General features: G+C 33.1%; 59 protein-coding genes and 6 pseudogenes (2 of these 65 only partly in view). 23 read left to right on the forward strand and 42 right to left on the reverse strand.

Annotation, left to right across the window (positions count from 1 at the left end; genetic code table 11):
* A protein-coding gene (locus ACXKY9_RS31710) for an HU family DNA-binding protein (RefSeq protein WP_016090534.1) crosses the window boundary here: on the forward strand, positions 1 to 83 show its end. Its footprint begins 190 nt before the window's first position; 83 of the gene's 273 nt are visible here — the last part of the coding sequence; its start codon lies beyond the left edge, outside the window; it ends in the stop codon at positions 81 to 83.
* A 359-nt stretch (positions 84 to 442) separates the two neighbouring features.
* On the opposite strand, the gene tnpB (ACXKY9_RS31715) is transcribed toward ACXKY9_RS31710, so the two are convergent.
* The 4 genes from tnpB (ACXKY9_RS31715) to ACXKY9_RS31730 all read right to left on the reverse strand — a co-directional run bounded on the left by tnpB (ACXKY9_RS31715) (position 443) and on the right by ACXKY9_RS31730 (position 3,579).
* Complete coding sequence (gene tnpB / locus ACXKY9_RS31715) at positions 443 to 1,561, reverse strand: IS200/IS605 family element RNA-guided endonuclease TnpB (protein ID WP_040120033.1); 1,119 nt, start codon at positions 1,559 to 1,561, stop codon at positions 443 to 445.
* Positions 1,562 to 1,915: 354 nt separating this feature from the next.
* Positions 1,916 to 2,122: a hypothetical protein gene (locus tag ACXKY9_RS31720; protein ID WP_228161275.1), complete on the reverse strand. Its 207-nt coding sequence runs from the start codon at positions 2,120 to 2,122 to the stop codon at positions 1,916 to 1,918.
* Between the two features lie 207 nt (positions 2,123 to 2,329).
* A complete protein-coding gene (locus tag ACXKY9_RS31725; protein WP_000725639.1) occupies positions 2,330 to 2,488 on the reverse strand; it encodes a Phr family secreted Rap phosphatase inhibitor in 159 nt (52 codons plus the stop codon).
* Positions 2,488 to 3,579, reverse strand: a complete 1,092-nt coding sequence (locus ACXKY9_RS31730; RefSeq protein ID WP_001102657.1) for a response regulator aspartate phosphatase — start codon at positions 3,577 to 3,579, stop codon at positions 2,488 to 2,490. Before ACXKY9_RS31730 ends, ACXKY9_RS31725 begins: the two co-directional genes overlap by 1 nt.
* Positions 3,580 to 4,162: 583 nt before the next feature.
* Between ACXKY9_RS31730 and ACXKY9_RS31735 the strand changes: the two are divergent.
* The 3 genes and pseudogenes from ACXKY9_RS31735 to ACXKY9_RS31745 all read left to right on the forward strand — a co-directional run.
* Positions 4,163 to 4,672, forward strand: a pseudogene (locus ACXKY9_RS31735) (Y-family DNA polymerase); the annotation flags it as partial.
* A gap of 52 nt (positions 4,673 to 4,724) precedes the next feature.
* On the forward strand, positions 4,725 to 5,099 hold the full coding sequence (locus tag ACXKY9_RS31740; RefSeq protein ID WP_001158653.1) for a hypothetical protein: 375 nt from the start codon (positions 4,725 to 4,727) through the stop codon (positions 5,097 to 5,099).
* Positions 5,100 to 5,545: 446 nt separating this feature from the next.
* Entirely contained in the window at positions 5,546 to 5,941 is a 396-nt protein-coding gene (locus ACXKY9_RS31745; RefSeq protein ID WP_000491768.1) for a DUF3221 domain-containing protein, read from the forward strand.
* A gap of 56 nt (positions 5,942 to 5,997) precedes the next feature.
* On the opposite strand, the gene ACXKY9_RS31750 is transcribed toward ACXKY9_RS31745, so the two are convergent.
* Together ACXKY9_RS31750 and ACXKY9_RS31755 are read right to left on the reverse strand one after the other, a co-directional pair.
* Positions 5,998 to 7,524: an NAD(P)/FAD-dependent oxidoreductase gene (locus tag ACXKY9_RS31750; RefSeq protein WP_016090530.1), complete on the reverse strand. Its 1,527-nt coding sequence runs from the start codon at positions 7,522 to 7,524 to the stop codon at positions 5,998 to 6,000.
* A gap of 589 nt (positions 7,525 to 8,113) precedes the next feature.
* Complete coding sequence (locus ACXKY9_RS31755; RefSeq protein WP_001177694.1) at positions 8,114 to 8,248, reverse strand: hypothetical protein; 135 nt, start codon at positions 8,246 to 8,248, stop codon at positions 8,114 to 8,116.
* A gap of 248 nt (positions 8,249 to 8,496) precedes the next feature.
* Between ACXKY9_RS31755 and ACXKY9_RS31760 the strand changes: the two genes are divergently transcribed.
* Complete coding sequence (locus tag ACXKY9_RS31760) at positions 8,497 to 8,607, forward strand: YjcZ family sporulation protein (protein WP_000540371.1); 111 nt, start codon at positions 8,497 to 8,499, stop codon at positions 8,605 to 8,607.
* Between the two features lie 89 nt (positions 8,608 to 8,696).
* On the opposite strand, the gene ACXKY9_RS31765 is transcribed toward ACXKY9_RS31760, so the two are convergent.
* From ACXKY9_RS31765 to ACXKY9_RS31785, 5 genes are all read right to left on the reverse strand, one after another.
* Positions 8,697 to 8,996, reverse strand: a complete 300-nt coding sequence (locus ACXKY9_RS31765; RefSeq protein ID WP_000301804.1) for a hypothetical protein — start codon at positions 8,994 to 8,996, stop codon at positions 8,697 to 8,699.
* A gap of 240 nt (positions 8,997 to 9,236) precedes the next feature.
* Complete coding sequence (locus ACXKY9_RS31770) at positions 9,237 to 9,971, reverse strand: DUF874 family protein (protein WP_033679600.1); 735 nt, start codon at positions 9,969 to 9,971, stop codon at positions 9,237 to 9,239.
* A 345-nt stretch (positions 9,972 to 10,316) separates the two neighbouring features.
* Complete coding sequence (locus ACXKY9_RS31775) at positions 10,317 to 10,535, reverse strand: hypothetical protein (RefSeq protein WP_000240396.1); 219 nt, start codon at positions 10,533 to 10,535, stop codon at positions 10,317 to 10,319.
* A 288-nt stretch (positions 10,536 to 10,823) separates the two neighbouring features.
* Positions 10,824 to 11,294, reverse strand: a complete 471-nt coding sequence (locus tag ACXKY9_RS31780) for a DUF6773 family protein (protein ID WP_000413130.1) — start codon at positions 11,292 to 11,294, stop codon at positions 10,824 to 10,826.
* A gap of 1 nt (position 11,295) precedes the next feature.
* Complete coding sequence (locus ACXKY9_RS31785; RefSeq protein ID WP_000116660.1) at positions 11,296 to 11,493, reverse strand: helix-turn-helix transcriptional regulator; 198 nt, start codon at positions 11,491 to 11,493, stop codon at positions 11,296 to 11,298.
* A gap of 539 nt (positions 11,494 to 12,032) precedes the next feature.
* Here ACXKY9_RS31785 and ACXKY9_RS31790 point away from each other — a divergent pair.
* A complete protein-coding gene (locus tag ACXKY9_RS31790; protein ID WP_000369592.1) occupies positions 12,033 to 12,521 on the forward strand; it encodes a hypothetical protein in 489 nt (162 codons plus the stop codon).
* 1,195 nt (positions 12,522 to 13,716) lie between these two features.
* On the opposite strand, the pseudogene ACXKY9_RS31795 reads toward ACXKY9_RS31790, so the two are convergent.
* A pseudogene (locus tag ACXKY9_RS31795) lies at positions 13,717 to 13,908 on the reverse strand (TasA family protein); the annotation flags it as partial.
* Positions 13,909 to 13,918: 10 nt separating this feature from the next.
* Between ACXKY9_RS31795 and ACXKY9_RS31800 the strand changes: the two are divergent.
* A pseudogene (locus tag ACXKY9_RS31800) lies at positions 13,919 to 13,981 on the forward strand (YjcZ family sporulation protein); the annotation flags it as partial.
* Positions 13,982 to 14,636: 655 nt separating this feature from the next.
* Positions 14,637 to 15,530 (forward strand): helix-turn-helix domain-containing protein, encoded by an 894-nt coding sequence (locus ACXKY9_RS31805; protein ID WP_016090527.1) that lies wholly within the window; start codon positions 14,637 to 14,639, stop codon positions 15,528 to 15,530.
* Between the two features lie 181 nt (positions 15,531 to 15,711).
* Here ACXKY9_RS31805 and asnB read toward each other — a convergent pair whose 3' ends face one another.
* Entirely contained in the window at positions 15,712 to 17,538 is a 1,827-nt protein-coding gene (asnB, locus tag ACXKY9_RS31810; protein ID WP_016097404.1) for an asparagine synthase (glutamine-hydrolyzing), read from the reverse strand.
* Between the two features lie 404 nt (positions 17,539 to 17,942).
* Between asnB and ACXKY9_RS31815 the strand changes: the two genes are divergently transcribed.
* Complete coding sequence (locus ACXKY9_RS31815) at positions 17,943 to 18,512, forward strand: TetR/AcrR family transcriptional regulator (protein WP_000593069.1); 570 nt, start codon at positions 17,943 to 17,945, stop codon at positions 18,510 to 18,512.
* A gap of 255 nt (positions 18,513 to 18,767) precedes the next feature.
* Here the strand turns inward: ACXKY9_RS31815 and tnpB (ACXKY9_RS31820) are convergent, their stop codons facing one another.
* The 12 genes and pseudogenes from tnpB (ACXKY9_RS31820) to ACXKY9_RS31875 form a co-directional block, all read right to left on the reverse strand.
* Positions 18,768 to 19,886, reverse strand: coding sequence for an IS200/IS605 family element RNA-guided endonuclease TnpB (gene tnpB / locus ACXKY9_RS31820; RefSeq protein ID WP_016085166.1), 1,119 nt, complete (start codon positions 19,884 to 19,886; stop codon positions 18,768 to 18,770).
* Positions 19,887 to 20,429: 543 nt separating this feature from the next.
* On the reverse strand, positions 20,430 to 22,292 hold the full coding sequence (locus tag ACXKY9_RS31825) for an FtsX-like permease family protein (protein ID WP_016090522.1): 1,863 nt from the start codon (positions 22,290 to 22,292) through the stop codon (positions 20,430 to 20,432).
* A gap of 16 nt (positions 22,293 to 22,308) precedes the next feature.
* Positions 22,309 to 23,070: an ABC transporter ATP-binding protein gene (locus ACXKY9_RS31830; protein ID WP_016090521.1), complete on the reverse strand. Its 762-nt coding sequence runs from the start codon at positions 23,068 to 23,070 to the stop codon at positions 22,309 to 22,311.
* Between the two features lie 245 nt (positions 23,071 to 23,315).
* The gene (locus tag ACXKY9_RS31835) at positions 23,316 to 24,392 is read right to left on the reverse strand and encodes a HAMP domain-containing sensor histidine kinase (RefSeq protein ID WP_016090520.1); all 1,077 of its coding nucleotides are present in this window, start codon (positions 24,390 to 24,392) and stop codon (positions 23,316 to 23,318) included.
* Positions 24,389 to 25,075, reverse strand: a complete 687-nt coding sequence (locus ACXKY9_RS31840) for a response regulator transcription factor (RefSeq protein WP_016090519.1) — start codon at positions 25,073 to 25,075, stop codon at positions 24,389 to 24,391. Before ACXKY9_RS31840 ends, ACXKY9_RS31835 begins: the two co-directional genes overlap by 4 nt.
* 689 nt (positions 25,076 to 25,764) lie before the next feature.
* A pseudogene (locus ACXKY9_RS31845) lies at positions 25,765 to 26,160 on the reverse strand (RNA-guided endonuclease TnpB family protein); the annotation flags it as partial.
* Between the two features lie 147 nt (positions 26,161 to 26,307).
* Complete coding sequence (locus ACXKY9_RS31850; RefSeq protein WP_016099961.1) at positions 26,308 to 27,726, reverse strand: S-layer homology domain-containing protein; 1,419 nt, start codon at positions 27,724 to 27,726, stop codon at positions 26,308 to 26,310.
* Between the two features lie 317 nt (positions 27,727 to 28,043).
* A complete protein-coding gene (locus ACXKY9_RS31855) occupies positions 28,044 to 28,616 on the reverse strand; it encodes an imm11 family protein (protein WP_016090516.1) in 573 nt (190 codons plus the stop codon).
* Positions 28,617 to 28,851: 235 nt separating this feature from the next.
* Positions 28,852 to 29,421 carry an imm11 family protein gene (locus tag ACXKY9_RS31860; RefSeq protein ID WP_000708212.1) on the reverse strand — a complete coding sequence of 190 codons (570 nt, stop codon included), beginning with the start codon at positions 29,419 to 29,421 and terminating at the stop codon, positions 28,852 to 28,854.
* 33 nt (positions 29,422 to 29,454) lie between these two features.
* On the reverse strand, positions 29,455 to 31,077 hold the full coding sequence (locus tag ACXKY9_RS31865) for an AHH domain-containing protein (protein WP_016090515.1): 1,623 nt from the start codon (positions 31,075 to 31,077) through the stop codon (positions 29,455 to 29,457).
* Positions 31,074 to 31,436, reverse strand: coding sequence for a DUF3958 family protein (locus tag ACXKY9_RS31870; RefSeq protein ID WP_016090514.1), 363 nt, complete (start codon positions 31,434 to 31,436; stop codon positions 31,074 to 31,076). The genes ACXKY9_RS31865 and ACXKY9_RS31870 overlap by 4 nt, the downstream gene beginning before the upstream one ends.
* 42 nt (positions 31,437 to 31,478) lie before the next feature.
* Positions 31,479 to 31,757 (reverse strand): annotated as a pseudogene (locus ACXKY9_RS31875) (TIGR04197 family type VII secretion effector).
* Positions 31,758 to 31,841: 84 nt separating this feature from the next.
* Here ACXKY9_RS31875 and ACXKY9_RS31880 point away from each other — a divergent pair.
* The 5 genes and pseudogenes from ACXKY9_RS31880 to ACXKY9_RS31900 all read left to right on the forward strand — a co-directional run bounded on the left by ACXKY9_RS31880 (position 31,842) and on the right by ACXKY9_RS31900 (position 34,358).
* Entirely contained in the window at positions 31,842 to 32,063 is a 222-nt protein-coding gene (locus ACXKY9_RS31880) for a hypothetical protein (protein ID WP_130055928.1), read from the forward strand.
* Positions 32,032 to 32,259 carry a hypothetical protein gene (locus ACXKY9_RS31885; protein ID WP_016090512.1) on the forward strand — a complete coding sequence of 76 codons (228 nt, stop codon included), beginning with the start codon at positions 32,032 to 32,034 and terminating at the stop codon, positions 32,257 to 32,259. Before ACXKY9_RS31880 ends, ACXKY9_RS31885 begins: the two co-directional genes overlap by 32 nt.
* A 128-nt stretch (positions 32,260 to 32,387) precedes the next feature.
* The gene (locus tag ACXKY9_RS31890) at positions 32,388 to 32,675 is read left to right on the forward strand and encodes an EndoU domain-containing protein (protein WP_016090511.1); all 288 of its coding nucleotides are present in this window, start codon (positions 32,388 to 32,390) and stop codon (positions 32,673 to 32,675) included.
* Positions 32,676 to 32,678: 3 nt separating this feature from the next.
* Positions 32,679 to 33,020 (forward strand): hypothetical protein, encoded by a 342-nt coding sequence (locus ACXKY9_RS31895; protein WP_016090510.1) that lies wholly within the window; start codon positions 32,679 to 32,681, stop codon positions 33,018 to 33,020.
* 1,151 nt (positions 33,021 to 34,171) lie between these two features.
* A pseudogene (locus tag ACXKY9_RS31900) lies at positions 34,172 to 34,358 on the forward strand (hypothetical protein).
* 674 nt (positions 34,359 to 35,032) lie between these two features.
* On the opposite strand, the gene ACXKY9_RS31905 reads toward ACXKY9_RS31900, so the two are convergent.
* Positions 35,033 to 35,233 carry a response regulator gene (locus ACXKY9_RS31905; protein WP_016090509.1) on the reverse strand — a complete coding sequence of 67 codons (201 nt, stop codon included), beginning with the start codon at positions 35,231 to 35,233 and terminating at the stop codon, positions 35,033 to 35,035.
* 125 nt (positions 35,234 to 35,358) lie between these two features.
* Here ACXKY9_RS31905 and ACXKY9_RS31910 point away from each other — a divergent pair, with 125 nt between their 5' ends.
* Positions 35,359 to 35,706, forward strand: a complete 348-nt coding sequence (locus ACXKY9_RS31910) for a hypothetical protein (protein ID WP_016090508.1) — start codon at positions 35,359 to 35,361, stop codon at positions 35,704 to 35,706.
* A gap of 332 nt (positions 35,707 to 36,038) precedes the next feature.
* Here ACXKY9_RS31910 and ACXKY9_RS31915 read toward each other — a convergent pair whose 3' ends face one another.
* The 3 genes from ACXKY9_RS31915 to ACXKY9_RS31925 form a co-directional block, all read right to left on the reverse strand.
* Positions 36,039 to 36,848 carry a class I SAM-dependent methyltransferase gene (locus ACXKY9_RS31915; protein WP_016090507.1) on the reverse strand — a complete coding sequence of 270 codons (810 nt, stop codon included), beginning with the start codon at positions 36,846 to 36,848 and terminating at the stop codon, positions 36,039 to 36,041.
* A gap of 415 nt (positions 36,849 to 37,263) precedes the next feature.
* Entirely contained in the window at positions 37,264 to 38,385 is a 1,122-nt protein-coding gene (gene tnpB, locus ACXKY9_RS31920) for an IS200/IS605 family element RNA-guided endonuclease TnpB (RefSeq protein ID WP_040120032.1), read from the reverse strand.
* A gap of 249 nt (positions 38,386 to 38,634) precedes the next feature.
* Positions 38,635 to 38,967 carry a hypothetical protein gene (locus ACXKY9_RS31925; RefSeq protein WP_000914230.1) on the reverse strand — a complete coding sequence of 111 codons (333 nt, stop codon included), beginning with the start codon at positions 38,965 to 38,967 and terminating at the stop codon, positions 38,635 to 38,637.
* Between the two features lie 788 nt (positions 38,968 to 39,755).
* Between ACXKY9_RS31925 and ACXKY9_RS31930 the strand changes: the two genes are divergently transcribed.
* The 4 genes from ACXKY9_RS31930 (at position 39,756) to ACXKY9_RS31945 (ending at position 42,660) form a co-directional block, all read left to right on the forward strand.
* Positions 39,756 to 41,125, forward strand: a protein-coding gene (locus tag ACXKY9_RS31930; RefSeq protein ID WP_087942837.1) for an IS3-like element ISBth167 family transposase whose coding sequence is annotated in 2 segments (ribosomal slippage) — positions 39,756 to 40,221 and positions 40,221 to 41,125 — 1,371 coding nt in all. Because the reading frame shifts where the segments join, the coding sequence is not laid out codon by codon here.
* A 667-nt stretch (positions 41,126 to 41,792) separates the two neighbouring features.
* Positions 41,793 to 41,993 (forward strand): hypothetical protein, encoded by a 201-nt coding sequence (locus ACXKY9_RS31935; protein ID WP_000420168.1) that lies wholly within the window; start codon positions 41,793 to 41,795, stop codon positions 41,991 to 41,993.
* Between the two features lie 67 nt (positions 41,994 to 42,060).
* Positions 42,061 to 42,249, forward strand: a complete 189-nt coding sequence (locus ACXKY9_RS31940; protein WP_000895161.1) for a hypothetical protein — start codon at positions 42,061 to 42,063, stop codon at positions 42,247 to 42,249.
* A 66-nt stretch (positions 42,250 to 42,315) separates the two neighbouring features.
* Positions 42,316 to 42,660, forward strand: a complete 345-nt coding sequence (locus tag ACXKY9_RS31945; protein ID WP_016090505.1) for a hypothetical protein — start codon at positions 42,316 to 42,318, stop codon at positions 42,658 to 42,660.
* Between the two features lie 93 nt (positions 42,661 to 42,753).
* On the opposite strand, the gene ACXKY9_RS31950 is transcribed toward ACXKY9_RS31945, so the two are convergent.
* The 5 genes from ACXKY9_RS31950 to ACXKY9_RS31970 all read right to left on the reverse strand — a co-directional run bounded on the left by ACXKY9_RS31950 (position 42,754) and on the right by ACXKY9_RS31970 (position 47,400).
* Positions 42,754 to 43,197 carry a DUF5065 family protein gene (locus ACXKY9_RS31950; protein ID WP_000765882.1) on the reverse strand — a complete coding sequence of 148 codons (444 nt, stop codon included), beginning with the start codon at positions 43,195 to 43,197 and terminating at the stop codon, positions 42,754 to 42,756.
* Positions 43,198 to 43,819: 622 nt separating this feature from the next.
* On the reverse strand, positions 43,820 to 44,395 hold the full coding sequence (locus tag ACXKY9_RS31955; protein ID WP_000922179.1) for a hypothetical protein: 576 nt from the start codon (positions 44,393 to 44,395) through the stop codon (positions 43,820 to 43,822).
* 346 nt (positions 44,396 to 44,741) lie between these two features.
* The gene (tnpB, locus tag ACXKY9_RS31960) at positions 44,742 to 45,878 is read right to left on the reverse strand and encodes an IS200/IS605 family element RNA-guided endonuclease TnpB (RefSeq protein ID WP_170868030.1); all 1,137 of its coding nucleotides are present in this window, start codon (positions 45,876 to 45,878) and stop codon (positions 44,742 to 44,744) included.
* A gap of 230 nt (positions 45,879 to 46,108) precedes the next feature.
* The gene (locus ACXKY9_RS31965) at positions 46,109 to 47,164 is read right to left on the reverse strand and encodes an N-acetylmuramoyl-L-alanine amidase (protein ID WP_016090503.1); all 1,056 of its coding nucleotides are present in this window, start codon (positions 47,162 to 47,164) and stop codon (positions 46,109 to 46,111) included.
* Positions 47,161 to 47,400: a hypothetical protein gene (locus tag ACXKY9_RS31970; RefSeq protein WP_000570185.1), complete on the reverse strand. Its 240-nt coding sequence runs from the start codon at positions 47,398 to 47,400 to the stop codon at positions 47,161 to 47,163. The genes ACXKY9_RS31965 and ACXKY9_RS31970 overlap by 4 nt, the downstream gene beginning before the upstream one ends.
* Positions 47,401 to 47,697: 297 nt before the next feature.
* On the opposite strand from ACXKY9_RS31970, the gene ACXKY9_RS31975 reads away from it, so the two are divergent.
* Positions 47,698 to 48,891 carry an IS110-like element ISBth13 family transposase gene (locus tag ACXKY9_RS31975; protein ID WP_000499523.1) on the forward strand — a complete coding sequence of 398 codons (1,194 nt, stop codon included), beginning with the start codon at positions 47,698 to 47,700 and terminating at the stop codon, positions 48,889 to 48,891.
* Positions 48,892 to 48,985: 94 nt separating this feature from the next.
* On the opposite strand, the gene ACXKY9_RS31980 is transcribed toward ACXKY9_RS31975, so the two are convergent.
* From ACXKY9_RS31980 to ACXKY9_RS32010, 7 genes are all read right to left on the reverse strand, one after another.
* On the reverse strand, positions 48,986 to 49,219 hold the full coding sequence (locus tag ACXKY9_RS31980; RefSeq protein ID WP_016090502.1) for a hemolysin XhlA family protein: 234 nt from the start codon (positions 49,217 to 49,219) through the stop codon (positions 48,986 to 48,988).
* A gap of 190 nt (positions 49,220 to 49,409) precedes the next feature.
* Positions 49,410 to 50,294: a peptidoglycan recognition protein family protein gene (locus tag ACXKY9_RS31985; RefSeq protein WP_000405795.1), complete on the reverse strand. Its 885-nt coding sequence runs from the start codon at positions 50,292 to 50,294 to the stop codon at positions 49,410 to 49,412.
* Between the two features lie 272 nt (positions 50,295 to 50,566).
* Positions 50,567 to 51,388 (reverse strand): M23 family metallopeptidase, encoded by an 822-nt coding sequence (locus ACXKY9_RS31990; RefSeq protein ID WP_001051379.1) that lies wholly within the window; start codon positions 51,386 to 51,388, stop codon positions 50,567 to 50,569.
* 141 nt (positions 51,389 to 51,529) lie between these two features.
* A complete protein-coding gene (locus tag ACXKY9_RS31995; RefSeq protein WP_016099955.1) occupies positions 51,530 to 52,498 on the reverse strand; it encodes a lysozyme family protein in 969 nt (322 codons plus the stop codon).
* A 237-nt stretch (positions 52,499 to 52,735) separates the two neighbouring features.
* Positions 52,736 to 53,122, reverse strand: coding sequence for a hypothetical protein (locus tag ACXKY9_RS32000; RefSeq protein ID WP_000460733.1), 387 nt, complete (start codon positions 53,120 to 53,122; stop codon positions 52,736 to 52,738).
* Between the two features lie 102 nt (positions 53,123 to 53,224).
* Positions 53,225 to 54,151 (reverse strand): DnaD domain protein, encoded by a 927-nt coding sequence (locus ACXKY9_RS32005; protein ID WP_016090275.1) that lies wholly within the window; start codon positions 54,149 to 54,151, stop codon positions 53,225 to 53,227.
* Between the two features lie 72 nt (positions 54,152 to 54,223).
* A complete protein-coding gene (locus ACXKY9_RS32010; protein ID WP_000527101.1) occupies positions 54,224 to 54,460 on the reverse strand; it encodes a helix-turn-helix transcriptional regulator in 237 nt (78 codons plus the stop codon).
* 136 nt (positions 54,461 to 54,596) lie between these two features.
* Here ACXKY9_RS32010 and ACXKY9_RS32015 point away from each other — a divergent pair, with 136 nt between their 5' ends.
* Both ACXKY9_RS32015 and ACXKY9_RS32020 read left to right on the forward strand, forming a co-directional pair.
* Positions 54,597 to 55,025 carry a helix-turn-helix domain-containing protein gene (locus ACXKY9_RS32015; RefSeq protein WP_000579788.1) on the forward strand — a complete coding sequence of 143 codons (429 nt, stop codon included), beginning with the start codon at positions 54,597 to 54,599 and terminating at the stop codon, positions 55,023 to 55,025.
* 22 nt (positions 55,026 to 55,047) lie between these two features.
* Complete coding sequence (locus ACXKY9_RS32020) at positions 55,048 to 55,476, forward strand: ImmA/IrrE family metallo-endopeptidase (RefSeq protein WP_000673778.1); 429 nt, start codon at positions 55,048 to 55,050, stop codon at positions 55,474 to 55,476.
* A gap of 264 nt (positions 55,477 to 55,740) precedes the next feature.
* On the opposite strand, the gene ACXKY9_RS32025 is transcribed toward ACXKY9_RS32020, so the two are convergent.
* Positions 55,741 to 56,952 (reverse strand): S-layer homology domain-containing protein, encoded by a 1,212-nt coding sequence (locus ACXKY9_RS32025; protein WP_016090274.1) that lies wholly within the window; start codon positions 56,950 to 56,952, stop codon positions 55,741 to 55,743.
* Positions 56,953 to 57,336: 384 nt separating this feature from the next.
* On the opposite strand from ACXKY9_RS32025, the gene tnpA reads away from it, so the two are divergent.
* Positions 57,337 to 57,671: the 5' portion of an IS200/IS605-like element ISBth16 family transposase gene (gene tnpA / locus ACXKY9_RS32030; RefSeq protein WP_000762755.1), read on the forward strand. It continues 64 nt past the right edge of the window; 335 of the gene's 399 nt are visible here — the first part of the coding sequence; the start codon lies at positions 57,337 to 57,339; its stop codon lies off the right edge, out of view.

Here is a 57,671-nt window from a genome sequence, read left to right on the forward strand (position 1 = left end):
AAACAGGTGAAGAAATGCAAATCGCGGCTTCAAAAGCACCTGCTTTTAAAGCTGGAAAAGAATTTAAAGAGGCAGTGAAATAATTACACATAGTCAAAAGGCTTTCCACACCCCAGCTTTGCCCCCTACCCTTCGCATATCCTGTTTTGGCTAGCTAATCTGGTTTGTTAAGGGGGGAAAAGAGAAGGAGGGCAAAAAAAAGAATCCTTTAAAAATCAGGATTCTTTTTTTTGAAGTATCGCCTATTGTAAAGTATTTTTATAAGAATGTGTAGTAGAAGGTTATAGCAAATCCGATTAAAAAGAGTAATGATACGAGGAGATAAACTCTTTTTTTGTTATCTTTTGCTATTATTTTATCTAGTGTATTGAACTACCCCCACTTTCACTTCGTTTAGAAGTGAGGGATTCCTAAGTAAAGAGTTCTATCGAACTCTAATTGATTAGGCTAACCCCGCAGTCCTTGCGGTTAGAAGCCTTATCGCTTCATGCTTTAGATTGATACTTGCGTTAATATCCCTATCATGGTGTGTACGACAAGAAGGACAGTCCCATTCACGTAGGTTTAGATTTTTAACGTCTTTATTTTGATATCCACAACAGGAACATAATTGGCTGGAAGCAAATGTTTTCGATACGACAATGACTTGTTTGCCATACCATTTTGCTTTGTATTCTAACATTGATCGAAATTGCAACCAAGATACCTCACTAATTGCTTTTGCTAACTTATGATTTTTTAACATATTCGATACTTGCAAATCCTCTATACCGATAACATCGTGGTTTTTGATGATTTCAGTTGAGATTTTGTCCAAGTAATCTTTTCTAGCATTTGATATGTATTCATGAATTCTAGCTATCTTTACTCGTTGTTTATTCCAGCGAGAAGATCCTTTCATTCTTCTAGAAAGAACACGCTGTGCTTTCGCCAACTTATCTTCTAATGATCGGAAAAACTTCGGATTTTTATAGTGTGTTCCATCTGACAAAATAGCGAAATCTTTTAGTCCTACATCTATTCCAATGTAAGAATGTGTTTTCGGAAGTTCTTGTACTTCTGTTTCAACTAATAGTGACACAAAATATCTACCAGCAGGGTTCCGTCTAACTGTAGCATTTACAATACGTCCCTCTACTTCACGACTTTTGGCAAATCGAACAAGGCCTAGTTTCGGTAACTTTATTTTGTTCCCTATAATGGCAATGTTTTCATTTGTTTGTTTTGTGGTATAAGATTGTACGTTGTTCTTCTTAGATTTAAAGCGCGGTGCGCTGTTTTGTTTTTTGAAAAAGCGTGTATAAGCATCCGCAAGGTTGCGAACAGACGACTGAATCGCAATACTATCCACTTCTTTTAGCCAAACAAGCTCTTTCTTCATGGCAGGTAGTTTGGCAGAGCATGTACCATAGGTCAAGCCTTTTCCTGTCTCTTTGTATGCTTGATCCCATAAGGATAGGAAATGATTGAATACAAAGCGAGAACATCCAATCGTTTTGTTGATTAGAATTGCTTGTGCCTGATTTGGATAGATACGAAACTTATAGGCTTTATTCATCATTATTTGATTCACCTCCATTTCGGTATATGACTATTATACACCAAACGTACATTCGATAGGTAGTGGAGTAACACTTTCTATATGTCGAACAATTAAGATGGCTTCCTGCCATCCCTTGTTCGAACCCAATTCATCTCCCACCTACTCACTGAACTGTGACCCTTCACGCTCCTTGAGGAAGGAGTCTTCTTGGCTAAAATGATAAAAATACCAACAATACCTGCGATTAATGCGAATTTAGAGAATTCAGATGGATATGTGAAGGCAACTACTGCCAAACAAGCAATAATCAATGTTAGTCTATAAAACAGTATTCCTTTAGACATTTCCATTTGAGGAATCACACCCTTCTTTTTATATTTGACTAGCAGCGCAACCAATTGCGTAACCAGCTAGACATCCAAGACAACCACCACATGCACCTTCGCAAGCCCATTTAGCCCATTGAGGCATAGTTTTCCAGTTGTTTTTAATACAACGTTGAACATCTTCCCAGTAACCTGCTTTTGCATTGTTTTCTTTTAAGATTGATTCACTTTTTCCATCAGTGAATAATTTCATCTGATTAAGTTTTCCATCTTTTGAATTTAGGTCTAAAGCCCCTACATTTTCACCATTTCCATAATAGAACAAAAAATTAAAATTTTTAATATTTTTCTAATAATTGGAATATGTTGTTAACTTAGAGAACTTTGATATATTCCGTTTTTCATTTATTTAAAAATCAGATTATAAAAAAACACCTTCAAGAATGAAGGTGTTTTTTTCTTATAAGTCAGCGTGTGTTTGTAATAAATAATCTGGTCTTGCTGGTGCACCTCCACCGTCTCCTATATTTACAGCTTGATTTTTAAAAGAGTCGTTTAACCCTAACGATAGGATACTAATTAAAGATATTCCAAGTATAGTTAGATAGATTTTTTTCATTATTTTAACGCTCCTTTTTCTAATTCATTTTTTTGAGCTGTATTGCTCATATAAAAATATTGACTTGCTTTGTTATGGTTATTTTCTTCATAAAACTTTAGAGCTAAGATATCAGCATATTCTTTTACGCATTCCCATAGTTTTTCTTGTTTGAAATAAGTAATACCTTCTGAAATAAATATTTCTAAAGTTAATGTAGGGACATTGTTGTTGAGGGCTCTTAAAATTTTAAAACGATGTTGGAATTCTTGATTGTTAAAATCGTTACTAAGTTTTAATCCTTTTTGAATTAGTTGATCGCTGTAATTATGGTCATTTATCTTATAGTATTCATATGCTTCTACGAAAAATGCTTTGAAATGGTTTGGATTGTTCTTTGTTACTTCAGATACATGACGAATCGCGAGTTTAGATAAATTTTGTTTTGAATATAACCAAGCTAAATTATGTCTTACCATAAGGATAGAATTTTTATGGTTATTTTTTTGGAATGTGTCTAGTGCCTTATTAAATGACTCCTCAGCTAATTCGAAATGTTTTAAATCAATACAACACAGACCTATAAAATTGTCACATAGTGCTACATTTATTTCATAACCTTCATGTTTTAAAAACTCTTCTTTAGCTAATTTTATATAATCAAGAGCTATTACTTGTTTATAGATTTGATAATAAAAATACCCCATTCGATAATTAAATTCAGCATGTTCTATTGGATCAGGAATGTGTATTAATAGTTCTTTAGCTTTTTCATAGTGTTCACTTGCTTCAGTGTAATTGGATGTTAAAGTAGAATGGAATGCTTTAAAGAAGTGATAATAATAAGCTAGGAAGTCATCTGCTGGAGTTGTGAAATTATCCATTTCATCAAAACTGCTTTCGTTAATACTTATCCAATCTGTTAATGCTTTGTATCTAAAATCTAATAAAGAATAATATAAGAGTACGTTTTGATTTTCCTTGACATTGTTAATTTCATTTTCTATATACTCTTTTAATTGTTTTGCTTTAACTAATTGTTGTTTTAACATGGATTGATACCAGTCGTTTAATAATTTTGTTATTTGTTCATTTTCTAGTTGAACATTCATAGAATCTTCCCCTTTTCCAAAATTATCTATATCTAATGTAAAACCATGGTATCATGGTATTACATTAGATTAACCTTTAAATAAGTTGATATATATAATTTTAAATATTCTGTTCATTTTACCTTTATTTTTATTGCGGCCTTTATTTAGTATGGTTTTAGCAAAAAAATACTAATAAATCCAGGGCACATTTAGGACATAATGAAGGATATTACATACGTTTATCATACACCTATGCTTTAATTTTACATTTATTAAATTTGATATATTAATTAATAGAAATCACCCATACACTTTAATGTTAGGTCATTGCCATCAAGTTAAGAAATTCATTATCCTAAAAATGAAAAAAATGATTTGTCATAAATTGGTGTAGAGAGATAAAAATTTTCTTTTTGTGGGTATGTTAAAATTTTAGCTTGATGGACATATGTCACGCCCCCTATTACTGATTGTTGTTAGAACTGCTGCTCCCACAAGAAGAATATCTGAAAAAATTATTTTAAAACAAAACCTCTTTATAAAAGAACACAAGCTCGTATATAATAAGAACAAACGTTCTTTTGTTTAGGAAGGAATAACAGTGTATGACTATTCTATCTTACCGAATAGAATCATCTTATGTGTTGATTTACGTAGCTTTTACGCTTCTATAAGTTGCATCAAAATGGGGTTAGATCCTATGTATACACAATTGGCAGTAGTCGGTGATGTAAATAGAAACGGTTCTTTCGTATTAGCTGCCACTCCCCCATTAAAAGAATTGGGAGTAAAGAAGATGGCCAGATTATACGAGATTCCTCGAAGAAAAGACATTCTTATTATAAATCCGATTATGGGAACATACATTAAATGCTCTAATTACATAACAAAGTTAGCTTTGCAGTACGTTCCTATTGAGGATTTTCACCAATATTCCATCGACGAGTTCTTCATGGATATTACGGATAGCATTCATTTATTTACTAACGATCCCTATCAATTTGCGTTGAAATTTAAACGTGAAATATATGCAAAAACACAGATCGAATGCACAATAGGAATTGACCCTAACCCTTTAATGAGCAAAATAGCTTTAGATATAGATGTAAAATAAAATAAATTTACGTAAACATGTTTAAATCATTATAAAGGAGCATAAAAGAATGCAAGAGGTTCAAATAAGAAAGAATGCAGTAGGAGCAATTATTCATAATGATATTAAAAACTATCCCTATTTAAATATACCTATGGTTATTAAAGAGAAAGATGGACAGATTTATGAAGTTATAAACACTGGTTTTCACACTAATAATGCAGTAAGAATGATAACAACGGACGATTTTGCTACAACCAGAGTAAATACACCGATTGTAACTGTAAAAAACAGTGATGGTAATATTCAAGTATACCGCTTGCCTTTAGAATTGGAATCTTGGGTAATTTCTTGTATGCAGGCTGCTTCTGCAGGAAAAATTTCATTTCCATGTAAAGTTTCCTTTGGGATTATAGATACAAAATATTATGTTGAATTCATTTAAAATTAGAATACATTTAACATTTGATGTAAATAAAGACGGAACACCAACATTTTGCAAATTCTGTACGTCAAGACTAAATCTCTTAATCAAACCATATTTTATTATACGTACCAAAACTAATTACCAACAACAAAATAGCCTAAAAAATATTAAACATACTTTATTAACGATATTATTAATGTCAAATAAAAAAAGAAGAGAGAAAACATTCTCTCTTCACCAATAATATTTTACAGAGTAAGTAGGGTAAAAAACTATATAGAGATGAACCACGAAAATACTTTACCTAGTGAATTATATCATAAATCACTCTAAAAAATACATATCACATACAATTTTGTTTTATTTATGACAAAATTGTTAAATATTTGAATGCAGAAAGGCTTTATATCTAAATGAATAGAAAGGTGTTGGTGTGGTAATAAAATTTAAGGAGGCTTTCTATTATGTTTTCAAAAAAACAAAAATTATTAACAGTAGTTACAACATTAACATTAGGGTGCGGATTTACTTTTGGCTTAACACCTGCTTCTGCGGATACAGCCAATAACACTTCTCCAATTAAGGAGGAACAGGTACGAATACAAATACCTTTCACGGGCTATGTTATTTCAGCAGACGATAATTACTTAATTGTTGCTGATACTTTTACGAAAGAAGAAGCACTTTATTATCAGAATAATTGGTGGGAGCTAGTTTCCCAAAATAAAATTTTAAGAGTACCTGTATCCAATGGTGAAAACTACAAATTAGGTGAAAAATTAAACGTATACGCTGCTGCTTGGACTTACTCTTTACCACCAATCGCTATAATGCCAACAATTGAAAAAGTAGTTGATTAAATACTGCTTATCTAATAAAAGAAACATTGCCCTAATTAGAGCAATGTTTCTTTTCCTCATTTGACATTAGAAATTGAAATGGATGAGAACAGATTTGGAACGCTATTCTCAAAAGCTAATGTAAAGGAAGGGATTAGTTCATGTATTCTTTCTTGCATTGGTTTCTTATCTACTTCTCCAAGTTCGTTCAAAAGTTCATTCTCTTCTGAAGACTCATCTCCATTGATTAACATTCTTAACATATCTGAGTTAATGATTTCATGAGGCGAATGAACTAGCCCATTCATCATTATATATTTTTGGAGCATGGATGAATTACCTTCATTTGCTTGCTTTGCAGCTTGTTTAAGATATAAAGCAAAATATTTCTGTGCAAATTTCACACCTTTGAGTGGAACAGCTCCTACATGTTCAACACCTTTCCAACGTAAATCCGCAATTGAACTCAGCCACCATGCCGGCTCAATAGCTTGTTGCATACGTTGCAGCACCTTGCGTTCGAATCCAGGTTTATGAGTAGAATGTTCTTTTAAACAAGTATCTAACATTTCAGCTTCAATGGCAGCTACGGTCATCCCCTGTCCATAAATGGGATCAAAGTTACAAAAAGCATCACCTAACACTAATAATCCAGATGGCCAATTTTCCATTTGTTCAAAATGTTGACGAGTTGACTCCTGCGCTCTAAATCCTCTTGGGACACTAATTGGTTCTAACTCTTTAATTAACTCCCTCATCATAGGGGTAACTAATGAGTCCAGTTCTTTTTCATATTCTGTTGAATTGGTTGGTGGATAGTGCATACCTCCAGCAACAAATAGTAGCGCTTGAGCTATGTTATCTTCAATATATAATAACCCTACAGCTCCAACGTTTTTAGCAGGATCTCCTTCAGAAATTGCACTCAATTTCTCTTTGATATGTGAAGGTACTTTATAATATCTCGTGCTATATCCAAAATTCACCTTTAAACGTTCTGGTTCTGGAACATCATAGCCCATAGATGTAAGCCATTTATTGAGTTTAGATTGACGACCACATGTGTCAACTACCAAATCGGTTAACACAGTTCGCTTTGTTTTTAATTCGTCTCGTTCTTGAATATGAATTCCAATAACACGCTTGTGATCAGACGAAGCTAAAAGGCCTGTCACCGCTTGCTTTGAATAAAAATGTACATTAGGAATTTCTTGCACACGTTGGCGGATTGTCCATTCTAACAATGCTCGACTGCTTGCTGCACCTTTTCGTTCTATAACTAGTTCCAGTGCCCCATACGGAGAAAATCGAATCATTTTATCATTCTTGACATTATGGGCCCCTAAATTTAATAAATCATCAACATATCCAGGAAAGAAACGGTTCATAATTATTTCTCCACGTGGTAATACACGATGAGGATGAAAGTCTTGGGGTGTACCTGGACGTTCAGATGGTTTTTGAGGTAACTCATCTTTTTCAACAACTATCACTGTCTCAAAATAACTGGAAAGCACGCGTGCAGTAAGTAAGCCTGCAATACCAGCTCCAATCACAAGTGCCTTTTCTCTTTTTTGCTGTTGATATAGTAATTGATTATCCATCAATAATCTCTCCTCTTTCTAAAAAGTATGTTTGTTCAGCATGAAACTATTAAAACTTTTCCAGAAATCAGAATAAACAAATGATGATTTTTCATTATTTTAATCAAGTTGGTTCAAATCAGAAAGTACACTCAAATGAGTATCATTTTTTAACAAGATTCAGGTTCATATACTGTATAACTGCTCACCGTTTATAATAGCCCTTTTTAAATACCGCTTTATTCACCCTCCTTTTATATTTTTTATAATTTGCACCTTAAATGTATCACTTTTGTTACCCTTATAAATATTTAGGGTTTTTAGAAACATTTATTTGATTTTTAGTAATATTAGGATTCTATTTTATCAAATAGAATCTAGAAGGTTTGAGAGAAGAATGTAATAATGCATAATAACTCAATTGGATATTATGATATTTTTTCAAAGAACTGATACAAAATTTCTTTAGATTGGAAAACTAAAGTCTTATCTACCTAATTGTGGGGACGCCTTATGGCGTCTTTTCTTTTTTTATTATAAAAACCCCTCAAGCATTCATATACTTAAGGGGTTATCGATTGAAAGATAGAGCTGTTTGAAATTCTTTAAATTAAGAACAAAGTGGGATTACTCCTAAACCAATTAATAAAGCTGCAGCAAACGCTGGAATTGGCGCAGGAATTTCGATACCTTCTACAACTAAAAAGTATTGACCATTTACTAATTTAAAACAAACTAATTGCATGGCTAATCCTCCCTTCTGTTAGGATTAATACATTATATTAATCTATCTTATTATTGATATAATTAAATAGTTTGTTTTTTAGAAAATAGGTAATCAATATTCCGGGGAAGCACATTAAATGATCTCTCCCTTATTTTCAAAAGGACCTGCTCAATTCATACGTAAAAACATAAGGTAAAGTGAACCCATTAAAACACATGGAATGACCCCCTAGTCTTTTTCTCTTATCTAAAGGAGGAACTATTATTATGGGATATGGTGGTAGTTGCGGCGAGGGCTGCGGTTTTGCTGGAGGCTTTGCTCTACTCGTTGTACTCTTTATACTATTAATCATTATCGGATGCAGTTGCTTCTGCTAAAAAACTATTAGAAAAGGCACCTTAGAGTGTCTTTTCTTTATGCGTAAGAACCTCGCCATCTTATAGAAATAGCGAGGTTCTTATCTATATTATTTAATATCTTGTTCCAGATTTTTATCAAGATTAGAATTACTATCATTATGGTAACATTGGTAGTTCTCTTCATGTAGCCTTTGTTGTTCTTGTTCAACTTTATTGTCATGATCAATCACCTTAACAACAAAAAATAATATTACGATTACAACCACTACAAATGGGATGAGAGCAGTTTTAGAAAGCTCCTTTAAATCCTCCTTTGCTTGTTGCTTTTCTTCTCCTGTTGAAAAAAGATAAGCAAATAAAGTTATTATAAATACAAAAAAACCGAAGAGTATTTCTACAACTGCCAAAATAGCATCTAACTTTACTTATGTATCCCCCTAATCTTACATATATACATCACTAATTAACCAATAATTCCCTTACATATTATATCAGCTAGATTACATGGATATATAATAAATTATTTGTATAGTTAATTTTATTAATTAACATGCATTACTGTACGATAATTCGATTCGTCCGAAGACCCCTTAAGTTTTTTTCTTTATGGAAAAATCCCCATACATTGTGTAGGGACTCTGTTTTTCTTACCATTTAATTTTTGTTGGATTTAACTTGGAAATATATCCACGTACTAATTGTTTTTCGTTACTGTCATAGATACCGATATCACCAGAGAAATTCTCCCAATATTCCCCTAAATAGTCTTTTGATGGTGCTTTCAAATCTACATTTAATCCCATAGCCCCAAAACTTGCCACTTGGCGCGCTGCTATGTTGCCTACTTGTTGCGCTCTTTCTTTCGTTGTTCCAGCTGGAACGATAACAACAATTCGAGTTAGACTGTCTTTTGCTTCAATATGAACGTCTTGCGCCTGTGCAGCCACCTTTATTCCATCCTTTGCTGTTTGGATGCCTAATTGGCTTAATTTCACATCTTTATTACGCGCTCCCTGGCCTTGTGCTGTCATCGATTGTTCCACTTTTTCTTGTGCTTGTGCCTCATTTAACCCGCTGACTTTTGGTTGTTCAACAGGCGTTGACTCCGCTTTTTGTTCTTCTTTAACTGTTTCTTTTGCTACATTTTCATGCTGTTTTGACTTATCCGTCGATTGTTGCATAGTTACTTTCCTATCTTCTTGCTGCTTTTCTGCCTGAAATGCTTTAACTTTTTCTTTTTGTTCCTCTTTCTTAACGTCTTGCTCTATTTTCGCTTCTTCAGTACCACACGCTGCCAATAATAAACCTGCTGCAATTGTTAAACCTGCTAATTTAATTGCTTTCATAATAAATACCGCCTTTTCATAATTTAATTCTTTCATATGTATAAACGAACTCAGCTACAAATATTGACTTTGTACTACATATTTGAATCATTTAAATGATAACATACTAATATTCAAATTCTTTATATTTAAATATTAATTTTATAATCTATTTTCAATCAAAACAAATTAATATTTGCATAAAACGTGGCAGTCATTCTTTTAAATCGATAGTGATAGGGTACCGCCACACATCCATCAAGCTAACAGAACAAAATACTCCCTAAAATAAAAAACGCCATCCTTTCCTATGATTCTACAGAAAGAATAGCGTATTTTTTCTTTTTATGGATACATTTTTCAGCTCAATAACGATGGGTTGTTACCTCGAATATAATTATTTTATTTAAATGTCTCTTTTAAATTTGTTTCATATCTTTTCATAGGTTGGTATACAAGAACGTGTAGTGATAAACCTATCACTGCAGCAATGTTTAAAATAATACTTATAATCATTAAAGACCCTTCTATAACTGGAGAAAAGTATCCATTCGTACTTAACGTAGAAGAACTTATACCAAGTAGTAAAATCACTATTAGTAAAGGTAAGTTTTTAACCAATTTGAATCCCCCTTTAAATGTAATATCTTTATATTATTATATCACACACTAGTTTATGTAATTAATATAAGATAGTTATCTATGGGCAATTTCACATGTTTTTTTGTTACAAGTTAGCACGAAATTTTGTTCTGGGGTACTATAAAATTTCCGCTTGATGGCGATGTGGTTCTATCCCATCGCTATCAAGCTAAGAAATTCATTGTACACCAAAACGAAAAAAGATGAAAAAAATAATAAAAAGCTTATCATTAAGTGCTAAAAGATAAGCTTTTTTGTCTATACTTATTAAATTTTATTTGATTTCTTCCATGCTAATACTGTAATAAGATATTGAATACCAAATAAGAAAGCGAAAAGTATAATAAATCTTGCTATTACTGATAACCATCCAACGAAATCTTCAGGTAAGTTATATTTGTATGTGGTAGCACCTATTGCGACAAAACAAAAAATAAAGGTATTGTTCATTTTTTCTTTTAATTTTTCTTTTAATTGTTCTTTATTATTAATATCCGTTTCATAGACACCAGTTAGAATAGACTTAATAAAAACGAATATCATATAACAAATTATAATGGCTAATGAAGCAGCCCATTCTAAAAATGGACGGTGTAGATATGCTCCTCTTATTACAAAATCAACAAAAGCTATAAGTAGGACAATAATTCCAGATTGAGCCCAAATTTTCATTTCGACTTGTTGAATTCTTTCATCTGGGTGTGTACTGAGTGAAAACCATTTTTTTAGTTTTTCCATTTTAAAATTCCTCCCAAAATAATTTATCTAAACTTTTATCTAGTGTTTTAGCTGTATGAATGCAAAGGTTTAAAGAAGGGTTATAATTATTACTTTCAATAATACTAATGTTATGTCGTGTAACATTTACAATATCGACCAACCCTTGTTGGGTCAGACCTTTTTCAACCCTTGCAAACTTCACTTTACTTACGGACATTAAATACACCTCACTTGTAAACATAACTTCATACCATAAATCTTATATTTTATATATTAAATTATTAATAACATAAATGCAATATATATTTTACATTAAGTCATTTATAAGTTGCACAATTCTATATTTTTGTATTTAAAACTATCCTACAAATATTAAAACAGGCCATTCTTTCTGTAGAATCATAGGAAAGGATGTTTTTTTTATGTCTGTTTCTGTATATGATAAATTAGAACTATTTGTTCAAGAGATTCAAAGTTACTTGTACGTATCTCCCAATTAATTGTGCAATCTAACCTTTTCATCTATTAAGTTCTTTTACTAAGGAATGGAATCTAAAAAAGAAATAGAAATGAGCCTTTTTTATTATTTTGTTCATCTTTTTTTCGTTTTAGGAGAGATTTTGTTTTTTATCTTGCTAACAATGTGGAGATATCCTAGGTTTAAAAATCCCTTTAGTTACTGCATACTAGCAACAACCTTTTGAAATTTAGGTTACTGCGATGTATAATTACCAGAAAATCTAAGGAGTTTTATATATGGATAATATGAAAATAATAGCTGAGGTTCTGAGTATAGGGTTACAAATTGGTTTATTTTCAAAAACTGAAATAATTGATTGGGCTGATCAGACAATTGAAGCATTAGATAGCCCTTCTATTGAAATTATAGAAGTTTCTCTATCTAGTAATGATAAGTTGGTTGACATCGTACCTAAATTAAAAAACGTAAAAGGAACGTATGATAAAAAATTACCCGTAAAAATAATACTGGGGCTGTTATGGGATAAATTTATCCTAAATGAAGAAAATGTATTGAAAATAAAACCATTTATATCTAATTTGATACATAATAATTGCTGTGAGGGATTCAGTTATGTAGATGAACAGCTATATAATTTTAATGAGGACATTAATTTAGCAGCAGATAATATATATGGGAATCTAGAAGATATTAGTCAAGATTTAAAAAGCTTTCTATTTCCTTATAAAGACTTTAGTAATTACTTCAGTTTTTGGGAAACTTGAAAAATATTAAATTGATGGTAATAGATCATTCGGAAATGTATTCCTATAAAATAGTAGTTTTATCGTTTTCCGATAGAAGACTCCTTCCTCAAAAATGTGAAGGTGTGAAACGCCAATTTTAGGTGGGAGATGAATGTCGGTTGGCATAAGCCAACATATTTGCTATCATTTACTTGTACAGATTGCTCTTCGAAAACTGAAGATATGAGGTTGGTTGCAGAAAAACGTTGCAACCGTAAAATCTTCAACGTTCTATCGCCCCACGCTTCTCAAAATCGCGAAAACCAAGCTAAAGTAGGGAGTGTGGTGAGTCAGCGTACAAGATACTTATGTTCTCACCGTAGGGACTGCGGGTAGAGCCTGCTAAGATAACTGATGGATACATCGGTGTTCGCAGGAATCTCCCACTTCAAACAGTCCGTTAGGACGTTAAGTGGTGAGTAGTTCAATATTACAGCTATCCTACAAAGTGGTTTATCTGTTCATAAAAAAGAAGAACTCATTACATATAATACCGAAATTTATTTTCGTGCTTTAAACCTTACTCCTATAGAATAGCTAGTACAAATAGTTGAACTCTAAAAAGAGATTAAAAAAATAAATAGTAAGACCAAGTTTCAACCACCCTTTACAGGTAATCTTTTACTTTTTCTACTTCACATATACAAAGGCTTCATTTGTCGTAATATAGTATATCCCCCCCTTTTCATTCATGATTCTTTACTTCTTTTCTCTCTCTTACCAATGAATATGGTATATAATTGAGCACCTTCCAAAACTGTTTTTCTTCCACATTACGAGTAAAATCCCCTCAAGATATCTCAAAAGCAGGATAATTATTTAATATTCCTATACTCTCCAACATACAACAATATACATCGTAAAATATATTTTACGATGTATTAAAAAAAAGGAAATCGTCATCAGTTTTCTCGCCCATATATTTATGAGAATATTTACCATTCACGATAAACTCCTCAATTTTAAAACAGTTCTTTTAATTGTATACTATACGTTTTTGTAGATGATTACCTAATTATTCAACGGAGTCGAAAGCATACGTTGGCCGCAAACTAAAAAGGAATAAGTTGATCAAAACGGCCATCTTATGCTTCTTGTTACAATTTTAAACATAGAGTATACAAATTTATTACACTTACTTTTCTTCACCGCTTGCTTGCATGGAATTAAACGTTCAATTTAATTTCAATGCATCTCCCTGAAATACATTTTGGTCTTCACCGCTATCTACGAATGTGAACATTACATAAAATGTATCATCATCACCTGGAGTAAATCCATTTCCTTCTCGATCTACAATACCTTTCTTTACAAGGTCAGGAATACTTCTATTTTTCGTAGCTACCTTTAATTCAGATAATGTAGAATAGTACGTTTTTGCTTTACTCGTTGTACTCTTTATACTTTTAATCATTATCGGATGCAGTTGCTTCTGCTAAAAAACTATGGGAAAAGACACTCTTATTTGGGTGTCTTTTCTTTATTTCTCAATATAAGAACTATAAAAATATGCTATGATTTTAATAGAAATTCCCTTGTGTGCAATGAGATAGTAATACCCAACAAAAACCCACCTATTTCCGTAGGTGGGCCTTATCTTTATTACACAATCCAAATTATACTCTGATTTTCCCATCAACTTTATGCAATTATACATATCTGGAAAAAATACACCGAATGAATTTTATATATAGTAAAATAATAAACGTGGATACATTCTATAAAGCAGATTCTTTTGAAAGGCGTAACATACCAATCATTATGGAAGGTGTCGCGTCACTCTAATACTGATCTCAAATCTCTTGTACTTTGTAAACTAACAATCTGGTGTATATAGACGATTCTGTTTTATAGGGTGTGTTTACACGTATAACAAAGGGATAATACGGATAAGTTTATACTAAATGAACGTGGTTCAAGTCGGAGGAAGGCACCTTAGGGTGTCTTTTTTTGTACATAATAAAAGCCTCACCATCCTATGGAAACGGTAATTCCTTTAAAACAAATAATAATTGTAAATATATTAATTTTACATTACATTAAAAGTTAGAGAAAGCTCTTATACTAATACAGTGCTAAATAGTAGGTGAAAAAATGGAATTTAACGATTTGGGTATTACCATTAAAGAACTTAGAATAAAAAAAAACATATCACAATCCGAATTGTGTCATGGAATTTGTTCACAAAGTCAAATTAGCAAGATCGAAAAAGGTGTGATTTATCCATCTAGCATATTGTTATATCAATTATCAGAAAGACTTGGCATTGATCCGAATCATATATTTGCACTAACTCAAAACAAAAGATTAAAATATACAGAAAATGTAAAATATGTAATAAAAGATTGCTTAAAGCAAAAACAATATAAAGAACTTTATGAAATAGTAAAAAAAGAGAAAAACTTAAATAATTTTCAAACAAAAGAAGAGAAACAATTTCTAATATGGCATGAAGCGATCGCTATATTTGAGGTAAATAGATCAACAAAAACTGCTTTAACTCTTTTAAATCATGCATTAAAACTAACTTTAACCAATTCTGATTTTTTATCAGAAAGAGAAATACATATTATGCAGACAATGGCTATATTTCATGGAGAAAACAAAGAATATGAAAAAAGTATTAAGATATTAAAAAGATGTTTAACTAATTTTAATAAGTTAGATCTTCCTAGAGATAAAGAAATTAAATTAAAAATCATTTTCAATTTAGCAAAATGTTTAGACTTCATATATCAACATGAAGAGGCAATAAAATACATTGATAGGGGCATCAAATTAGCAATTAATCTAAATACTTTATACCTATTAGGTGAACTATTCTATTTAAAAGGTCAGTGTTTATTAAAGATTAAACAACACAATGTAGAAGATGTTGTTTATAACTGGAAAAAAGCATTATTTATATTTGAACTAACAGAAAAAGAATATTATATAAAAATGGTACAAGATGAACTTATTGAAATACAAAATAAAAAACACTCATAATTTCGTAAAAACTACTTAAAAAACCCACAGGAAAAGTTTCCGTAGGTTTTACATTTATAAACATATTATTATTTTTTATAAAACCGCATTTCCAATTGTTAGATAACTATCTAATCCATTGGAAATGCGGTTTACTTAGGTCATTAATGTTTCAGCTATTCTCTTTATTTGAAAATTACATCTACCATACTAATTTAATATTATATTCCTGAAGCCAACTATTAACTTGAAGTAAATAATCTATTATACCTCTTGCATCATTACCTGAAATTACTTCGTCGTTTCCTTCTGCAATAGCACGAACTCTTTCTACATTAATTAATGGCAAAATAGGTGATTCAGGATTGTTCAACACATGTAACATCCAATCACTAATACCTTGTAGATAAGAGGCATCCTTAGTGCTTGGATATGCACTTTTTTTGCGATAACGTACATCTTCTGGAAGTACATTTTCAAAAGCTCTACGTAAAATACCTTTTTCAATATTGTCTATGCTTTTCATTTCGAATGGGACATTCCATAGGTATTCTACAAGTCGGTAATCGCAAAATGGAACTCGTACTTCAAAGCCATTCATCATACTTGTGCGATCTTTTCGTTCTAGCATAAATGGCAAGAAACGTGTAATAAACATGTAAGACATTTGACGTTGCTTCATTTGCAGATCACTTTCACCTTCTAAAAAGGGAACCTCAGCAACTGCATCTTCAAATTTTTGTTTTTGATATTTTTCAGGGCTAATCTTCGCTTTAAAATCCTCTGATAAAATTTCTGTACTATACCATAAATTAACACTCCAAGGGAATATCTCTGCATCTAGAAACTTCTCTTGATGGAACCATGGATACCCTGAGAATACTTCATCTGCGGATTCGCCTGAAAGGGCAACTGTTGCGTCTTTCTTCATTTCCTTAAATAGCAAATAAAGAGACGTTTCTAGTTCTCCAACTCCAGGTAGATCACGCGCTCGCATTGGAGTTAATAAATACTCTATTAAACTATCTGATCCTAACTCTATAGAATGATGCTTTGTTCCTACATATTCAGCCACACGTTTCACCCAAGGTTCATCACGATCAAAACGAAGGAAGTCTTGCTCAAAGTCTTTTTCATCATTGATGAAATTCAGAGAATATGTATGAAGACGTTCCCCTTTATTCCCAAATTCGTTTCCTGCTAAACCTGTTAAACCACTGGAATCTAAACCTCCGGAAAGCATAGATACCACTGGTTTATCAGCAATTAACTGACGTTTAACCGTATCTTGTAAAATGGAGCGGATTGTCTCGACTGTTGTATCAATATCATCTACATGTTTTTTACTTTCAAGTTTCCAATACTGTGTCGTAGTCGAGCCATTAGAGGTAAACGTCATATAATGGCCAGCACGCACTTCATGTATATCCTTGAAAATAGCATGACCAGGAGTACGTGTTGGTCCAAGGCAGAATATTTCAGAAAGTCCTTCTTTATCTACCTCAGCATCTACAAGTGGATGCGAAAGTAAAACTTTTAACTCTGAACCAAAGAGAATTGCGCTTCCCCTTTGAGCAAAAAATAAAGGCTTCACACCTAGATGATCACGACCAAGCATCAATTTCCCAAATCTTTCATCCCAAATACCAAAAGCAAAAATCCCATTTAAGTGTTGAACACAATCTTCTTGCCATTCTAAGTAAGCGTGTAGTAATACCTCTGTATCCGACTTGGTCTGAAATTCATGACCTTTCTCCTCAAGTTCTTTACGTAATTCCTGATAATTATAAATCTCTCCATTGAACGTAAGGCCAATTGTATCATTTCCATCTTTATAGAGCATAGGTTGAAGGCCACCTTCAGGATCAATGACGATGAGACGTCGATGACCTAATGCCGCTCGTTTTGAAAACCAATGCCCCTCTGCGTCAGGTCCTCGGTGAATGATAGCATCTGTCATTTTTTTTAACGTTTCTTGTTCATGAGACAGGTCTTTAGACCAGTCTATCCACCCTGCAATTCCACACATAGTGTCTACCTTCTCTCAAATAGTATAGAAACCGACTAAAATCCAATATCAGTCGGTTTTCCGTAAAAAAAATCCGACTAAAAACATCTTTTAGTCATGTTTATATAATAAAATGAATTAAATAAAAAATCAAATAATTCACTCAAGAAAGAAATCACTGTCCCCTTTCACTTGAATTCTCATCGTCCGATTATAAAAATTATTACCTCAAACTTTCAACTTTATCCCTAGGTTATAAAGTTGCATTCTATTATAGTTATATACTAGAAATAAGAATGGTGTATGTTATTCTATAAGAAACAAATAGAGGACTTTCTATTAGGAGTTACAAAATTACAAATGAACTTATACAGTATGTAAAGGCCGAAAACTTCGCTAAATATATCAAGGATAGGGTGTAGACAATGATCAAATTAGAAAAAGAGAATAAAAAGATGAAAATCATTCAATCTGCCACAATACTGTTCTCTACGCGTGGTGTCCGTAACACGACGGTTGATGAAATTGCAAAGACAGCTAAAGTTGGTAAAGGTACTATTTATTATTACTATACAGATAAAACTGAAATATTATGCGACTGCTATATGCGTCATATTCAGCTTAAACGCTCACAATTATTTAATTTATATAAAGAAGAAAAAGATGTTTTACTTCGAATACAAAAAATTCTTCATTATATCAGCCTAGAATATCATCAAGATCCGTTTGTTTCTACACTCTTTCAAGAATATAAAGAGTACCATTCACCTGAAATTACAACTTGTTTTAAACAATCTGAAGAAGAAGCAATTAACATGATAAGTAATTTGCTCGAAAAAGGTTATCAGCAAGGAGCTTTGCATAAGGTCCCATTACCGCTTACAGCTTTTATGTTAGTACGAATGATTTTTAACTACGAACAGGATTATATAAAAGATGATAAAAGTGATACAGAATTTCTGCAGTTGCTAAAGCATATGCTTCTTAAAAACTAGTTTTAACAACAAAAAAATAATTGTGGTACAAATATATGAAGAAGAATGCGAATAATGGATGGTTTAATAAGCTCTTTTCAGTCTGGACAAACCTGCAATATATCCAACGCTTATGTAGGAATGACTGATAAAAGAACAACAGCGATTACAAGATCGAATTATAAGGAAAAAAAGAATGAATTGAACTACCCCCACTTTCACTTCGTTTAGAAGTGAGGGATTCCTAAGTAAAGAGTTCTATCGAACTCTAATTGATTAGGCTAACCCCGCAGTCCTTGCGGTTAGAAGCCTTATCGCTTCATTCTTTAGATTGATACTTGCGTTAATATCTCTATCATGATGTGTTTGACATGAAGGGCAAAACCATTTACGTAGGTTTAGATTTTTAACGTCTTTATTTTGATACCCACAACAAGAACATAATTGGCTGGAAGCAAATGTTTTCGATACGACAATGACTTGTTTGCCATACCATTTTGCTTTGTATTCTAACATGGATCGAAATTGCGACCAAGATACCTCACTAATTGCTTTTGCTAACTTATGATTCTTTAACATATTCGATACTTGCAAATCCTCTATACCGATAACATCGTGGTTTTTGATGATTTCAGTTGAAATTTTGTCCAAGTAATCTTTTCTAGCATTGGATATGTATTCATGAATTCTAGCTACCTTTACTCGTTGTTTATTCCAGCGAGAAGATCCTTTCATTCTTCTAGAAAGCACACGCTGTGCTTTCGCCAACTTATCTTCTAATGATCGGAAAAACTTCGGATTTTCATAGTGTGTTCCATCTGACAAAATAGCGAAATCTTTTAGTCCTACATCTATTCCAATGTAAGAACTTGTTTTCGGAAGTTCTTGTACTTCTGTTTCAACTAATAGTGACACAAAATATCTACCAGAAGGGTTCCGTCTAACCGTAGCATTTACAATACGCCCCTCTACTTCGCGACTTTTGGCAAATCGAACAAGGCCTAGTTTCGGCAACTTTATTTTGTTCCCTACAACGGCAATGTTTTCATTTGTTTGTTTTGTCGTATAAGATTGTACGTTGTTCTTCTTAGATTTAAAGCGCGGTGCGCTGTTTTGTTTTTTGAAAAAGCGTGTATAAGCATCCGCAAGGTTGCGAACAGACGACTGAATCGCAATACTATCCACTTCTTTTAGCCAAACAAGCTCTTTCTTTATGACAGGTAGTTTGGCAGAGCATGTACCATAGGTCAAGCCTTTTCCTGTCTCTTTGTATGCTTGATCCCATAAGGATAGGAAATAATTGAATACAAAGCGAGAACATCCAATCGTTTTGTTGATTAGAATTGCTTGTGCCTGATTTGGATAGATACGAAACTTATAGGCTTTATTCATCATTATTTGATTCACCTCCATTTCGGTATAAGACTATTATACACCAAACGTACATTCGATAGGTAGTCGAGTAACACTTTCTGTATGTCGAACAATTAAGATGGCTTCCTGCCATCCCTTGTTCGAAGCCAATTCATCTCCCACCTACTCACTGGGCTGTGACCCTTCACGCTCCTAGAGGAAGGAGTCTTCTTGGCTAAAATGATAAAGTATTCTGCTCGTAGTTAATACTTAGCAATATTAAAGAGAAATACCAATCATTTACTTGTGTAAATGATTGGTATTCTTTACGTTAGCCAATATAATTTTAATTTAAAACATGGTAAGCATTCTTCCTCATTCATCATTGCAAAAAAATAAAACGAGAAAGATTAGAATGCGAATTCAGGTGATGTTTTTATCATTTACTAATATTCGAGTTCACTTCAATGTGCTTAAGCTTTTTATTTTTTACTCTATTAGATATAGGGGCCTATCAATAATTTATTTAAATTAGATTATTTAGGCACCCTCTTCCGAATCCCACACTTCAATAATATCATTGCATTAATTTTCTTTCGGAAGTACAATTCTTTTATACAATTGAACTGTAATCAAGTAGTAAATTAAGTAAATCACTACGAAAATGACAAGTGGCAACCAAATTCGGAAATACGGATCAATCAAAAGCGGACCGAACATGTTCATACCAACTAATATATGAGCAATACCCACAATTGCCGGTACTAAGAATATGAAGAATAACTCTTTATAAATCGATTGTGTTAATACCCCCCGGCGGACACCAATTTTACGAAGCATTTGATAACGTGTGCTGTCTTTCGATGCGCCAGATAGAATTTTAAACATTAGGCAACTTGCCATCATTGCTAAGAACGCAATTCCAACGAAGAAGCCCATAAACATGAATCCACTGGCCATACCATGACTCAGATTATACATTTGATACGTACTACCTAATTCTTCCGCTTTCACATTTTTATATTTCGCTACCTGTAATTCATCAAGTTTTTTCCATTCTTTTAAATGTGCTCCAAAATCATCTGTTTTCCCAATAAACACAGTATTTTCTTTATCCTTCATACTATCGTATATGCTTTGGTCTATAATTTTTATTTCATGATCAGGATACATATAACTTGGCTGGATTGTGAAGAAAGCTTCTTTCCATTGTTTTGTTTTCGTATCATCGTTATACAGTTTATACAGTTGTTTTGGCAATTTAAATGCATCCTTAGGAAATTCCTCTGAAACTTTCATCATCTTCCTATTTTCACTATCTTGTGCTAAAGGACGATTTTTCTCTACATCTTCTTTTATATAATACACATACTGATCATCTACTTTGTAGCGATATTCAAACTTCTCTTGAAATAAGATTCCACTCAAAATTTTCTTTTCTTCCGCTGTTGGATTATGAACGACTGAATCGTAAACTTTTTCTTTATCAGTCGTCTTTAGAACGTTATTTTTAAATGCCATACCACACGCAATTCCACCAGCGCCAAGAGCCACTAGGATAGCTACCGTTGCAAGCACCCGTGTTAGGCTATTAATTCGGAAATTCAATTGTGCAAAAGTAAAAGCATTCAGCCCTTTTTCACGACGTTTTTTATTACTCTTTATCTTGTTAAGCATAACTGGGAGAAGTGATCCAAATAACATGTAAGTACCGACTGTTGCTGTGATTAATCCAATACCCATGAATTTAGGTACAGTTAATAGCTCTTTTCCCTGTAAATGCGCTATATGGATCAGTGATGCATACCCAATACCTAGCAAAATCAGACCAAGGAATGCAACTACACCTGTCATTTTTCCTTTTACAGCGATACGCTCTGTTTTTGCATCTGCATGTACAAGTTGTAATACAGAAATACGAGAGAACTTCATGCTATTCATGATTGCTGATACTATAAATAGTGCAAAGAAAAAGAGGCAAGTAACAGTCATAGATGGAATATAAAATGCTTTATAATCTTCACTAGAGAATTCCAACTGCTTCATTAATAACTGACCAATACCTTCTGCAAGCCCTGTACCAACTGCGATTCCAATTGCAAGAGATACGGCACCTATTACGATTGTTTCAATAAACATAAGTAAGGTAACTTTATACTTTTTTGCCCCTAACATCATGTACATACCAAATTCTTTTTGGCGAATTGATAATAAGAAAGAATTTGCATATAAAATATAGAAAAACGTTACAATCGCTAATAGAAAGGAACCGATTTGGAATGCAATTGCAACCGTATTAGCATGTGGATTGGATTCAAGGAACGCTTTATTTAGTGCTAATGTTTGAAACATATAAAAAGTTGAAATAGATACAATCAGACCAACAAGTAAGACAATGTAATCTTGCAACTTACTTTTTAGGCCTGACATGGAAAGCTTAAATAACATGATTGAACTTCCTTCCTTACGCTTTTTGTGTACCTAAGTTTGCAAGCACGTCTAAAATTTCTTTATAGAACTCTTCACGTGTACTACCGCGATAAATTTCTTTATATAGCTCACCATCTTGAATGAATAAAATACGTTGACAGTAACTTGCGCTGTAAGGATCATGCGTAACCATCATAATGGATACACCTTGCTCTTTATTTAAGCTTGTCATGGCATCAAGTAAACTCGTTGCATTTTTAGAATCTAGAGCTCCAGTCGGCTCGTCTCCCAAAATAATTGCTGGTTCATGAACTAACGCACGTGCTGCTGCGGAACGTTGCTTTTGTCCACCAGATACTTCAGAAGGATATTTTTGAAGTATCGCTGTAATCCCTAACATATCAGCTACTTTTTCTACTTTCGGTCCAATATTACGTGATGGAACACCTTGAAGAGAAAGCGGAAGTGCAATATTTTCATAAATAGATAAATTCTCCAATAAATTGAAATCTTGGAAAATGAATCCTAACTTTTGTGAACGGAAATCAGAAAGTTCACCTTGCTTCATTCTCGTAATATCCGTTCCTGCAATTTCAACAACGCCGCCTGTCGCTTTATCTAACGTTGAAATTACATTTAATAATGTTGTTTTACCAGAACCAGAAGGCCCCATAATACCAACAAACTCTCCCTCTTGAATTGAGAATGATACACCTTTTAATGCGTGTGATTGATTCTCACCTTTTTTACCGTACAATTTTTGAATGTTCTTTACATCTACAACCGGTTTTATCATTTATATCCTCCTACATTTTTTTATTTCATTACAATAAGCTACTAAATTTGTTTACTACTAACAAAATAGACATGTTACCTCCACCCTTAAGCTACAATGAAATCTTTCCTTTTATCTTCTTCACTCACCTCATCACTTTGAATACACCCATGATAAACTATGAAAATTAGGAAACACCCCGTAAAATCCTTAAGATTTCTTAAGTTTTAAAAAAAGCTTATGGAACCTGTAGTTCCATAAGCTTTCTATCTAATTGGATGTTCAACAATAAAAGACATCCAACCATCTTTATATTCTGCATGTATATTACCATGATGAAGTTCAACAATTCTTTTTGAAATAGCAAGTCCCAGTCCATTTCCCTGATCACCTTTTCTTGCCTTGTCCCCCCTGAAAAACCTTTCAAACAATTTATTTGGATCGCTAACAGGCGGTCTCTCAACTTTATTTGATACTTTCAAAATTGCCTTGTTACCTATTAGTTCAAGACATATAGATAATTCGGATGGTTTCATGCTGTACTTTATCGCATTCATAAACAGATTTTCATAAACACGTACCATTTTTTCTACGTCTATGAAAATAGGTATTGTTTCTTCCGTTATTGATTTTTGAACGATTAGACCCTCCTTTTCAAATATAGGAATGTATTCTCCAACTATTTGTTCTAACAAACCTGATAAATCAACTTCATTAAGGTTTAACTTAACATCGATGCCTGATAAACGGGTATATTCAAACAGTTCATCAATTAAATATTTCAATCTCTTTGATTTTAAATAAGTGGTTTCAAGGTATTCCTGTAATTGTGTGTTACTTTCGTATTGTCCTCTTTTTAATAAATCTATATAACCAATAATAGATGTCAATGGTGTGCGTAAGTCATGAGATATGTTAGTTATGAGTTCATTTTTTGTACGTTCTAATCGTCTTTCCTGTTCAAATGTATTTTCCAATTCCTTGGACATATAGTTGATATTTTGAACAAGTTGGGTCAATTCGTCCTTCCCCTTAATCCCAATGGTCAAACCCAGTTTTCCATTGGCAATATCATTCACATTATCAGAAATGAGCTTCAAATATGCTATTTTCTTTCGGACCAATATCAAAAAAATCACTATAAAGTTAAAAATTGCGAACGAGAATAAGAATAACAATGATAAATTGAATTCAAACATACCAAACTCTTCGTGTTTTTTAAATAATGGATCTATGACGTATAGCACCATAAGGATTGTTAAACCAAATGAAACAAAAAAACTAACTGCAACAGCACCAAGAAGTTTTATAATGATCTTATTTCTGAAACTAACATTCTTCATATTTTATACCCAATTCCCCAGACAGTTTTAATATAAATAGGATGTTTAGAATCCTCTTCAATTTTGTCTCTTATTTTTGTAATATGCACCATGACGGTATTATCTGATTTATAAAAAACTTCTTTCCAAACTGCTTCATATATTTTTGCTACACTCAGGACAATCCCTTTGTTGCGGGCGAGTAGTTCGAGAATAGCAAACTCTTTTGGAGTTAACCTTGTTTCTTTTCCCCTTACCCATACTTGACGAGTATCTGTATTCACGGTCAAGTCACCAATTTCTAGAATACTTTTATTATGTTCTATGGCCGTATTGTATTTTTTAAACCTTCTTAATTGGGATTTTACCCTAGCAATTAATTCTAGTGGGTTAAACGGTTTTGATAAATAATCGTCTGCACCAGAGGCTAGGCCCTGAATTTTGTCTATATCCTCAGATTTTGCAGATAGCATAATGATAGGCATATTGCGATCTTCCCTAATTTTCATACATGCTTCAATGCCATCCATATTCGGCATCATAATATCTAAAATAATCAAATCAAATTCCTTTTCTTCTAACAGTTGTAAAGCTTCTATAGCATCTTCTGCCTTTTGAGTTTTTAGGCCTTCATTTTCAAGATATACAGAGATAAGATTTCTAATGTCTTTATCATCATCAACAATAAGAATATTTGACTCCATATGATTCCTCCACATTTTTTTCGTATTGAAAAACTACAGACATAAGCAGTTGAAACATTTCTATCTTCTCTTTTTTATAAACTTGCAAACGGAAGATATGAAATAACATAATAGATACAAGTAATATCGTTTCCCCCTAATTTAATGTTCAATATTTACTGCTGAACCATCTACAATACATGAGTTTCCTTTTGCTTTTAATTAATTTTCCCGTGAATACACCTGTACTTAGTCCATATTTGACAATATAATTTACTTTTTTTCAAATCAGCTTCTTCAATCAATTTGTCTCCAAGAAACCTTGAACTCGGAAGAGGCTACACCAACTAATTTTTAGTTCATTATATACAAAAATAAGAAAGCGAATTGTTTTCATGTTTAATTACCCCACTGGTTTGAATTCATAATTATACTCTAGAGTCCAAACCTTAAGAAAAAAGGGCAAAAGTTCTTAAGAATTCTTAAGCTTTATACAACAGTTTGTTCAGAAGAATATATGGCTACTCTTGAAATATTCACTATTAGCTTCTCATTTTGACACTCCCACGGCTAAAGCCGCAAGTCCTATAACTTACGGTGTAACGGATGGGATTCTTGAATGACTAAGCATTCGCAGTCCATTTCTGTTTTGAACAGCCTTCAAGATGAGGGTGTGCCATCCCCCCTCCTAAGACAGACCTTATAGGTTCTTAGGCTGATTGACTATTACCGCCAATCACAGTTGCGTAGCGAATATTCATCGCCCCAACGATATCAAGATGTTTCTCAAACCCACATTGGCACTTGTATTTTCTGTCTTGCGCCTTGTTTTTTCCAGAACATTTCGGACATGTTTGACTTGTATAAGAAGGGTTCACATATTCAACCTTTATGCCAACTAATGTCGCTTTGTACTCGATGAATTGTGCTAAACGATGGAATGACCAAGTGTGTAGATTTTTTTCGTTTTTACGGCTTGTTCGTGCCGTCTGTCTAATGTTCGTTAGTTGCTCTAATCGAATGACAGAAATATTATTATCCGTTGCAAAATCAACGATTCCACGACTTACTTTGTGGTCTTGGTCTTGCATCCATCTTTTTAATTTCAAATACTAGCGAAGAAAAGTTAGAGAAAATAATTCTCTAACTTTTCTTGTATACATAACTTTATTTTAAGAAAGTAAAAAACTTGTCTCCCAATTATATGAGATTAAAATCTAAACGATTAAAACTAATGAAATAGATCTTTTTAATTACATACTTAATTTATTTTTTAATGTCCAATATTTTTCTCCATTAGCTTCAAAAGAGAATTCTACCCATCCATTCGGATCTTCACGATAAATAAAGATGGTTGTTCCAGGAGTTACTGTACCAACTTTATTCTCCTCGACAGCTACATCTGGTCTACTTTTAATTTTTAAATTAAATGGATAAGGTACCTGGTAGTAAGCAGCTGATGATACAACATTTGAGCTTGAACCGTCTGCATACATTTTATATGGAATTTCATTCGATAACGCGTCGACATCTAATGTTTCAGGATTCTTTGGTAATTTTTTTGCATATGTATAGTCTTCTACATGAAAAGGTTTAATACGTTCCATAATACCCGCAATTTTCTTAGCCCAGCCTTTATCTGATGCATATTTCACATTCATGCCAGTTAATGTTGGGCCGTTATAATACATACCACTTTCTTCTAAATATCTTTCTCGTACATAATTAGCGTTATAAGCAATGCTATCGCCGTAGCTTGGTAAATATTTTGCATATTTAAACGGATCTCCATCATATGCACGTAGACCGAATAGATTATGTTTTTGATATGCGATTTCTGATTTTCCGTATCCAGATTCTAAAATCGCATGCGCTGCTAAATAATGAGCACTCACGCCATATTGATTTTGCGCATTGATAAAATCTTGCCCATGTCCAACTAAAGGACTATCCGAGTGATATTTCGCAATAAAACTATCAATCTCTTGAGCTGTAATTTTCGAAGCCACTGTTAAATTTAAATCTTCATATGAGGTAGCAGTAATAACCTCTTTTTCATCGTTTAAATTTTGTTGTAACATATCTGTTTTTGCAGTAAGTTGAGCAGCTTCAGCACGTGTTATAAATCTATTTGGTTGCCAACCGTTCTCGGTACCATTAGAAATTTTTAAATCTATTAAAATATTGGCATATTTTTCTCCCCAATGACCTTTTAAATCTTCAAATCTAACCTGCTCGTTATGATTTGCTGTGCTTTGTAGTTTATATGCATTTACTAGCATCGTAGCCATAGCAGCACGAGTTACTTTTCCGGATGGATTAAAGATTCCGTTACCTTCCCCTTTAACAATACCAGCTTTTTCAGCAGCAGCAATATAAGCAGTAGCCCAGTGATTTTGTGAATCTGTAAAAGATGGTTTTGCATTAGGATCAATTTGTATACCTAAAACTTTTGTCATAATTTTTGTAGCCGAAGCTCTGTCTAATGAGTCACTCGAACCAAAAGTTCCATCTGGATAACCATTCAATACCTGTTTATCAACTAAATAGTTAACGGACTTATCAGCCCATGTAGGAACGTCAGGGAATTTATGAGTATCTGCTAAAACATTTGAAGAATAGGATAATATAGCTCCTGCAAGGATACCTGTTGCAATTAATTTGTGCTTCATTAAAATAAACACCTCTACCATTGTATTTATCAAATTGAGATTTTCTATTTTTATATTTACATGTTTGTCATAATAATGAAATCGTATTATAATGTATTCAATTTGATGTAACGAGTATAGTTACTTATATACACAAGTGTCAATGAATGTCTTTTGCAAAAATGTATAATATTTACATATTTTCGAATTTCCCCTGATCTTATAATTGACTTATGCATATGGTAGATTTAATAGTTAAATTTCTTTTCGATAGTGTAAGTTTCTTGAATTTAATTATTTTTTACTCTATTAGATATAGGGGCATCTTATTAGATTATTTAGTCCCCCTCTTCCGAATCCCATACTTCAATAAATTCAAAACCTTTTAATTCACTTTGTTCAATAAGAGCCTTCAACTCGTCTGAAATAAAGACAACCGTCGGATGAATTTTTCCATTTATGTAAACTTTAAAAATCATTTCATTTTGAACTATATTAAAATCAAATGCGAACTTTTCACAGCCTACTATAAGGCCTGTAATCAGTTTTTTAAAGATTGCTTTATCACCATCAATCGCATCTAGTACATTCAACACGTGGACCAAGTAATATACCTCACTAGTTGAATTGCGTAAGAGTGGTAAAAATTCAACATTATCACCTATTAAAGGTTCAAGTACTTGCTTGGCTTTTTCACTAATCATTGGAGCACCAGTTCCTCCCCAAAATTTAGGGAAATCACTATGAATATCTCCTTCAATACACTCTATATATATATTTCCCCATGAATTTGCTAAATGAGTTACTGAATTTATTTTTCCATCAATATATTTTTTGTGATCTTCTTCAAAATTTAATAACTGGAAAGACTCATAGTTATCTAATACACTCTTTAATACCCATATTTTCATGCTTATTCCCCTTAACTATTCTTTTATCTTCTAAAGTAAAATAGAATATTACGTAACAAAAAATCGTTTACTACTATTTACTTTGTGATTCTAAAATATATCTTGAATATAAATTACCATCACTTTCTATACTTATTCATAATAAAAAGCTTATACAAGTGCATAAGCTTCTTATTTTTTACTCTATTAGATATGGATTCACATTACTAATCTAATTAAATTAGATTAAATTTCTTTACGCACCCTCTTCTGAATCCCACACTTCAGTAAATTGAAAACCTTTTAATTCACTGTCTAAAATTGCATTTTTGAATTGATCTGATACTAAAAGATAGTTAGGATGTACCTTCCCATTTATATTCAATTTAAAAATCGGTTCGTGCTGGACAACATAAGGAATAAATACAAATTTTTTACATCCTATTATTAAACCTGAACTTAACTTATCAAAGATTGTTTTATTAGTATCAAGTGCTTCCAACACCCTTAAAACATGCATAGCATAGTATTTTTTGTTTGTTTGTTTATGAATTAATGGTAAAAATTCAATATTATCTCCTACTATAGGTTCTAAAACATTCTTGGCTTTTTCACTAATTATTTGTACACCAGACTTTCCCCAAAAAATAGGAGAATCGCTTGATTTCCCTTCATCTGTTACCTCAATAAACTTAGGCGTCCACGAATCTGACAAACTTACCATAGAATTAAAACCAGTTTTAAAATATTTTTTATCCTCTTCATAGTTCAATAATTGAAAGGTTTCATAATCATCAGTCGAGCTTTTTAATTGCCAAATCTTCATATATATTCTCCTTTATTATTGCCATTTATATAGTTATTTCTTGGGTTCATTTAATCGCAAATTACCCTCTAATAAATCTCTTCTTATCCCATGTAACACTTCAGCTATATCAGCTTGAGTACCACCCATTTCTATAACAGAATTCAATCTTTCTGTTACTTCTCTTATATACTCTTTTGAGTGGCTACCTATATGTAAAACTTCAGTAGTTACATAATCATTTATTTTATATGGTAAAAACACCCCATTGACCGCAGCATCATAACTTATCCCTATCTCTTGTAATAATTCCTGAGCTTCCACAGCCCTAATATCATTCCAAGGTACTATGTGATGTGCCGCATTAGGATATGGAGGTGTGTCAACTCCTGCATCTTTAAGTTCTGCACGTAATTTTTGAGATGCTGTATAAGAATCAGGATATTCGTTTTTCACCTCTACTCTATCAAGAACCTTATCTGCATATTCCTGAATTACTTCTTGAACATCTTTAACTTTACTTCTTCCACTAGTTTTGGAAAACATAAATGTTTCACGAGCTTTGCGTAAAACTTCAAATGTTTTTATTTGATTGCTTCCAAATCCACTTGCACCTGCAAATGCCAACCGATCCGTCAGTGGCAATTTATTTACGAAAGAAGACATTCCTGTAGAGAATTTTGCTCCTTTTGCTAATGTAGTGACTTTACTTATCCCCTTATCACCAATAAGTCCAATTTGTGTAAAAGCATAACTTCCCCACTTAGCACGACTTTCAGCGTCTCCATTTATTACATCATTAATAAACGAATCTGATAATGTGTTCCACATAGCAGGTAAGGTTTCATTTAAATGCGTAAAAGCGTACCCCATGTTCTCCCATGTTTCCCATTTACCAAGTGCCACAACACCATCTATTGTATCTTCAACTGCTTGACCCGTACCTTCTAAAATACCATCTATAATTTTTTCAGAAGTAGATTTTTCAGGAGGTTTCTTGCACACCGCTCCCTCTTCCATTGATCCTTCCTTTAAAAGATTATCAACTTGACGTTTTCTTTCATCAGCAATTTCTTGGATCGAAACGGTCCAATCCATATTTAATCCTTGTGTACTAAACGTACCACTTACAGGACTAAATCCTTTTCCACTTTGGACTTCAGCAAGGCCGGCAGTAAGGCTAGCTACAAGTTGAAGAGCTGTGTGGTAGTTATTACTGGACGTATAGTTAAATTCATATAGATGCTCTAATTTTTCTTGCAGTTTTTTTCTCATCTCGACTAAAACAATAACCATGGCATCTATTCCAGGCAATACTGTAGCAATACTAATCGCTTCTATACTTGCGACCATTCGATTAATTTCTTGAATTTGCTCTCTTATTTCTTGTTCGATGACATCTGTGGAAGCAACTTGTGATTGAAAATCGCTTGGAAACGCATCATTTTGATGAATCAATTCCTCACATAAATAAATAATTCCTTGTGCTAAAGGACGAAAAGTTTGGACAAAAAATATTTTTGCACTACTATATGTTTGTCCTTGCAAAACCGTATCAGTTGCAAAGGTATCAATTGATTGGATTGCTTGCTCCATAGCTTGGATAGTAGCGACACATACAGCATTCATGCTTTGGGTCTGATTTTGTACTTCCCCTAAATACATATTTAAACTCATACTTTGTCCTCCCTTTTTAATCGCTGTTGCCGATAGGTAAGGTCGGTTTCTAAATCAATAAGATTACGTCTTTCTTTAAGTAATGTTTCTTTTTGATTTTCCAATTCCAATGTTAATTTCCGCTCAATATTTTGCGACTCTTGAAGCTTATTCATAAAAAAATGAGAAACATCTTTATCACCATGCCATGTTTCTAAAATCCTATTAAATAAACGATTATTTCGATTTCTCAATTCGTGAAAGTCCATTTCTGCTTGTCTCTGGATTTGAATCTCTGTTTGATTTCGATCCTGTTTTTCAAATACTATCCGTAATTCATGATTAAATTCATTTATTTGCTTTTCCACATCTTGACTCATCTTATTCTTCCTACCCTTCTCCCTTTACCGTAGGTTGCCACATTAGCGAAATGTCTTTTGTAGTTCGTTATCCATTCTTTCAAAATCCTTAGCTACTAAATGAATATTATCAATTGCTTGTTGAAAGGCCTCACAAAATTGTCTAGTTAAATCTAGCATTTATTGATTCACTTCTTGCGCCTGAGCATTAACAGATAGTGTAGTACGGCTCGCCTTTGTTATAGAACGATTTGTCGCACCTTGAATTGTATCCGATGCATTTTTCATTTGTGTAGCAATTTGTGTAGCTGTTTGAAAATTACTTTGAAAGTTTCCCATCATTTAAACCCCTTCTAGTTCCAAAATCATCAAGAAAATTATACCATGTAAGAATATTTCAATGTATCAAATATTTCTAGTAAGGAATTGATAGCTCTTAATGATAAGAATGAAGCTTTTCTTACCGAATTTCAATTAAGGATCGCTTCAACAGATGTAGTTGAACTAGAACTATTAGAACAAATTGAAGAGATTAACCGAATCAGAACAAATACTGAAGTTACAAAGCAAGTTATTCCACTAGCAGGTATGGGTGCAATGAGGAACAAATATTTTTATGGAGTTTGGTTTAGGATGGATTGGAGATAAAGGAGCAGGCAAAATTGGAAAAGTAACTTCCCTTGGAGACTCTGTAAAGTTAACGAAATTTTCAGGTGATACACCTTATATTTCAAGCCACTTACCATTAAAAGATCGATTTGCTTTTGCTGGTGGAGATGGTTTGCGCTCTAGATTTGACACACCAAACTTTAAACAAGCTGAAGAAAAATGCTCTACCTATTAATTTGCTAGTAGTGGAAGAATTAATAGTAGCAGAACTAATGATGGCAATGTTCCGTATAGTTTTGATTCATCACTTATGGAGCACCTTTTTCATGGGGACTAAAAGCTGTTGGATATCACCATGAAAGTATGATGGGTGGAGGAGAAATAGTTAGAATTACCCATGCACCAAATTCTGCGGGAGTATATAGAGCAAAAGTAAAAGTAGACGGTGAAACAAAAAATGCGCTTTCTTCATTTTTCCCTAAGGATTGGGATAGAGTACAGGTACTTGAGTCTATCAAAGAAGCATACGATAATAAGATTCAAGTCGATACAGTTAGATATGTAGGACAAACATCCCACGGATTTAAAGTAGAAATGATTATACAAAATAATGAGATAATAACAGCATATCCTGTTTATACTAGGAGGTAAAAAATGAAATATACATACGAATTTTATCGTGATGGACTTGGCGGATTAAGAATACGTTTGCCAAAAGAAATTTCTATAATTTCTCATTTCTTGGAAGATATTTTAGATGATGAAGCAGCTGAGTATATACAAATTTTAGATAATGTAGTAGACCAAAAAGTTCCGCAATATGAAATAGAAGGGAACGTAGCAGCAGTCTACATTGAACCTAATTACACCAGTGCTATTAACTTATTTATGAGTGCTCCAAATAACCAATGTAAAATTGAGACCTCTGAATTTAGAAAACTACTTGTGTTGTGGCGAGATACAGTGGTAGCAGAAGGGAAAGATATAGAAGTATAAAAGAAAACTACCTTCTGTGATATTTAGATCATAGATGCTAAACTTAATAAAATCAAAGGTAGGAATATATTAAATATATTTCTACCTTTTTATTATGTGGCGAGACTCCACATCCATTAACTTAAAAATTTTTTATTTAACAGGAATTGTACTTGCAGGAATATAAAAGATTTTACAATTAAGATGCTGCACTTAATATTGTTAACAATTATTTTTGCTTATCCCTCATTAAATGTAAACTACCACCCTTAACCTCCCATGTTTTTCCGGTAAAAGAATAAAATGTTAAAAACAGTTTTAAAATGAGTTTCTTTTTCACCTTGTAAGCTGTAGAGCTTTCATATATTCCCCTTTTCTTTCAAGGGCCTTTTTTGCATCCTCAGCCGTTAATGCAAAATCTACTGCAATGTTCTGTAATAACTCCTTATTAGCTTACCTGAAGAAATCTCTTAGTTGTTGATTTGCTAACCTTTCTTGTTTACTATCAATCAATAAAAAAAGATTTTTTTGTTCAAGGGCTACTTTACAATCTTCAGTTGATGGATGTGTGAACGTACCCCCTACTAATATTCTTGCTTTTAAACCATTACTACTGTATTATATTTACGTAGTAATATAAGGATTATGGTATATAAAAAAGGAATCAAATCTATCAGTAAGATTTAAATCCTTTTCCAAGGCAAAAAGATTTTGCCAAAATCTAATATAATTTATGCTTGTCTTTTTAATATGTATCTAGTAAAAACATATTTTTTTATCAATAGAATTCTGTTTTCAATGCTAGGAATTAGTGTTCTAAACAAGGAACCATACAAAGTGATCTGAAAAACCTGAGAGTTATTGTATGTAGTTTGCTCATCTCCAGGTACTACATACAATAAAAGAGCCTTACATCTCTAGGCAAGACTCTACTAGTTTAGTTGTATAATATTTACATGATAACTAAGAAACAGAAAACATATAACACCAAATAGCAGCACCCTATTACTCCTCCTACGGCTAATACCTGCTTAACCCAACTCTTAAATTTTTGATTTCTGTAAATCGCTTGCACTCTTTCCATATTTCCTCCTATTAAGTAGAACCCTTAAAGACTCTCCCCCCGCTATAGTACCATTAAAAAATGAATAATAGAGATCTAATGTATAAGTATGCAATATTGCATACAAAAATGTATTGTTATAATTGTAAGCGCTTACTATAATGAGATTATAAAGATTTATCACATCTTAATACGAAAAAAGAGGAGAGAATAATATGGAAATCGCAATGGCAGTTTTAAAATTTATAGGTGGAGCAATCCCATTAATTCAAGAACTTCTAAAAGCATTTATGTAAATTCACTATTTAGCAATTATTTATAAAAATTATCATACAAATGATCTGTATATCAAAAATGAATTGATTTACAGATCATTTGCGTGAGCAAGTTCACCTTTAACATGACTAAGGGACTTTTTTAATTTTTAAATACTTAAGGTTACGCCACATTAACATCAAGTTAGCAAAACAAAAAGAAAAATACGCCACCCTTCCTATAATTCTACAAATGGAATAGCATATTTTTCATTTTTGGGACCTTAAAAAACTTTAACTTGATGGTGATGGGGTAACAATTCTGATTTAGAGATAAGATCAGTTTATACAAAGATTACCCACCGATATGTGGAAGATGAAGAATACACTTGCGAAATTGAAACGATTGAATTAAAGGACTTGATGTTAGTGTGGTTAACAGAATATGAAAATCACTTAAAAAATCGTAATCTTAACTAAAAAACACCAAGACTGCCCCTCTCCTCTCTAGGGCCATCTTGGTGTTTTTTACGTTCACATACAAATTATTATTTGTACTGTTACATGGGTTCTTTATTAAATGATATACGTCTACTTTACCATCGATAAGCAATGACTAATGTCTCCCATTTAATCGTACTGATTACCTATACGAGGTTTTAAAGGAACCATCTTGACTAAAATGATAAAACAAGAAATCGAAATGAGCCCCTTTTTTATTTTGTAATCTGTAAAGCTTCCATTTTAGGCATCATAATATCAACAATAGCTAAATCAATATGATTTTCTTCTAGACACTTTAAGGCAACTTCACCATTTGAAGCCTCTACAACAAAAAAATTTTCCATTTCTAAAAAAAGCTTTAAAAGATCAATAATATCTTTGTCATCATCAACAATTAATATATTTTTTTTCATACTCTCCCTCTCATCAGCCGGAATTTTCAAAAATCATTTTAAGGTTATTGTAAGGTAAATGAAAGTGATACGAAAGACTAACCGTTTAATATACGGGTATGAATTAAAAAAGGAGGCATTATCACATGAAAAAATTTGTTGGAATTGCGTTAGCAGCTACCATTGGAATTGGAGGTTTAGGAACTTTTGCTACTACTAAAACTCACGCAGCAGTAAACAATCAAGAATCAAAAAAATCGGTTTATCAAGTATCTGACGTGCAAGGTGAATTTATGCACATTAAAGTGGGGAAACCTTGGTCAATGACGCCAAGCGGAAAACAATACAAATATGTCTTATTTAGTGAAAACAAAATTTATGTAAATCCTAAAACTGGTGTAGTAACAGCATATGAAGAAGGAGCGGTTGAAGGCAGAGTACTCGATAAAAATGGAAATGTTGTTGCTATTTGGTATATCACGGCTTATAAATAGTGAAGGGTTAATTTTAAAAGGTCGAAAAGAGCATCTTTAAGTTTATTATGAGAGTATTAAAAGAATTTCAATACTTGTAATTACCCTAAAATAAAAAAACTTATCTTTTAACACGAAATGATAAGCTTTTTTATTATTCTTTTCATTTTTTGTTTTCGGAAGTATTTCTTTAAGTTGATAGTAATGCGGTGTTATTCCATCACTATCTACAACTATATAGTATCCCAAAACGTAAACAACGGATTGCATTTATATAATTAGGTTTTGGAGAATTGATAATTTTGTTTAGGGATACTTTACGATTTTAACTTGAATGACATATAGTGTTATTTTTAGCATTCTAAATAATCGGGTTCAATGTATTTTTCTGTTTCAGGAGAGCTTTTAATTTCTATAGGGTATTTCTTAAAAGCTACAACAGTAATCCTATCTTCTTGAACTAAACTTCTGGATTCATTTATAGAAGAGAAACCTGTTCGCGTTAAAAAATTGTATAAAGAGGATTTTGTCATCCAAAAACTAGTAACGTTATCTAATGACGCCCATTTTGATTTTAAACGTTCTTCTATTGATGAGTTAGCAGAGTGTTCTAGCATTGTGTGTCCCTTATATTCATAATTTTTATAAAGTACTGATACATTAGGAGTACAAGTGATATGAGTATCAATTATTACAAACCTTTTGCATACTTCATACACTTTTTCTAAAAAGGGGAATACATCTGGGCAGTCTAAGTGATATAAAATACCAGAGCATAAAACAATATCAAATTGACCATATTTTTCAGCACTTAAATTTCTTACATCATCTTGATAAAAAGTTAAGTTTTCCAACCTTAATAAATCTTTAGCGAATATAGCTTTTTGTATGTTTGATTCTCTTCCTTCTATCCCTACAACAGTTGCTCCTTGCATAGCAAACTCAATAGCGTAATGCCCCTCTAAACAAGCTAAATCTAAGATTCGAAGATTTTTAAAATCACATTGTGTGATATCTTGAATCATTGTCACAATTTTTTTTAATGCAGGATTTGGTTGTCGAATATCTCTTGTATATAGAGTATCCGTTAATTTAATATCATAAGCGGTCCATTCACCATATTTACGAATAATGTTTTCTTTTTCGAGAACAAAATCTTTCATGATACAATTCGCCACCTTTAGCATAATATTATGTGTAATATATACCTTAATAAGATCAATATATGTGTGTATAACTTGTATTTAGACGAAGGTAAACATTTTAAAGCTTCTCACTTTATCATGTGGTACGTCCACGATTCCTTCTTTTTGGGAGCCACTCGCAAATTTAGAACAATATGCAGCTCAAATAGTCAACTAATTAAACTACCTATTCATCTCATCTATCTAAATTATAGAAAATCTTATTATATTCATTTTTAGCCATAGCCAGTGCAAATGTCATAATGATAAGTGGGACACCACATTGCTATCAAGCTAAGCAAACAAAATACTCCTTAAATTGAACTACCCCCACTTTCACTTCGTTTAGAAGTGAGGGATTCCTAAGTAAAGAGTTCTAACGAACTCTAATTGATTAGGCTAACCCCGCAGTCCTTTCGGTTAGAAGCCTTATCGCTTCATTCTTTAGATTGATACTTGCGTTAATATCCCTATCATGGTGTGTACAACAAGAAGGACAGTCCCATTCACGTAGGTTTAGATTTTTAACGTCTTTATTTTGATATCCACAACAAGAACATAATTGGCTGGAAGCAAATGTTTTCGATACGACAATGACTTGTTTGCCATACCATTTTGCTTTGTATTCTAACATGGATCGAAATTGTGACCAAGATACCTCACTAATTACTTTTGCTAACTTATGATTCTTTAACATATTCAATACTTGCAAATCCTCTATACCGATAACATCGTGGTTTTTGATGATTTCAGTTGAAATTTTGTCCAAGTAATCTTTTCTAGTATTTGATATGTATTCATGAATTCTAGCTACCTTTACTCGTTGTTTATTCCAGCGAGAAGATCCTTTCATTCTTCTAGAAAGCACACGCTGTGCTTTCGCCAACTTATCTTCTAATGATCGGAAAAACTTCGGATTTTCATAGTGTGTTCCATCTGACAAAATAGCGAAATCTTTTAGTCCTACATCTATTCCAATGTAAGAATCTGTTTTCGGAAGTTCTTGTACTTCTGTTTCAACTAATAGTGACACAAAATATCTACCAGAAGGGTTCCGTCTAACTGTAGCATTGACAATACCCCCCTCTACTTCGCGACTTTTGGCCAATCGAACAAGGCCTAGTTTTGGCAACTTTATTTTGTTCCCTACAACGGCAATGTTTTCATTTGTTTGTTTTGTGGTATAAGATTGTACGTTGTTCTTCTTAGATTTAAAGTGCGGTGCGCTGTTTTGTTTTTTGAAAAAGCGTGTATACGCATCCGCAAGGTTGCGAACAGACGACTGAATCGCAATACTATCCACTTCTTTTAGCCAAACAAATTCTTTCTTCATGGCAGGAAGTTTGGCAGAGCATGTACCATATGTTAAACCTTTCCCAGTTTCTTTATATGCGTGATCCCATAGGGATAGGAAATGATTGAATACAAAGCGAGAACAACCTATCGTTTTGTTAATTAGAATTGCTTGTGCTTGATTTGGATAGATACGAAACTTATAGGCTTTATTAATTATCATTTGATTCACTTCCATTTCGGTATATGACTATTATATACCAAACGTACATTCGATGGATAGTGAAGTAACACTTTATGTATGTCGAACAATTAAGATGGCTTCTTGCCATCCCTTGTTCGAAGCCAATTCATCTCCCACCTACTCACTTCGCGTTCCTTGAGGAAGGAGTCTTCTTGGCTAAAATGATAAAAGCCTTCCTAATTATAGGAAGGCAACGTTCTAAAATGAAAACCTATATTTGATTACTAATTAAATTACCTCAAACTGATAATATACACTTTTCCCATTCTCCCTAGTTACTTTAATTTCAGCAAATCCTTTACCAATGACATCCATTCTAACCTTTCCATTGCCCTGTACTGTATATTTGACAACTTTTTCTCCATCTATTGTTGTATGCTTTGCTGCAACTCCATCTTCTGTTCTAGATTGACCAACACGCCAACAGTCACTGCACTTTTTTGTGCTCTTAGATATCATTTCATTTTTTACATGTACGCTGTTAGTAGATGCATCAGCAATACCATTTGTACTCAACAAAATTATGGAAGTTACTAAACCTATTCCCAGTTTCTTTAACATTATTTCATCCCTCCTGTGATAATTCATAATTTTATATTAAACTGAGATTCTTTCAGGTAACTTTCATTTACCTTACAATAACCTTAAATCCCTTTCTGTAGATATCGAATTCTTTGGAAGAAAGAATTCACATTGTTTATATTGATTTTTTAAACATGGCCATGTGGATTGCCCCTACATTATTAGCTATATGTACCTTTCAGTTCATTTTCTGCTATTAGTTCATGTGTTAAATAGATCAAATACATAATGACTGAGAGAATTAGATAACTAGCAGTTTTACCTTTATCAGCAATTAAATGCCTTGCTTCGACTAGAATCACTTTTATTATTAACAAAATCTCACTAGCTCAAATGTAATAACTTATGAGTATAAGAATATTTTCTGAGCTTTAATATAATGTAAAATTAGTAAGAAACTTATTTCATGAAAAAATGTTAACTATTAAAGAATTAGAAGTGATTATATGAATAAATTATTACTATCGTGTTTATTAGCTATATTCTGTCTAAATATCGCAGGATGTTCTAATGATATGACTATACTAAAGGATAGTTCTAAACCTTCAACACCTACGAAGGCGAAATGCATTAACAAAGCTTGGTACAAAAAACCTATGCCATGTAATAGGTTATGCTAAAGATCATAAGGCGAATATGAATGTATATAGTAAACAACATATAAAAACATTGTAATTAATTGTTGTAAATCTACCTAAAAAGACTATCAATAATGAAGTGCACCCCAATTGTTAGACACATAACTAACAATTGGAGGTGCATTTTTTATGGCTAAATTTTCTTCAAAAGATAAAATACAAGCAGTAAAACGATATCTAGAAGGTACGGAAGGCGGAAAAACCATTGCTAATTCTATAGGGGTTCATCCTAGAGAACTTTATCAATGGATTAAACGGTTTGAATTTTCAGGGGAAAAGGCGTTTGAAAAACGCTATACAACTTACCCTCTCGAGTATAAACTAGATGTAATTCATTATATGAATGAAAATGGGACATCTCTGAGAGAAACAGCTGCTTTTTTTAATATTCCTTCTTGCGAAACACTCCGAAAATGGAAAGTAGCTTATGAAACAGAAGGATTAGATGCCCTAAAATCAAAGAAAAAGGGGCGTCTAACCATGGCCAAAGAAAAAGCTAAGCTCCAACATTTAAAACAAAACGAAGTATTTCTTGAAGGTTCTATAGAAGCGCTACAAGCAGAGAATGAACGTCTGCGTATGGAAAATGACTATTTAAAAAAGTTGAATGCCTTAGTTCAAAAGAAGAAAACATCACAGACCAAGACAAAGCGCAATTGATTTATGAATTAAGGCATAAATATAAGGTCGTTGACCTTGTGAAAGTCGCTAATATCGCTCGTAGTACGTATTATTACTGGATGAAACAAGCGAAACGTCCAGATAAATATAAGAAAGTTAAAGAATTAATTAAAGAGATTTTTAGTGAGAATTTTGGGAGGTATGGTTATCGTCGTATTACATTGGAATTACGTAATCGAGGCCATGCATTAAATCATAAAACCGTTCGACGTTTAATGAATATCCTGGGATTAAAATGTCTTGTTCGATTAAAAAAATATCGTTCATATAAAGGGACTGTCGGGAAATTCGCTCCTAATATTTTAAAACGTAATTTTCACGCATCAAAACCAAACGAGAAATGGGTAACAGATGTGACGGAGTTCCACTTACATGGTAAAAAACTATATCTATCACCCATTTTAGACTTATATAACGGAGAAATTATAGCTTACAATATAGAACATAGACCTGCCTATTCCCTTGTTTCTAAAATGTTAAATAAGGCGTTTCAATGTTTGAATGATAAGGAAACTCCTATTTTACACTCGGATCAAGGTTGGCATTATCAAATGCGACAATATCATCAGTCGCTTAAAAAACATAACGTTATCCAAAGTATGTCCCGTAAGGGAAATTGCTTAGATAATGCAGTCATGGAAAATTTCTTTGGCTTATTAAAGTCTGAATTACTTTATCTTAAAGAGTTTGAAAGTATGGAACAATTTAAGCAAGAACTAGAAACTTATATTCATTACTACAATCACAAAAGAATTAAAACAAAACTAAAAGGATTGTCCCCTGTGCAATACAGAGTTCAATCCTTAGTAGCTGCTTAATATATTTGTCTAATTTTTTGGGTTCAGTTCAATAATGGTGGTCTTGTTTATATTGGTGAGATTGTACTAGGATGATAGAATAGATTTAACTGTATGACGTAGGGTCGGTGCTGTCCTTTCTCTTTTTTATGTAGAGGGAAAGTAGGTGACTCCTATGATGGAATATTTACTGTCTTTGCTACAGAATTTATTGAAAGTATTTCTAGGAATTATTGTTATTGGTTATGGAAACAAGCTAGTGAGTAATATTAGCAAAACGCAAAAGAACCTCCCTACGCCGTCGGAAGCAAAAGGGAAGTTCTAGAAAAAGAAAATAAATTTATTTAGTAACTACCCGCCTTACGGCAATAGTTACCAGAAGAGATGGATCCAGGCATCTCTTCTTTTATTATATACCCAAGGTATTACTGCAATACTACTGTAGTAATAATTATATCTAATGAACATAAAAAATCATTGTGTAAACAATGGGTGTAATGGACAAAAGAAAAGACACCCTAAGGTGCCTTCTTCCGACTTGAGCAATCCTATAGTAATGCGATGTCGATTAATAAAATAATTTATATAAATAATTCGCTATATCTTTATGTACCCTAGCTGATATAATTTATAAGGAAATTATTGGCTAATTAATAACGCACACATATATTAGGGAGGTACATAAGTCATGGAATTAATAATTTCTTCATTTGTATTAGTAGTAATATTCTTTATTCTTTCGATAGTTTTAAGTGGTAAAGGTCAGCGAATAGCAAAAGAAGTTTTAAAAGAGCTTATTAATGGTCCTGAGGGGAAAATGTTGGTAGGTTTTTTTGGATCTGCAGCAGTTACAGGAGTAATTTTTGTCATTTGGCTTCTATTAAATTAAGCATTCCAGTTACTCAGTCTGATACAAGGTGTAAGAAAATTACTGGATAATTAAAGGTACATAAGCCATGTTAGAGGTAATTACGGCATTTTTCTTACTAATCCTCCATTCCATTGTTTATCTCTTTTCAAGTGGAGAAACTAAGCAAATAGCAAAAAAACATATAAAAGAAATTCTTAATAGTCCGGATGGAGTAATAATATTAATTGTTGCTGCGGCACTTTTAATCGGGGGGATATATTTATTATCACTATGATTTCAAATACCTTAGCTTAAAACGTATAAGGAAATTAAAAGTATACAAATAGCACAATTATAAATAATGATATTTATAATTGTGCTATTTTTCATATTTATCATATCTATTATTCTTTCATTATTTTCAAAAGGTGAAACTCAACAAGAAGCAAAAGAAGTTGTAAACGACATTGTTACTGGTTCTAATGGGAAGATACTATTAATCGTTGCTGTGGTATTTGTAATTAGAGGGATATTTATTGTTGGTAGTATTGTAAATGATGGCTATGAATCACCTAAAAATCCAAGTATGCGAAACGATCGTACACCTTTAAATTGTGCTCATTATGGTGGAGAATGGGACACCGGTGGTCTTTTTGGAGAAGCTAAATGTGTTTATAATAAAACTTATGAATCGGATAATAAATAATATATAAAGGCCTTATCTTTTCTATAGGAAGATGAGGATTTTTTATGCATAAAAAAGACACCTAAGGTGCCTTTTTCTAATGTGTTTACATCCTTAATTGATTGTAAATTGATTTGAATACGTGAATTCACCACGATATTTAATTACAGCGACATAATTACCACTTGTATAGCTATCTGTGATAGGTGTTTGCCAAATTTCTGTTCCAGGAATAAATTCTGGTTCTATTGTTTGGAATCGTTCTAGGGTACCATTTGTGTGGATTTTATAAATTTCCATTTGCGCACCAAAATGTTCCCTACCAAAGTGCTGTGTTAAGTAAAATGTATCACCAGTTATTAAATTCCCAATCTTCCAATCAGGTTGGTATGTACTTTCCTCTGAATTTTGTAAATCCATAATGGTTTTGAATCCCCAATCATCATTAAGTGGATCTGAGTAAGCTGCAGCTGCTTGTGAGGTAGGCTTACTCATTTCTACTGCAGTAAACCCACTAAATGTTAACGCTCCAATTAATGCTATTTTTCCTAATTTCATTGTTGTTTCCCCCTGCCAAATTTCAGAATTATTTAAAATCATATACAAACAATAATATAATTCGTTGTATTATATTTCAAATATTTTCTAAAAAAATCCAGAATAAAAAGACACCCTAAGGTGCCTTCCTCTTACTTATGAATCAAATTTATATTTTGTTCACTTTATTCAGTATGGTGATGATGGTCTTTGTATAGCAATAGAACCAAATCACGCTATAAGCATTAGCGGACATCAAAACATTCAAAATCGGTCTTTTATGTCCGCTAATACTTAACGTAAGTTTTGGTTCCGTTGCTACACAGACGACTATATCCTCTCTACTGACTGTGGTTGCATTTTCAAACAACAAAATTATAAAATCTATTTATATAATCTTAATGATCTAAATTCCTCGTATTCCCTCATTCTCTTGCAAAATGTCGCTTTCTTCATGCCAGCCTTATCCATGTACTCAACAGCGTTGATCTTTCCTACCTTCCATTCCTTACTATCCTCTTGCATGTACCAAACATTAGAATTGAAACCTTTGAGATTACTGTTCCCTTAACTACAAAGAAAACGCTAAACTTCATATATACTTCTGAGTATGTTATGTAATACTAATTGGTTTTTATGATAATTATTCGTAAGTGGATAATTCACTACGCGCCTCTTCTATTGTATCCCTAGCAATTCTTAACGATTTTAAACATTTGTCTAATTTCGCTAAATCTGTTTGGCTCGCAGCATCTCCATAGTTGTCTATAACAAATTGCAAGTTATCCATCGCCTTTAAAATAGATGAATGTAGACCCTTTAATTCTGTTGGGGGTTCTACATATCGTACACTTGAGATGAGATAAGACATTTTATAGAAAACATCGCCTACTTCTGAAACCCACGATTTGTTTATAGTCCCCTTAATTTCTGCATCAGCCTCTAAAATTCTAAATCGGGTCGCCACATCAGATAGGTCCTTTAAATAATCATCCATTACCCATGCATAATGCTGCTTGTCTAAATGTTTATAATCACTTGTTTCGGCTCCTTGCTTTACTTCTTTTTGATTTCCTATATTTTTTTTATCCGCAGTGAATTCCTCAACTGCTGCTGTAATGGTTTTTATACCTTTTTTGCTACCAACAAGAGCGTCGATAGTTAAAATACTACAGATAAAAATCACAAACATGGCAATCCACTTAGCCCATTTCAGCATAAAAAAACTCCTTACTTAATATATTTCTCCTAAATTATAATACAGGATTAACGTTCATTATAAACAACATGTCTCTTTACCTAATACCTTACCTTCTGTTTTTCCAAAATCGACATCTTTAAGTAAATCTATATCATGTCAAAAACGATGTTTAAATATTGTATCATTAAATTAAAATATAACACTATAATATTTTCCTATCAAGAATATTTTTCCAAACCAAAATCATTCATAGACTCTTCTTTTCACCATTAAACCTAATTTATACATATTGAACTACCCCCACTTTCACTTCGTTTAGAAGTGAGGGATTCCTAAGTAAAGAGTTCTATCGAACTCTAATTGATTAGGCTAACCCCGCAGTCCTTGCGGTTAGAAGCCTTATCGCTTCATTCTTTAGATTGATACTTGCGTTAATATCTCTATCATGATGTGTTTGACAAGAAGGACAGTCCCATTCACGTAGGTTGAGATTTTTAACGTCTTTATTTTGATACCCACAACAAGAACATAATTGGCTGGAAGCAAATGTTTTCGATACGACAATGACTTGTTTGCCATACCATTTTGCTTTGTATTCTAACATGGATCGAAATTGCGACCAAGATACCTCACTAATTGCTTTTGCTAACTTATAATTCTTTAACATATTCGATACTTGCAAATCCTCTATACCGATAACATCGTGGTTTTTGATGATTTCAGTTGAAATTTTGTCCAAGTAATCTTTTCTAGCATTGGATATGTATTCATGAATTCTAGCTACCTTTACTCGTTGTTTATTCCAGCGAGAAGATCCTTTCATTCTTCTAGAAAGCACACGCTGTGCTTTCGCCAACTTATCTTCTAATGATCGGAAAAACTTCGGATTTTCATAGTGGGTTCCATCTGACAAAATAGCGAAATCTTTTAGTCCTACATCTATTCCAATGTAAGAACTTGTTTTCGGAAGTTCTTGTACTTCTGTTTCAACTAATAGTGACACAAAATATCTACCAGAAGGGTTCCGTCTAACCGTAGCATTTACAATACGCCCCTCTACTTCGCGACTTTTGGCAAATCGAACAAGACCTAGTTTCGGCAACTTTATTTTGTTCCCTACAACGGCAATGTTTTCATTTGTTTTTTTTGTAGTATAAGATTGTACGTTGTTCTTCTTAGATTTAAAGCGCGGTGCGCTGTTTTGTTTTTTGAAAAAGCGTGTATAAGCATCCGCAAGGTTGCGAACAGACGACTGAATCGCAATACTATCCACTTCTTTTAGCCAAACAAGCTCTTTCTTCATGGCAGGTAGTTTGGCAGAGCATGTACCATAGGTCAAGCCTTTTCCTGTCTCTTTGTATGCTTGATCCCATAAGGATAGGAAATAATTGAATACAAAGCGAGAACATCCAATCGTTTTGTTGATTAGAATTGCTTGTGCCTGATTTGGATAGATACGAAACTTATAGGCTTTATTCATGATTATTTGATTCACCTCCATTTCGGTATATGACTATTATACACCAAACGTACATTCGATAGGTAGTCGAGTAACACTTTCTGTATGTCGAACAATTAAGATGGCTTCCTGCCATCCCTTGTTCGAAGCCAATTCATCTCCCACCTACTCACTGGGCTGTGACCCTTCACGCTCCTTGAGGAAGGAGTCTTCTTGGCTAAAATAATAAATAAAAAAAGAGGATCGCCCCATACTAGAGCAGATCCTCTCTTTCACTTCACATACACATAGGCTTCGTTTGCTGCTATATAATATGTTTTACCTTTACTATTGTGCACTCTATATTGTGGTGAATTATTTACAATTACCTTTGTATCAATAATGAATCCTAAACCCATATCTACAGTACCGGCAACATCTTTATCCTGCCAAGATGGAGAATCATAGAAACGTAAATTATTTACTTTTGAAATAACTCTTTTACCAATTACTGTAGCAGGCTCATTACCTTGGTAACGAATATATGAAGAATCATAATAAATCCATTGATTACCACCAAGATGTAACCAGTTTCCTAATTTACCCCATACTTTATAAGCCTCACCTTTTTGTAGCTTACGAATAATACTATTTTCTGTTGATGGTCCAAAGCGGAGATTTACATTGTATCCTTCAATATATGCAATACCATTCGACTCTACTGTACCAGATATTTCATTTGTTGTTTGTGGTTTGGTATCCACTGTAACCGTGCTCCCTTTATAAACCTTTAACACGTCTGCTCGGAACTTAGCCTCAGATACGCCATGACTACGAAGATAATCTATTGGATCTTCATGGTCTGTCCCACCTAATTTATACGTAATATCCCTATGTGTCCATAATCCTTTAGAGGGATGAATATTTCGTTCTCGCAAGATTTCCCCAATTAATTCTATATATTTTTCATATGAACGTTTAAATTTCAATGGATCACTTGTCTCACACAATTCCACATGAACAAATCTAGCATTTGCTGCTGGACCTGCCCCCCATGCCTGATGTTTTGTAGATGCAATTTGAATCTTCTCATCCCAATCCACTGCGTAGTGAACAAACGCTGAACGCCATGTACGAGACTCATACTTTTGAATATTAATTGCTGGCGCCTCTGGGGTAGCTGTAGAATGTGCTACAACACCTTCATAAGCTCCAACACCATAACGGTATGGTTGTTTTGGTAAATCAGGAATAAATAGAATTCTATCAGCAAATACATTTGTTTCAATTGATAATACTAAAATAATAGCAACAACTATGGATAAAATATGCTTGTATTTCTTTTTCATTTTCTATCGGCATCCCTTTTTATAATTTTTGTATGGTCAAATAATCCACTAGCTGACAATCCGATAATCATTCCTTGAAATAGATTCATTTTAATATCTTGAGACAAAAATAAAACACCTAGCGTAATGCCAAGTGTTAAATTAAATAACGGAATATATTTTGTTTGCAGTCCAGTTGTTTTTGCAATTTGTGAAATCCCTACAACAACCCCAATCATTGCTGTAATTTCAATCATTACATACCTCCTCCTCGTATGATAAAGTTAGGTTTTTTAGGAAAGGGATTTACCTATAAACCCGTGAGTATCTAGTTATATGAGATACTTATATTTGTAGATAGAGTGTTGCCGACCACCTCCTTGAATCTTTGTATTCGGTTGAAAGAATGGTACCTCTGTCTAATAAGTAGTTTACGAATGAGTTGGATGTTGATGACCATTGGTCATTCTTCGTATCTCTTACGAGGTAGTAGCGCTTATTAGTTCAGAGGAGGACAACACTATCTAACACTGATTAAAATAGGGGTGTAAGCTATGTTCTATTTAGGTATTGATATCGCTAAACATAAACATTATGCGTCCATTATCGACCAAACTGGAAAACCTATTACTAAGCCATTTCCCTTTCAGAATCATAAAGAAGGCGGACAAGCACTGTTAAATTGGATGTACCAATATATTGAGTCTCCTACAGAAATACTGATTGGAATGGAGGCAACAGGACATTATTGGTTAGCCGTTTATTCTTTTCTACTTGATCATGGCTTCTCAGTCGTTGTATTAAATCCAATTCAAACCAATGCTTGGCGAAAAGGAACAGAAATTAGAAAGCGAAAAACAGACGCCATTGATGCCACTATGATTGCCGATATCATTCGATTCGGCCGTTTTGTTGAAACCCCACTTGTGGACGAGAAAATGTTCGCTCTAAAACAAATGAGCCGCTTTCGTAATGCGCTTGTAAGTAATATGAGTGATTTAAAACGAAAAGCTCTTGTCGTATTAGATCAGACTTTCCCAGAGTACCAAAGCATCTTTTCGGATGTTTTTGGTAAAACTTCTTCGCAAATCTTACTTGAATATGCCTCTCCTAGTGACTATGAACAGATATCTATTGATGATTTAACACAAATAATTGAGCAAACCAGTCGTAATCGACTGGGGAAGAAAACAGCCAACAAGCTAATGGAATTAGCCTCTAATTCGTTTGGTGTTACCTTCTGTAAAGACGCTTTTTCCTTCCAACTAAAAATGTTGATGGAACAAATTCGTTTTATCGAAGATCAAATCAAAGAATGTGAAGAAGAAATGTCACAACTTTTAATTGATTTAGATACTCCTATCATGACAATACCTGGTGTTGGGCCCATTTTAGGAGCCACTATACTAAGTGAAATTGGGGATATTCACCGCTTTGACAAACCATCTAAACTTGTCGCTTACGCAGGCATTGATGCCTCTGTGTCCCAATCTGGACAATTTGAAGCCTCAGGTACGTCTATATCCAAACGTGGTTCTTCTCATTTGCGTAGAGCCTTATTCCAAGCGGCTATTACAGCGCATAAACATGACCCTGTATTAAAAGCTTTTTATGAAAAGAAACGAAAGCAAGGAAAGCACTACTATGTTTGTATAGGGGCGGTAGCTAGAAAGCTGTGTTACATTATCTATGCCATTCTTAAAAGCAATAAGCCTTATGAAGTACCACCTCACACAACAGAAACATGACCTTTTCATTTTTTTTGAAAATCCTTAGGTTTATTTGGCACGCCCTTTTTTAGAAAAACACCCCCTATTTATATAAAAAACTCCCCTTGACTTCTCATAGTTGGTCTTTCAAAAAGAAGGTAAGAGCAGCTCCAATTAGTCCACCAATAATAAGGCGTAGGATCCAAGTTGTATTAGCACTGATTTTGTCTAATTGCTTATTAATATTAATAATGTCCTTTTCATTACCTGTCGTCCGCATTTCTAAACTTCTAATCTCTAATCGTATTTCCTTAATATCTTGCCTTATTTCCTGAACATCACCCTTCACCTCTTGTAAACTATCCATTTTACCACCTCTTTCCTACTTCTTATTTAATTCAACATAAACAAATTACGCACTAAACTACTCCTTTTATTCTTGAATCGATACATAAAAACAACTTAGTATAGAACACTACTGACATTTTCTATTTCCAATCATACTCCAATCCAAAAATTAAATAGCCACTCATACGAGTGACTCTAATTCTTTAACCTTATCTCACATCAAAATGTTCTTCTTTTACCCATGCATTATTTCCAATCGCCAAATAACCATCTTTTCGTGCCAAAATTCTATATGGAACAGACCCGTCTACAAAGCCTGTATAATTTCCGTTAGGACCATCATACGTGTTAATACCGCCACCTGGTGGATATTTTGAATAAGCACTGAACCATTGCACATCGAAATGTTCCAGAGCAGCCCATGCCTCGTTTCCGAGACAAATCATAGGATTTTCATACCACGCTGCATCTATAATAAGATACGGTGTTTTATCATAAATCACCCTCGTAAAATATCCTCCTTGCGGTTGGCTATATAGATTAATCCCTCCATTATTCGGATATTTATTTACAGCAATCCCCAGACCTACTGGCTGTATTGGTTTATTATTATTGTTGTTAAATGCTTTATTTACCTTCTCAATGAATTGATCCAATCTTCCCTCGTCAAGCATACGGTGTGGACAATGTTTCCCACTCCACGATTTATGTGTACGTACATTACTAATTGGAATGTTGAATTGTTTCATTAACTGAGCTATAACAATTGCTGCATTATCTTCCGCCTTATAATATCTATCCCCACCGCTTAAAGAATAGCAAATTTCCACTCCGATGGATTTACGATTACCATTTCCGTTACCATCACCAGCATGCCAAGCATTACGATCAAACGGAATACCTTGTACTGCTTCTTTGTCATCTACTGCAACATGGAACGAAACTGCATTATTATTTCCAATCATATAAGAAATTTCATTTTCAGCTGATGCATCATTGTACGTATTATGTACTGTGATGAATTCTGGCTTCATTGCATTGGGACATTTTATAGCATATTTACTTGAATCCACTAATTTTTTTCTAATCTCCATTACTGAACATCTCCTTTTTATTCTCTCGTTTTTATTACTTAAAATTCTCACTGCATTATTTAGTACATCTAGTAACCTAATCTCCATACGGCCAGCATTTTCTCTAATAAATTCCTTGTCTTCACCTGCTAAAAAAGAAAAAGAGCAACTGTTTATCAGTTGCTCTTCCTTTAATTCCTCTCTACACTCCTACACCATCGTTTTAAACGAATTCATAAAAAAGTATCACACTGCTTCTTCCATTTAATTTGATATTTATAGATTTCAAAATACTATCTCACATTAAAATGTTCTTCTTTTACCCATGCATTATTTCCAATACCCAGGTAACCATCTTTTCGTCCTAAAAGTCTATACGGAACAGACCCATCTACAAAACCTGTATAATTTCCGTTAGGACCATCATACGTATTAATACCGCCACCTGGTGGATATTTTGAATAAGCACTGAACCATTGCACATCGAAATGTTCCAGAGCAGCCCATGCCTCGTTTCCGAGACAAATCATAGGATTTTCAAACCATGCTGCATCTATGATAAGGTACGGTGTTTTATCATAAATTACTCTCGTAAAATGTCCACCTTGTGGTTGGCTATATAGATTAACACCCCCATTATTTGGATATTTATTTACAGCAATTCCAAGACCTACTGGTTGTATCGGTTTATCAGTATTGTTGCCACTGTCACCTTTCCCCAAATAATCTAGTGGATTCACAGCATTACTCTTACTAGCATCCCAGCGCCCTTTATGCAATTCAAAATGTAAGTGTTGGCCACTAGACTCCCCTGTGTTCCCCATAACCCCAATAGTTTGTCCTTGTGTAACATAATCGCCTACTTTTACTGTTCGAGAACCACTACGCATATGAGCGTATACAGTTTCCCATGTAACTCCATCAATAGTATGCACAATCATAATACATTCACCATAACTAGATGAAAGATAAGAACGGCTAACCTGCCCGCTAGCTGCTGCATAAATCGGATGATAGCCCGCTTCAGCAAGGTCTACCCCATGATGATCTGGTCTACTTCCTCTAAAACCACTTGTTACTCTTGTTGTATCTGTAGGATAAATAAATTTTGCCATATTAGTCTTCCTTTCTATTTTTACACAATATAAAAAAGGTGCTTGAATGAGCACCTTCGTTCACTGTCTATATTTATTATTTTTTGGATGTATTTTAGCTTTTCAAATCTTAAGATTAACCGAACGAAAAGCTCCCCGTTATTATCTAACATCAAAATGTTCTTCTTTTACCCATGCATTATTTCCAATCGCCAAATAACCATCTTTTCGTCCTAAAAGTCTATATGGAACAGACCCATCTACAAAACCTGTATAATTTCCGTTAGGACCATCATACGTGTTAATACCGCCACCTGGTGGATATTTTGAATAAGCACTGAACCATTGCACATCGAAATGTTCCAGAGCAGCCCATGCCTCGTTTCCGAGACAAATCATAGGATTTTCAAACCATGCTGCATCTATAATAAGGTACGGTGTTTTATCATAAATTACTCTCGTAAAATGTCCACCTTGTGGTTGGCTATATAGATTAATACCACCGTTATTCGGATATTTATTTACAGCAATCCCCAAGCCCACCGGTTGTATTGGTTTATTGTTATTACCAGCTTCATCAAAATCTACATATTGTTTAACAATTTCAGAGTAGAAGAAATTCCCTCCATTTTTATATCGATAGCCACCATTATATGCAACAGCAATAGGCTGACTATACTTGACCATAGCACCAGTTGTATTACCAAGTGATGGCGCAACAACCGTTTTAGAATACTGATCTGCCACCGGTAATGAATGTTGTTTATTGTTAGAAGCTAACCAGCGAAGGTAAGCTCGTCCAAAATTATATGATTGAACAATGGCACTTAAATCTGTAATGCCATTTTTCTTTGCATCATCAAAAGCTCCTTTTAGATGCTTTACTCCATAATAAATTGAATCTTTAGGATTTTTAATTGTATTCATCGCCCAACCTTGTGATTCACTGGACTGCATAATATCAGGTGTTGTTTCAGAGTTTCCTCCACTCTCCACCATAATAATCCCAAGTACATAGGGAACTAATTCAGACACACCTTGTGCTGAACATTCACTTTCTACCATTGATTGCCAACGTAACACTTGTTGTGGCAGATTCTTTGTTTTAACTGAAGCAGCTAATATACTCATTACTAAATCTCTCCTTATTTTCCTATTATTTTTTCTATAAAACTCTTAATCTACTAAGTACCTCTAACACTTAAATGAAAATTATTTTTTAAAATTACTTCATGTTGCTCACCTTCTTTCACAACAAAAAGAGCAACCATAAAAATAGTTGCCCTTTCGTCGAAATCTTATATTACTACTATAAATCACTTTTTCAATACTTTCTGTACACTGCATGTATCCTACAAAAAGGTAACATTAAAACCCATCTACAAACTTGACAATCTTTCTTATTTCAGCATGTTTGCGTCGGATATAGCCTGTACTATAATGCAAGTCAAACGCTATTTGTTCTAAGGTCATTCCATCAATATACTTCATTTTGAGTATTTGATGATCTAATCCTGTAAACTTATTAATTAAAATCTTTAAATCAAATACTTCATTCATCTTATGTCCTAATTCATATTCAATAGCTTCAATCCGATCTTCTACTTTAGCCCCTTCCGATTCAGCAGTTAATCGTATATTTTGCAAGTCCCCACTAGTCCAGCGCTTTAATTCTGCTTTTGATTTGTCTAAGTTATATTCTAAATATGCAATTTCTTCTTCTAGTTTCTGATAATCTTTGAGCCAGTCAAACATATAATAATCCCCCTACTTTTCTTTATTTAAATGCTGCTTTTATTTTTATCACCAAAGATAATCTAACCTTATTATCAATTTAATAAAATTTATAAATATTAATTATGATTTATATTTTTTTAATAAAGTTTTTAATCTCTCACGCTCTTCTTCAATAGTTAACTCATTATTTTTTATAGGCTGCTCTTCTGGAATATCTTCTTTTTCATGTAACCATTCTGGTACCATTTCATTTCGATTGGTATTCCCTGACCCAAATTGTTTTTTATTCTTACCAAGATCAAACTGTGCATCTAGCATAGCTACATCCTTGAGTGTTTTTACCTTTTTTGCTTCCCAATTTTTAAGAATCCCACGTACATATCTCCACTTTGGTACATTTTCATCAATTGATCTATTTACTGCTTCCCCAATTAGTTCACTACCTAGTGATTCACAAAATGCACCAAGCTCTATAATTGCTATTTCACTTAATGAAATTCTATTCTTCATCAAAAATTGATGACTTATTTTAAAATCTTCATTTGTTAATTTTTTTGAGAGTAAACTTTGTTTATTATCATGAATATGATTTATATTTTGTATATTAGTATTTAGTTCTTTCGTACTTTGTATATTAGTATTTAGTTCTTTCGTACTTTGTATATTAGTATTTAGTAGCTTGTGATTATCCACCGGTAGGTTACCAGCAACAGGTTTTCCAGCAGGTGGGTTTTCCACTGGTGGATAATCATCCACTGGGATTTCGTAAATAATTGTCTCCCACCTAACAATTTTGTTTTTTTCATCTCTAACAGGAAATCTTCTAATATATCCGTACTCTTTTAATTCCTGCATTCCAGCTCTTAAGCTATTAATACCGTCTTTTGCATGTTGCGATAATTCTTCTCTATAAAACACCCAATCATCTGGAAGTGTAAGTATGTAAGCTAATATTCCTTTCGCCTTCCAAGAAAGCCTCTTATCCTTTAGACCGGTATTATTAATAACGGAATAATTATTATCTTTTTTTACTCGGAAAATCCCCATATTATCTACCTCTCATATTTTCAAACCTTTTTTACTTACTTATTGCAACTCTTAACTTCTCCATGACAAAATCTACTTTCCACACTTTTTAAACCAAAGTGCGGTTAAAAAGAACTTAAAGTTCGATTTATTACTAAAAAAAATATCATCTACACTCTTATCAAAAAACTGTGCAATCTTCCTAGCTGTCTCCATTGATGGCGTTCTTTCTTTTTGATCAATCATTCGAATATAGCGTTCAGTTACTCCGCAATAGCTAGCAATTTCTTTATATAAGTTTTTTTTCGGATCGTACATTTTATTTCCCATTATCACACCTCCATAAGAACAATTAGTTCTAAATACAGATTAAAGAACCAATTGTTCTTTGTCAATGCATAAAAGAACTTTTTGTGCTAAAATGAATTCAAAGAGAACAATTAGTTCAATTAGAGAGGTGAACGATGTGATAGGACTTAGAATAAAATCCTTACGAAAAAAAGAGAATTTAACTCAAAAACAACTGGCAGAAAAAATCGGCGTATCCCAAAGAATGATAGGTTACTACGAATCAGAAGAGAGGTTCCCTCCACATGATGTTTTAACTAAATTAGCTGATTGCTTTTCAGTTTCAGCTGACTATTTACTTGGTCGATCTGTTACAGGCGAACCAAACGAACAAGTAACGCCAAAAGATGAGAAAGATATAGCAAAAAGAATGGAAGAAATAAAGAAAGATCTACAAGGCGAAGATGGCTTAATGTTCTCTGGTGAACCTATGAGTCAAGAAGCGGTAGAGTCATTATTAGATGCGATGGAGTACATTGTAAAACAAACAAAAGTAATCAATAAAAAATACGTGCCTAAGAAATATCGTAATCCAGACGATAACTGATGCAAGCTTAGGAGGGAAAACATTGAAATTCGTCATTAGAGATCTAGTCCAACAACTTTGCACCAAATACAACACGAAAAATCCCTATGAGCTTGCAGATTACTTAAAAATACATGTACTAACATGGGATTTACATGAAGAAATAAATGGTTTTTATAAATATGAAAAAAGAAATCGTTTCATTGTTATTAATACTAATTTATCTCCATCTATGCAGAGAACTGTTTGTGCCCATGAATTAGGACACGCGGTTCTACATACTCATGCAAATACACCTTTTCTGCGTAAGAATACATTCTTTTCCGTTGATAAATTAGAGATAGAAGCAAATACGTTTGCTGCGCTTTTGTTAATTGACCAAAAGACCATTCAGCGTGGTGATACAAAAGCATGTATAGCATACAAAAATAATATTCCTGTTGAACTTTTGGAATTTTACAAGCCTTGCTAAAGGAATTAAGATGTTTTAATTGTTGGTTCAAACGCTGACGAGAAAAAGAGAGTGCTCCATCTTTAAAGCAAAAGAAATGAAATAGTATCTATTGTTTAAAAAATCTATACAGTTAAAACATATAAAAAAAATGCACCTCTAATTGTTAATTATGTGTCTAACAATTGGGGTGCACTTCAATAACAGTAGGTCTTTTTCAAAAAATCAATAAGCCCTAATATTGTCTATCCTTCACTGTACGAAAATCAATACACTACTTAAATATTACTTTCCTTGTACAGAAATTCCTAATACATAGTAATCTGGATGTAGAGTAACTACAGACTCCCCAGGTTTTACCCACTGTAGAGGACTTACATTTAATTCTACGCTATGATTATCTTTTTCAAAACGATTGATATAATCCTTATCATTTTTTACAAAACTATCAATTTCTTTTTTTAATTCTGGATTTGGATTTACTAATCTATCAATCTCTTTATCAAGAGTGAAATTCGGATTTATCATATGCATCCAGTTTTTCGCTAGCTCAACAGTTGATTTGTCAACGACAAACATGAAATAGAAGTTATCTTCATCCTTCCCAACAAACGAAAATGAACCATGAGAGTCAATCATTCTTGGTAAATTAGGAGTATATAGATCAATTTCTGATGCTACATATCTATATCTGAAATTCGCATTATACTTCTTATTTACTTCAGTAACAAGATTTTGACCTTGTTTAGAAATAGATCGCTCTCTTACAGATGAAATTTCAATTGAATATCTATCAAAGAAAAAATCATCTGTCACTAACGCATTGGGAATACCTATTGGCGTTACCCCTGGTTTTGTCTCTGGCTTTGGCTCTGGTTTTGTTTCTTTTTCAACTGCATTAATAGAGTTATATAAGAACTGACTATACGCTTCACGTGTTACAAACATTTTTGGAGAATACATATTACCTCCAGTACCAATTGTAACCCCATTTTCCTCTAATGCACTAATTGCACCGTAAGACCAAGAATTTTTATCAACATCTGCAAATTTTGTTGTTTTCGTTGCCTTAAATTTAAAAGCATTTGTAAGTGCTTGTGCCATTTGTTCACGAGTTAAAATATCATCTGGACCATACTTTCCATCACCAAATCCATTTACAAATCCTGCTTTAGCAAGTGCTAAGATTTCTTTTTCAAACAAATGTCCTTTAATATCAGTAAACGGATTTTTGAAGCTAGCATCTGCATCTGCTGGTTTTAGGTACATATAAATCATTCGAGCAACTTGCCCACGAGTTACATTGTCACCAAAGCCAAAGATATTATTTCCGTACCCTTGCACTACTTTACGATTTGTTAAATCATAAATTGCTTTTGTAGACCAGTGATTTGCTGGAACATCTTTAAATGTTGTATCTGCCTGTACATTTGATAAAGATGTTAAAGTTGTTGCTGCAAGTACTACACCTGTTAAAATCATTTTTTTCATTTTCATGCTATTTCCCCTTCTTCTCCTAATTATTTTTACGAATCAAAATATACTTTATTTTCCAACGTAATCATAATAACACATATACATTATATTTATATATATTTATTTATTGTTTTTAATGATAAAAATACTAATCCCTACAGAACACTATAGACTAAAAAAACTCTTCTTGCCTATAGAAGAGTTTTTACTACATTTTTACTGTTAAATAGCATTTTCCTTTATTTTAACGAACTTCCCGAAAGAATTCTCCTTCCTCAAGCGTGTGAAGGGCGTAGCCCAACGATAGGTGGGAGATGAATTTCGGTTTGGCGTAGCCAAAAGGTTTTCCTTTTTATTTCACCTCTGATATAATCAGTCTTATAAATTATAAGGGCTGGTATATAAATGAAATTAGATAGTAATAACCATTCAGTATTCTTGTTATATTATCACCTTGTGTTGGTCGTGAAATACAGAAGAAATGTGTTTGATGATGATATGTCAGACTATGCAAAAGAGATGTTTGTTCGACTATCTGAAAACTATAACATCACGTTAGTTGAATGGAATCATGATGTAGACCACGTTCATATTTTGTTCAAGGCACACCCTAATACAGAAATGACAAAATTCATCAATGCTTATAAAAGTGCAAGTTCTCGACTTATTAAAAGAGACTTTCCACAAGTGAAAAAGAAACTTTGGAAAGAGATGTTTTGGTCAAGAAGTTTTTGCTTGCT

The sequence above is a fragment of the Bacillus sp. 2175 genome (assembly GCF_057812155.1).

Bases quoted from the DNA above. Each gene is read 5' to 3' on its own strand.
- ACXKY9_RS32005 (WP_016090275.1), bottom strand. From the start codon at position 54,151: ATGGGGATTTTCCGAGTAAAAAAAGATAATAATTATTCCGTTATTAAT.
- ACXKY9_RS31985 (WP_000405795.1), bottom strand. From the start codon at position 50,294: ATGGAGATTAGAAAAAAATTAGTGGATTCAAGTAAATATGCTATAAAA.
- ACXKY9_RS31805 (WP_016090527.1), top strand. From the start codon at position 14,637: ATGGAATTTAACGATTTGGGTATTACCATTAAAGAACTTAGAATAAAA.
- ACXKY9_RS31870 (WP_016090514.1), bottom strand. From the start codon at position 31,436: ATGAGTCAAGATGTGGAAAAGCAAATAAATGAATTTAATCATGAATTA.
- ACXKY9_RS31940 (WP_000895161.1), top strand. From the start codon at position 42,061: ATGTTAGAGGTAATTACGGCATTTTTCTTACTAATCCTCCATTCCATT.
- ACXKY9_RS31740 (WP_001158653.1), top strand. From the start codon at position 4,725: ATGCAAGAGGTTCAAATAAGAAAGAATGCAGTAGGAGCAATTATTCAT.
- ACXKY9_RS31835 (WP_016090520.1), bottom strand. From the start codon at position 24,392: ATGAAGAATGTTAGTTTCAGAAATAAGATCATTATAAAACTTCTTGGT.
- ACXKY9_RS31860 (WP_000708212.1), bottom strand. From the start codon at position 29,421: ATGAAGATTTGGCAATTAAAAAGCTCGACTGATGATTATGAAACCTTT.
- ACXKY9_RS32000 (WP_000460733.1), bottom strand. From the start codon at position 53,122: ATGTTTGACTGGCTCAAAGATTATCAGAAACTAGAAGAAGAAATTGCA.
- ACXKY9_RS31720 (WP_228161275.1), bottom strand. From the start codon at position 2,122: ATGAAATTATTCACTGATGGAAAAAGTGAATCAATCTTAAAAGAAAAC.
- ACXKY9_RS31730 (WP_001102657.1), bottom strand. From the start codon at position 3,579: ATGAATGTTCAACTAGAAAATGAACAAATAACAAAATTATTAAACGAC.
- ACXKY9_RS31840 (WP_016090519.1), bottom strand. From the start codon at position 25,075: ATGGAGTCAAATATTCTTATTGTTGATGATGATAAAGACATTAGAAAT.
- ACXKY9_RS31750 (WP_016090530.1), bottom strand. From the start codon at position 7,524: ATGGATAATCAATTACTATATCAACAGCAAAAAAGAGAAAAGGCACTT.
- ACXKY9_RS32025 (WP_016090274.1), bottom strand. From the start codon at position 56,952: ATGAAAATGAAAAAAATGATTTTAACAGGTGTAGTACTTGCAGCAACA.
- tnpB (WP_040120033.1), bottom strand. From the start codon at position 1,561: ATGATGAATAAAGCCTATAAGTTTCGTATCTATCCAAATCAGGCACAA.
- ACXKY9_RS31895 (WP_016090510.1), top strand. From the start codon at position 32,679: ATGAAATATACATACGAATTTTATCGTGATGGACTTGGCGGATTAAGA.
- ACXKY9_RS31995 (WP_016099955.1), bottom strand. From the start codon at position 52,498: ATGAGTATATTAGCTGCTTCAGTTAAAACAAAGAATCTGCCACAACAA.
- ACXKY9_RS31975 (WP_000499523.1), top strand. From the start codon at position 47,698: ATGTTCTATTTAGGTATTGATATCGCTAAACATAAACATTATGCGTCC.
- ACXKY9_RS31850 (WP_016099961.1), bottom strand. From the start codon at position 27,726: ATGAAGCACAAATTAATTGCAACAGGTATCCTTGCAGGAGCTATATTA.
- ACXKY9_RS31885 (WP_016090512.1), top strand. From the start codon at position 32,032: ATGGAGTTTGGTTTAGGATGGATTGGAGATAAAGGAGCAGGCAAAATT.
- ACXKY9_RS31830 (WP_016090521.1), bottom strand. From the start codon at position 23,070: ATGATAAAACCGGTTGTAGATGTAAAGAACATTCAAAAATTGTACGGT.
- tnpB (WP_040120032.1), bottom strand. From the start codon at position 38,385: ATGATAATTAATAAAGCCTATAAGTTTCGTATCTATCCAAATCAAGCA.
- ACXKY9_RS31745 (WP_000491768.1), top strand. From the start codon at position 5,546: ATGTTTTCAAAAAAACAAAAATTATTAACAGTAGTTACAACATTAACA.
- ACXKY9_RS32010 (WP_000527101.1), bottom strand. From the start codon at position 54,460: ATGGGAAATAAAATGTACGATCCGAAAAAAAACTTATATAAAGAAATT.
- ACXKY9_RS31780 (WP_000413130.1), bottom strand. From the start codon at position 11,294: ATGGAAAAACTAAAAAAATGGTTTTCACTCAGTACACACCCAGATGAA.
- ACXKY9_RS31725 (WP_000725639.1), bottom strand. From the start codon at position 2,488: ATGAAAAAAATCTATCTAACTATACTTGGAATATCTTTAATTAGTATC.
- ACXKY9_RS31855 (WP_016090516.1), bottom strand. From the start codon at position 28,616: ATGAAAATATGGGTATTAAAGAGTGTATTAGATAACTATGAGTCTTTC.
- ACXKY9_RS31865 (WP_016090515.1), bottom strand. From the start codon at position 31,077: ATGAGTTTAAATATGTATTTAGGGGAAGTACAAAATCAGACCCAAAGC.
- ACXKY9_RS31770 (WP_033679600.1), bottom strand. From the start codon at position 9,971: ATGAAAGAATTAAATTATGAAAAGGCGGTATTTATTATGAAAGCAATT.
- ACXKY9_RS31755 (WP_001177694.1), bottom strand. From the start codon at position 8,248: ATGCAATTAGTTTGTTTTAAATTAGTAAATGGTCAATACTTTTTAGTT.
- ACXKY9_RS31905 (WP_016090509.1), bottom strand. From the start codon at position 35,233: ATGAAAAAAAATATATTAATTGTTGATGATGACAAAGATATTATTGAT.
- ACXKY9_RS31935 (WP_000420168.1), top strand. From the start codon at position 41,793: ATGGAATTAATAATTTCTTCATTTGTATTAGTAGTAATATTCTTTATT.
- asnB (WP_016097404.1), bottom strand. From the start codon at position 17,538: ATGTGTGGAATTGCAGGGTGGATAGACTGGTCTAAAGACCTGTCTCAT.
- ACXKY9_RS31785 (WP_000116660.1), bottom strand. From the start codon at position 11,493: ATGTCCGTAAGTAAAGTGAAGTTTGCAAGGGTTGAAAAAGGTCTGACC.
- ACXKY9_RS31815 (WP_000593069.1), top strand. From the start codon at position 17,943: ATGATCAAATTAGAAAAAGAGAATAAAAAGATGAAAATCATTCAATCT.
- ACXKY9_RS31825 (WP_016090522.1), bottom strand. From the start codon at position 22,292: ATGTTATTTAAGCTTTCCATGTCAGGCCTAAAAAGTAAGTTGCAAGAT.
- ACXKY9_RS31925 (WP_000914230.1), bottom strand. From the start codon at position 38,967: ATGTTAAAGAAACTGGGAATAGGTTTAGTAACTTCCATAATTTTGTTG.
- ACXKY9_RS31970 (WP_000570185.1), bottom strand. From the start codon at position 47,400: ATGATTGAAATTACAGCAATGATTGGGGTTGTTGTAGGGATTTCACAA.
- ACXKY9_RS31915 (WP_016090507.1), bottom strand. From the start codon at position 36,848: ATGAAAGATTTTGTTCTCGAAAAAGAAAACATTATTCGTAAATATGGT.
- ACXKY9_RS31910 (WP_016090508.1), top strand. From the start codon at position 35,359: ATGAAAAAATTTGTTGGAATTGCGTTAGCAGCTACCATTGGAATTGGA.
- ACXKY9_RS31760 (WP_000540371.1), top strand. From the start codon at position 8,497: ATGGGATATGGTGGTAGTTGCGGCGAGGGCTGCGGTTTTGCTGGAGGC.
- tnpB (WP_016085166.1), bottom strand. From the start codon at position 19,886: ATGATGAATAAAGCCTATAAGTTTCGTATCTATCCAAATCAGGCACAA.
- tnpB (WP_170868030.1), bottom strand. From the start codon at position 45,878: ATGGAGGTGAATCAAATAATCATGAATAAAGCCTATAAGTTTCGTATC.
- ACXKY9_RS31980 (WP_016090502.1), bottom strand. From the start codon at position 49,219: ATGGATAGTTTACAAGAGGTGAAGGGTGATGTTCAGGAAATAAGGCAA.
- ACXKY9_RS31965 (WP_016090503.1), bottom strand. From the start codon at position 47,164: ATGAAAAAGAAATACAAGCATATTTTATCCATAGTTGTTGCTATTATT.
- ACXKY9_RS31890 (WP_016090511.1), top strand. From the start codon at position 32,388: ATGATGGGTGGAGGAGAAATAGTTAGAATTACCCATGCACCAAATTCT.
- ACXKY9_RS31945 (WP_016090505.1), top strand. From the start codon at position 42,316: ATGATATTTATAATTGTGCTATTTTTCATATTTATCATATCTATTATT.
- ACXKY9_RS31955 (WP_000922179.1), bottom strand. From the start codon at position 44,395: ATGCTGAAATGGGCTAAGTGGATTGCCATGTTTGTGATTTTTATCTGT.
- ACXKY9_RS31790 (WP_000369592.1), top strand. From the start codon at position 12,033: ATGGATAATATGAAAATAATAGCTGAGGTTCTGAGTATAGGGTTACAA.
- ACXKY9_RS31950 (WP_000765882.1), bottom strand. From the start codon at position 43,197: ATGAAATTAGGAAAAATAGCATTAATTGGAGCGTTAACATTTAGTGGG.
- ACXKY9_RS31990 (WP_001051379.1), bottom strand. From the start codon at position 51,388: ATGGCAAAATTTATTTATCCTACAGATACAACAAGAGTAACAAGTGGT.